The sequence below is a fragment of the Caproiciproducens galactitolivorans genome, from assembly GCF_026672255.1.
Classification (GTDB): domain Bacteria; phylum Bacillota; class Clostridia; order Oscillospirales; family Acutalibacteraceae; genus Caproiciproducens; species Caproiciproducens galactitolivorans_A.
In genome coordinates this window covers 115,343-173,013 of the sequence record NZ_JAPOHA010000007.1, presented here as the reverse complement: position 1 = coordinate 173,013, position 57,671 = coordinate 115,343, and the positions used below count along the sequence as shown (strand labels likewise).

The window sequence follows — 57,671 nt, the reverse complement described above, 5'->3', positions numbered from 1 at the left end:
AGCAGATCCGCCAGCTTCTTGTCAAATTTCTCGACCGGATGAGAAATTTTATTCAGAAAAGGATCTCCTTCTTTTATAATGTTTCGAATCGCCATAATTATACCTCCAATTTATAGAATACTGTCCGGGTTAATGTCTGCAAAAACCGTAACAGATTTATAATCACGATTTCCGGAAAACTGGATCAGCAATCGGGAAATCATTTCTCTGAATTTTGCAGTATTGCGGCATTTTATAATTAATTTATATCTATATTTATTATTTACCTTTCCGATTAATGCCGGGGTAGGATTTAAAACCCTCATCGGCTGTTCGGGATATTCGCTTTTCGCCAGCACTGTAAGATTATTTAAAAAGGTTTTGCTGGCTTTATGTACCTTATCCTGCACGCTTCCTACAAAACCGATTACGCAGATATCCGAATAAGGCGGGTAAAGCATCGCCTTGCGGATTGCGATTTCCCCTTTGTAAAACGCCTGATAATCCTGCCTTGCGGCCAGTCCGATCACCGAATTCTCCGGGGTAAACGTCTGAATCATTGCTCTTCCGGCAAATTTACCCCGGCCGGAACGGCCTACCACCTGCGTAAGCAGGTCAAACGCACGCTCATAGCTGCGGAAATCGTCGCTGTATAATATCTGGTCGGCGGAAAGCACTCCGACAAGCGTAACATTTTCAAAATCAAGGCCCTTCGCCACCATCTGCGTACCGACGATCATGTCGTACTCTCCTTCGGCGAAAAGCCGCAGTTTCTTTTCGTAAGCGAAGCGCGTCATGGTGGAATCGGTATCCAGCCTTAAAATGCGTGCATCCGGCAAAAGCTCCTGCAACTGCTGCTCGGCACGCTGCGTCCCCCAGCCTGTATAGCAGACCTGATTTTCGTGGCACTGCGGGCATTCCTTTGTAAACGGAACGGAGTAGCCGCAGTAATGGCACATCAGACGTTTGTTGGCGGAATGGTAAGTAAGGGAAATACTGCAATGCGGGCACATGACAACCTGTCCGCAGTTCTTGCAGGAAACAAAGGTATGGAATCCTCTTCGGTTCAGCAAAAGGATCGACTGTTTTCCGTTTTTCAGATTCTCCGTTAAAGCGGCAAACAGTTCCGTGCTTAAAATCGTATCGTTTCCCTTTTCCAATTCCGTATTCATATCGATTACCGTCACTTCCGGCAGCTCCGCGCTGCCGAACCGGGTGGATAATGTATTCAGGCTGTAGCGCCCGTTCTGCGCAAGGTAATAGCTTTCTATGGAAGGGGTTGCGGACGACAGGACAAGAAGCGCCTTGTGATATGCACAGCGGAACTTTGCAACGTCGCGCGCATGGTAACGCGGGGATGATTCCGATTTATAGGTATATTCCTGTTCCTCATCCATGATGATAATGCCGAGATTTTGAAAAGGAGCAAACACAGCGGAACGCGTGCCAACCGCGATCTGCGCTTCCCCGTTTTTTACCCTTTTCCACTCGTCCAGACGTTCTCCCAGCGAAAGCCCACTGTGAAAAACGGCCACGCTGCGGCCGTACCTTTGGTGGAACAGAGCAATGGTCTGGGGCGTAAGCGAAATTTCCGGCACCATCACGATAATCCCGCGGCCGTCCGTCTTTACCTCGTCAATCAGCCGCATAAACACGGACGTCTTTCCGCTTCCGGTTACACCGTACAGGAGGGATACGCCGCCTTTTCCGGACCGGTACTGCTGATATAAATGGTCGAAGGCCTCTTGCTGTTCCGAAGAAAGCACAATATCCCGGGAATCTCCGGCACCGGAAATATGGTCATACGGATTCCGGTAGATTTCAACATCAAAGTATTGCACAATGCCCTTTGATTCCAGCGTGTTTACAACCGCAGGGGTTACTCCGGCAAAATAGCATAGCTCCTTCAGGGAAGCGCTGCCTGCTTCACAAAGGAGATCGTACACGTTTTTCTGCTTCTTCGTAAGCTTGGGTACGTCCGAAATATCCGTCAGACGAACCATCTTCTGCGCCGCGTCTCCAACCCTGCGTACAGCCTCACTGCTTTTAAGAAGGACATTCTCGCCGCAGAGCTTTTGGGGGATTTCCGAATCGGCGGCAAGGCCCAGGGCAAGAAGCAGCTTATCCCGGTCAACAGGGGCTTTGGCATGCGCCAGATAGTGAATGATCTGCCGCTCCGGTTCGCTGAAATCTTCCATGGGAAGGGAATCCGGCTTTACCGCCAGAGAATATTCCGTTCGGATTTTCAAATTCATTCCGGTAGGCAAAAGAAGCTTTACCGCGTCAAAAAGGGTACAGAAATAATGTTCTTTCAGCCATGGCACCAACCGAAGGCCTTCATTTGAAAGAAGCGGCGCCTTGTCAAGCACAGCCAGGATTGGTTTTAAGCAATCTGTTTCTTTTTGTACCGCAAGCGCGAGGATGATTCCCTGCCGTTTGCTGTTGGCTCCGCCGAACGGAACCATTACGCGGCATCCCGGTTTCGCATTCGCTGAAAGTTCTTTCGGAATACAATAGTCGAAAGCCTTGTCAAAATGATAGACGGTTTTTTCAACCGCAACTTTTGCAATGGTAAATTCGGACATATTTTACCTCAGAAATTTTATTCCGATTTTCCTTTTTTTGGTTCGATAACTACATATTTATGCTCCATAAGCTCATGGACGGCCATGTCGACCGGTTTTTCCGTTAATATTTCACCCTTATCCTCCGCGTTGGCTGCGATTTCTCTTGCTCTTTTGGAAACGGCAACCACAAGGGAATACCGGCTTTGATCGGGTCCTATAATAAGATCTGCAGATGGTTTAAGCATTGTTTAAGATCCTTTCAATTAAATTATTGTCACGCTGTACTTTATGCTTTTCGGCACAAAGGATATGAATGATTTCATCCGCCGCCTGATCCACCGTATTATTGATAACAGCATAATCATAATGAACAGCTTGTAAGATTTCGCTCTGCGCGACAGCAAGTCTTTTTTCAATGACCTCGTCACTTTCCGTGTGGCGGTTTCTTAACCGGTTTTCAAGCACCTTCAGCGATGGAGGCAATACAAAAACGCCGACGCTGTCCGGGCATTTCTCTTTAACCTGCGCTCCGCCCTGGACTTCAATTTCCAATATAACATCGAAGCCCTCCGAAAGCCATTGTTCGATTGGTCTTTTGGGAGTTCCGTAAAAATTGCCGCAGTACCCGGCGCTTTCAAGCATTTCCCCGTTTTCCGCCATTTGATGGAACTTTTCTTTCGTTATAAAATAATAATCCTTCCCGTCGGTTTCCCCCGCTCTCGGGGAACGCGTTGTTGCGGATACGGAAAGACGGATATTCGGATTTTTTTCAAGCAGCCGTTTCAGAATCGTATCCTTCCCGGCACCGGACGGGCCGGAAAAAACAATCAGGAGACCTTTATTCTTCATCTTCTTCGAGTTCCTCCTCGGTCAGATCCTCTTCGCGGTCGTTCAGGCGGTTTGCAACGGTTTCCGGCTGTACGGCCGAAAGGATAACGTGGTCGCTGTCTGTAATGATCACCGCCCTGGTACGGCGTCCGTAAGTCGCGTCGATCAGGGTGCCTCTTTCCTTGGCATCCTGAATCACACGTTTAATCGGGGCGGATTCCGGGCTTACGATGGCAACGAGACGATTGGCGGAAACCATATTGCCAAAACCGATATTAATAAGCTTCATAATTACTCCTTACGATTGCCGCGGCAATCATTCGATATTTTGTATCTGCTCGCGAATTTTTTCAATTTCCGCCTTGATATCCACAACCATATAGGCGATCTGCGAATCCACACATTTGGAGCCGATTGTATTCGCTTCACGATTCATTTCCTGAACAATAAAATCCAGTTTGCGTCCAATCGCTTCATTGGAATTCAGCATATTGGCAAACTGGTCAAAATGACTGCGCAGGCGTACGGTTTCTTCTGAAACCGCCACTTTATCTGCAAAGATTGCCGCTTCGGTCAAAATCCTCTGCTCGTCTATATTGGAGTCGCCGAGCATTTCCTGCATCTTTTGGGAAAGCTTTTGCTGGTATTCGCTTACCGTTTGGGGCGAGCGCTCCTCGATTTTGCCGACAATTTCCAAAATCGTTTGCGCACGCTGCAGCACGTCGTCCTTCAGGCGGGCGCCTTCGGCTTCCCTCATGGCAAGAAAGGCCTGCAAAGCCTCATCCGTCACCGCTTGAACAGAATTCCAAATAACCGCCTCGTCTTCCGGCGCTTTATGAACCGTAAAAATATCGGTATATCTTGAAACGGTTCCTACGGAAATGTCTTCCCTTAAATTATAGCGCTGCGAAAGCTCCCGCAGGGCGTTAACATATCCGGCGGCCAAAGAATGGTTCACCAGTACCTGTGCATCCACGTCCTCCATGGTTTCAACAGACACGAAAACATCGATTTTCCCTCTGGAAATTTTACTTTGCAGATAGGATTTCAATTTATCGTCTAAAAAACCGTATCCGCGGGTGATGCGGGAAGAAAATTCAAAATATCGGTGATTCACGGATTTTATCTCAACAATGATATTCCGCCCGTTCATCATTTTCTCGCATCTTCCAAAACCGGTCATGCTTCGAATCATGCATTATCATCTCAATTCACTTTAAAATCATACGGAATTGTTTGGCATTTGAAGTAGGACATTATTATTATTTTATCAGTTTTTTGCTGTCATTGTCAACCAGAGAGCAAAACAATTCAGCCCCATTGTTGAGGCTGAATTGACAATCATCATATTTAGACCGGATGGATCATTTCTTTTGCATCGGCATGTTTCCCGTCGATCCCGTATTTCTTTTCCGCGCGTTTTTTAAAGAAGTCCGTCGCAACCTTCGGGAACTGCGCGTAGGACAGGACGTCTTCCTCCTGCTCTATCCACTGTGCACACTCTTTCCGCAGAGATTCCAGTTCCGGCTGCAGCAAATCCGCCGGACGGCAGGTTATTCTTTCCGTATCGCCGATGATCTTCTTTGCAAATTCATCGTCAATCGGAAGGGGCGTTGTTCCGTATTTTCCGGCGACTAAGTCCTTAAACTCGTTAGTGCACATTTTATAGCGCTCGCCGGTTATCACATTGTAAACGGCCTGCGTACCGACAATCTGCGAAGTCGGAGTTACCAGCGGGGGATATCCGGCGTCTTTGCGGACGCGGGGTACTTCCTGCAGAACCTCTTCCAGTTTGTCCGCTTTGCCCGCCTGTTTCAGCTGAGAAAGCAGGTTGGAAAGCATTCCGCCCGGAACCTGATAAATCAAAGCCTTCGTATTCGTCGCGAGCATCTTGGGGTCGAGCAGTCCGCTCTTAATGTATTTCTCTCTTATCGTCATAAAATATTCCCGAATCTCATTTAAAAGGACGAGATCCAGGCCGGTGTCGTACTCCGTGCCCTTCAGCGCCGCCACCATGGACTCCGTCGGGGTATGGGACGTGCCGAGCGCTAAGGGGGACATGGCCGTATCCAGCATATCGATTCCCGCCTCGACTGCTTTCAGCTCGCACATGGAAGCCAGTCCGGAGGTGTAATGCGTATGCAGCTGTACAGGAATTTTAACGGCTGCTTTAATAGCCTTTGTAAGGTCGTAAGTCTCATAAGGCGTTAACAGCGCAGCCATATCTTTAATACAGATGGAATCTGCCCCTGTTTCCTCAATTTGCTTTGCGTAATTCACATAATAGTCGTGGGTAAAAACAGGGCCGGTCGTATAGGAGATTGCTACCTGTGCGTGCGCGCCCTCTTTTTTTGCCGCCTTAATGGCTACTTTCAGGTTTTTAATATCATTCAGCGCGTCAAAAATTCGGATAATATCAATTCCGTTTGCAACGGAGCGCTGAACAAAGTATTCCAGAACATCATCCGCATAATGGCGGTAACCCAGCATATTCTGTCCTCTGAAAAGCATTTGCAGCTTCGTGTTCGGGCAGTTTTTGCGGATCGTCCGGAGTCTTTCCCAGGGATCCTCGTCTAAGAAGCGAAGGCAGGCGTCGAAAGTTGCTCCGCCCCAGCATTCAAGCGAATGATACCCGACCTGATCAAGCTTGCCAAGGATCGGCAGCATATCCTCAATCGGCATTCTGGTGGCAATCAGGGACTGGTGCGCGTCACGCAGAACGGTTTCGGTAATTCCAATTTTTTTCATTTTTCATTACCTCCTTAATGGAGGGAAACAAGAGGAGTGCCGGAATCGACGGCGTCCCCTTTGTTTACATGTACGGCTGCCACGGTTGCGTCGTGCGGAGCCATAATTTCGTTCTCCATCTTCATTGCTTCCAGAATAAGCAGAACATCGTTTTTCTTTACGCTTTGCCCCGGAGCAACATTGACGGATACGATGGTTCCCGGCATCGGGCAGGATATCAGCTCCGCGTCGGCCGGAACCTCGGCTTTTGCGGCCGGAGCAGGTGCCGGGGCGGGCGCAGCAGCAGGTTTCGGGGCTGCCGCCGGTGCTGCGGATACCGCAGGGGCAGAAGGTACGGAAACAGGAGCCGCACTCCCGGCTTCCTCTACCTGAACATCATAAACGGTGCCGTTAACGGTTATTTTTAGGTTCTTCATTTCGTTGACCTCCTAAATATTCAGAATTCGTATGAACGGTAAGAATTATATTTGAATATTACTATGTTTTTTGGAAAGTCCGGAAACTCTCTTTTCCGAAAGCATCTGAAGGTTTGTGATAACGCGGATCCGTGTATCTTCCGGCTTAATAATATCCTCAATGTATCCGTCTGCGGCAACGGCAAACGGAGAAGCTTCGGTTTGTTTATATTCCTCAATTAACTTTTTACGGTCCTCAACCGGGTTCTCGGAACCAGCCAGACGGTCATTCCAAAGGAAGACGGCCGCCGTCTCCGGCGCAAGCGGCGAAACCACCGCATTCGGCCAGGCCATCGTGTAGTCCGAATTCGCCCCGCGGCCGGCTACTGCGATATAAACCGGGCCGTAAGCGGAACCGGTTATCACCGTAATCTTTCCCGTGGTCGCTTCCGAATAGGAACTGGAAAGCTTGGACGCTTCCCGAAGGGATGCGAATTTCTCCGCATTGACGAAAGTAACAATCGGAAGAGAAAACGCGTCGCAGAACCGGATAAAACGGGCTGCCTTTGTGCACGAATCCGCGTCGAGCACGCCGCTCAACGCAACAATTCCGGTTGTTGAACCGTCAATTTCAGCAAGACCGGTTATGGAAGAACTGCCGAACCGATCCCCCAGCTCTATAAAACCGTCGTCGTCACATACGGCGGTAAGGATTGTCTTTATCTCGGAATTCTCGTTCAATTCCGTCTCATCGCTGATAACCTGCATCTCCAAAACCGGAATACCGGACAGGTTATTGGAAGGAAGGAGCGTAATCAGCTTGCGCACGGAAACAATAGCTTCCTGTTCATCTTTCGCAAGAATATGGCAGATACCCATTTTTGCCGCCTCATCCGCCGAGCCTTTTTCTCCGTTTGTATCGATGGTCAGTTCCCCTTTGTCAGACATTACAATAAAGTCGGCGCTTGCGGCAATCATTGCAGAGGTACCGATGCAAGGCCCGAGAACCAGGGAAATCTGCGGCACAACGCCGGAAAGTTCATTCGCATTTGCGAGGACGTCACCGTACGCGGCAAAAATGTCGCTTCCCTCTTTCAAGCGCCCGCCGATTGAATCATAAATGCCAATAACCGGAGTTCCCGTTTTTAAGGCAAGATTATATAATTTTCTTATCTTTGAAGCTTGTGCTTTCGACATCGCTCCGCCTTCAATATCCCTGTTTTGGGAAAATACAAAAGCAGGACACCCCTCAATCGTGCCATACCCCGTAATTACTTCCGCCAAGTTTTCACCGGATCTGGCATAGCAGTCTAATTCATTAAAACTGCCGGCGTCAAATAAAGCGTTGATGCGTTGATAACCTGTTGTACTCTCTATCGAGTCACGCAGACGATGCAACAGTCCAGCATTGTCAACCTTATTCATTTTTATTCCTCCAATATTGGTAAAATACTTGTGAAAAAATTTACATATTTCATATAAATTATAATATATTCCAAACTGAAAGGCAAGGGGATAATATCATTTATTCGTTATGATGGCAAATCTTTACAAAGTTGGACAGAGGACATACCATTTTTCCGTTTTTGGGCGTGAACCCGGCCGACTGAAAAAACGGTTCCCAGTCGGCAATTTTTGATTCCATCTGATAAGCGCCGACTGCCGCGCCGAAGGAAGCTGCCGCTCGCATCAGGCTGTCCGCGCACATGCGGCTGTTCCCGTCCGATTCCGAAAAATCCTTGCAGCCGAATACTTCCATTTTCAGCATGCGGATGGTAGAAGATTTTAAATCGACCGCGATATAGCCAAGCTCATCCGCGCCTTCACGCATGAGAAGAATCCGGGCATTATCTTCCGCGCCGGGGGTGGACTTTAAAATTTGCCCGGCCCGGGTCGGGTCCTTGAGCGGCAGTATGGAAATCATCCGGTTCACCCCCTAAATTTTGTAACTGCTTGTCTTCTTTTGCTCCGGCCATCAGCTTTTTAACTTCTTCCTTCGTAAGCGGACGCCATTTTCCGGGCTGAAGCATGCCAAGTTTCACCGGGCCGACCGCGATGCGTTTCAGCCTTGCGACTTCCAAACCAAGCTGTTCGCACATTTTTCGAATCTGCCGGTTTCTTCCTTCATACAAAACAATTTCAAGAACGACGCGCCCGGATTCCTGCGAAAGGACATTGACCCTTGCGGGCGCTGTTTTTCTGCCGTCGATTACAATGCCGACGGCAATCTGCGTCAACTGGTCTTCCGTTATGGTGGGCCGGATCGTTACGCGGTAGGTCTTCGGAATATGAAGGGAAGGATGCGTCATTGCGTTTGCGAACTCCCCGTCATTGGTCATGAGGAGCAGCCCTTCGGATTCCCTGTCCAGACGTCCGACCGGATAAATGCGCTCCGGGATATCCTTCACCAGTTCGGCTACGCATTTCCGGTCCATTTCATCGCTCATCGTCGTAATAAAGCCGCGCGGCTTATGCAGCATGATATAAATTTCTTTCACATGGGTATCCAGAAGTTTGCCCCGGATGCTGACTTTGTCTTTTTTCGGATCAACCTTATCTCCGATTTTGGCGGTAACACCATTTACTTTTACATCCCCGGCGGAAATCATTTCTTCCGCTTTTCTGCGGGAAGCGATTCCACAGTCCGCAAGCATTTTTTGCAGTCGAACGTCTTTTGCCATTTTGTTCATCCTTTATGTTTATTTAAAATAAATTATTGACCCATTCCATGAATTTCTGAAATAGGTTCTTATTTGTTTTTCCCTGTGTTACCGGCCCGGCCGCAACAAGCTCCGTAGTCGCCAGCGTCTGGGAATCCAGCGTATAGCGTACGCAGCCCACCGTTTGCCCTTCTTCTACCGGAGCATACAGAAACGACGGCAGTTCCACCGTTCTTTTTATATTGGACAGCTCACTGCTTTCCACTGCAATCGCACTGCCGCTGCACCCGTGCACAACCACACTGTCAGCCGTTCCCCCTACGACCGGTATTTTCACGGCATAAGCGGAATCGTCGATCGGATACCCGGTCAGCCTTGAAAAACCGTAGTCGAGAAGATTCTGATGATCTCTCCAGTCGTCCGGGTCGTTCAGGGTAACCGCAATCAGGCGTATGCCGTTTCTTTGCGCGCACGACACCAGGCATCTGCCGGACTTTTTTGTAAAACCGGTCTTCACGCCCACACAACCGTCATACATGCTGAGCAGTTTATTGTGATTCTTAAATTCGCGTGTTTGGTCGGGATGCTCATATTGAACGGTCATTACCTTCTGGCTGGCGATTTGGGCAAATTCAGAATTGCGCATTGCCGCCGCGGCAAGGATCGCCAAATCCCTGGCGGTCGTATAATGATTGTCATCATCAAGCCCGGAAGGCGTAACGAAATGCGTATTGGTCATGTTTAATTCTTTGGCCCTCTTATTCATTAAAACAGAGAAGGCTTGATCTGAACCGCCGATTGCAATGGCGGCGGAATTTGCAGCATCATTTCCCGAAACAAGAAGCATTCCCTCCGCCAAAGCTCTTAAACTGAGCTTATCACCGGGCCGCAGCCCCATGGAGGAACCCTCCACCCGAACCATTTTATCGGTGATCGTCACAATCTTGTCGTTTACGGCGGCAGTTTCCAGCGTGATTAATGCCGTCATAATTTTTGTTGTGCTGGCCATGGGGAGCCGTTCATCTTCCTCTTTTGCAAAAAGAATCCGCCCGTCGTCCGCATTCATTAAAACGGCCGACTTTGCCGAAACCTGAAGGGGAACAACATCCGCTGAGGCCACAACCGGAAAGAAGAGCGGAAGGGATAAGACGAATAAAAAAATGAATGCTTTTTTTAGCAAAACAACCACCTGCCTATAAATCTATATGCAGGCGGTTGCTTTAATTTGAATAATTATATTTGAGGATCGTCTAATTTAACATCCTTTTCCGAATCGGAGTGGGAACAGCACTCGCCTTCGGAATCCCGGTATCTTTTTCCGTCGCCCTTTTTCGAGCCGAACATCCCGCCGATTTTATCCATAACCTCGGGGAACATTCCGATAATCCGGTCCGCCGTGTTGTTGTACGGGTCAATTTGCAGCATTTTTACTTCGCCGTTGCAAATGGTAATAAAAGCAACCGGGCTGATGGAAACGCCGGCTCCGGTGCCGCCTCCGAAAAAGTTCTTCTCACTCTGTGTTTTTGTGGGAAAATCAGAACCGCCGGAAGCAAATCCGTAGCTGATTTTTGAAATGGGAATAATAATGGAACCGTCCGGGGAAGTAATCGGGTCGCCGACAATGGAATTGATATCGACCATTTGCTTAATTTTTTCCAGAGTCGTATTCATCATGCCTTCAATGGGATGATCACTCATGTTCATGCACCGCCTTATTTGTAGAATTATTTGGAGTTGTCGGGTTTGTTTTCATCGCTTTATAGATCTTCAAAGATTGAATAAGCGCCGGCAGTAAAGATGTCAGAATCGAAAACAGTTTTATTCGGATTTTGCACTGAAATAAAACTTTGCTCTCTTTTTTGTTAAAGTCAGGAACAACATTTATGTGATATCGCCTGCAATTCTTATTTGCAACCAGAATCCCCATTGCCGTATAGACGACCGAACAGGTATAGCCGTAATAAATGGCGGCCTGAGCGGCGTCCTCGTCCGCAACCGCAATGTCCACGGAAATATTTTGAATGGTCAAACGGGAAAAAAGCTTTTTAGCGGCTCCGGTTGCAACGGAAGCGAATTCCTTGATAATATTGAGAAAGCCGGATAAACCCTTTTGCCTTATTATTTCCTTTATCTTTGACTTTGTATCCTCTTTTTTTTCTGTTTTCTCTTTACCAACTTTTTCCTCTTTCTGCTTCGGGGCTTCCGGCTCCGGGCGAATTTTATAACGGAAAAACAGGTAGCGAATCGTTGCCGTAAATTCATTTTCAAAGCGCATCCTTACGGTTACCGGGCACACAAGAAGAATACCGAAGAAAAGGAGGATGAAAAGAATAATTTGCAGCGTGTTCATAAAGCCTCCAGCAGCGGTTTTGCCTATCCGGCCGAAACATTCTTCAGGTCGCTCTCCTCATCCTCCGGCTGCTGCGTTTTCTCAAGAGGAGGAAGCTCGCTGAGCGACGAAATGTTCAGGCAGCGTAAGAAATTGGGAGTCGTGCCGTAAAGCAGAGGCCTTCCCGGCAGCTCCAACCGGCCCCGTTCTTCCACGAGCCCTTTTGTCGTAAGACTTCCCAATACCCCGGAACAATCCACCCCGCGAATCTGTTCGATAAACGCCTTGGTAACCGGCTGGTTATACGCTACAATCGCAAGTACTTCCATGCCGGCCTGAGAAAGCGGCGTGTTCCTGCGCATATCGAGTACACGGCGGACAAACTGCGTATATTGCGGGTTGGAACACATCTGGAACTGATCGTCAAGCTGTATGATCCGGACTCCGGCGTCTTCCCCGTTAAATTTGTCCATTAAATTCTTGATCATTTTCAGAGCGGTAGGCTTGTCCAATTCCAAAGCATCTGCAATCCTGTCAATGGAAACAGGGTCACCGCTTGAAAAAAGAATGGCTTCTATTGCACCCTGTATTTTTTTGATTTCCACTTTCTAACACCGCCATAAATCAATTTCACCGTTGCGCTGCATTTTCCGCCGTCGATACGCACGCGCTTGCCCTTCACCAACTCTAAAACCGCTAAAAAGGTTGCGATCAAGTCCGATTTATTCTTTTTATCTTCAAACAATTCCTCGTACTTTACCTCATTGGTGCGGTAAAGACGGCGCAGGACATGAATGATACGGGAAGATACGGAAACGACTTTGTGCGTAACAATGCTTGAGAACACCTCCGGCGAAGGCGGAATAAACCGTTTTCCGTTGCCGACTGCCAGATAGTAGGCATTATAAATTTCAGCCGGCGCATGGCGGCGGCGGTATGTTTGGTCGAATTCAATTTCGGCCGGTTCACGGATAAAGGTATCATAGTCCAATCTTTCAGCCATTAACCGTGCGATACGTTTGCATTCCTGATATTCCAAAAGCTGCCCGCTCAGCTCTTTCTGGAGCTTTTCCGCCTCTTCATGCTTAGGGAGCAAAGAAACCGTTTTCATATAAACAAGACGGGCGGCCATTTCCAGAAATTCGCTTGCCACGTCCATGTCTTCTTCTTTCATGGCGTTTATCTGCTCCATATACTGGTCCAAAAGCTCCGAAATCTGAATATCACAGATATTGAGCTTATTTTTTCCGATCAGATAGAGCAATAAGTCAAGCGGCCCCTCAAATACCGGCAATTTATAGGATAGTTTTTCCATATTACCCCACTTTTATAACAAACCGAAAAGTTTAAATGGCAGCTGGGCCAGCCAGAAAACACCATTCAGGCATGCCTTCTGAAAAAACGCCAAGGGAGCTTGGAGTATTCCGCTGAACAGGATGACAAACGCAACCATGATAATAATGTTCTGGTAACGATAGTAATTATACAATGCTTTGTTTGATAAGAACGCACCTAAAATTTTGGAACCGTCAAGCGGCGGCAGCGGAATTAAATTGAATACCGCCAGCGAAACATTAATCACGATATAGGCCATAAAGAAATCATGAATAAATCCGGGCATCGAAAGGCCCTTCCACACAAGGAGCTCCAAATAAATTACCGCACCGACAAAAGACGCCAGCAGATTCGCAATCGGCCCGGCAAGAGCGGTAATCGCCATATCACGGCGGGGATTTTTAAAATACCTTGTATCCACCGGTACCGGCTTCGCCCAACCGAAGCCAAACATCAAAAGAAAAAACGCGCCGACCGGGTCAAGGCTGACAATCGGATTCAGCGTAATTCTGCCGTTGTATTTTGCGGTATTATCCCCCAGCTTGTAGGCAACCCAGCCATGGGCGCATTCATGCAGCGGCAGAATACAGAAAATAACAAATAACGTTGCTAATATTTCCGATATTGCGGAAGCCATATCCAGCGGCCGTCCGCTCAGTATGTCACTCATCATATTAAACAGCATATCCAAATTCTCCTTTATAAGGTAATATTATAATACGAGTCCCCCAAAAAAGCAAAGCAATAATCAAAAGAAAAAACAAATAATTTGAAGGATATGGAATATTATAACGAAAAGGGGCTTGCAATTATTTTGATTTTCTGATAGAATACCAATGTTGCGATTAAACAACAGTCCTTTTAAAGGAGGTGCAGACACATGGCAAAATGTGATGTTTGTGGCAAGGATATGGCTTTCGGTATAAGGGTTTCCCATTCGCACAGACGTGCTAACAGAACTTGGAAGCCCAATATTCGGCGTGTTAAAGCAGTTGTGAACGGTACTCCTAAGCGTATTTACGCCTGCACCCGCTGCTTGCGTTCCGGCAAGGTTACCCGTGCCGTCTGATGAAAACAAAACATTAAGTTTAGAGGAGCCGTAAGCGGCTCCTTTTTTCTTGCCCTAAAGAGATCAACGGGAGCATTCCTTACTATAGATACCACCGGTAAGCCTGTTCCCTGTGATCTTTCAAAAGGCAATTTGCTCCTTGCATCCGCAGAAACAAGGGAAAGCGTTTCCGGCCCCCCGGCTTTCGCCGGTGATTTCGCCGTATAATAACACCCCATTTGTTGCAGTATAGTACGCTGCGAACAAATGGGGTGCTGTTTGTTTTTATGATTTATGGTTGATCGTCAGCTTTTTCTCCGTGCCATTCTTAATTCTCTCAATATTCGCACGGTGTTCGTAAATGATGGTGAACGCCATAATCAGCGCTATGGCTGATGTAACCCAAACATACGTAAGGGTAACCGGCCCCGCGCTTGCATCGGCGTTCCGATAGTCTATAAAATAAGTAATGAGAAAAGTAGCAACCGGGAAGGATGCCGCGGCACTCATAGAAGACAGCGAAACAATTCTTGTAGTTAAAAACAGAATAATAAATACGGAAATAACGATAAGGAAAACACGCCAGTCAATCAGCGCAATCATTGCCGCGCTGGTTAAAACCCCTTTACCACCTTTAAAGTCAAAATAAACAGGATAAATATGACCGATTACACAGGCTACACCGGCAATATAAGCGCCGTATTGGGCAATGATCGGCGAAGCGCCGGTCATTGTGCAGATGAACCCAAAAATCTCCTTGCCGATGATTACGGAAACCGCACCTTTTGCAAAATCAAAGATAAAAGTAAAAATAGCTGCTTTTGTTCCTACTGAACGAAGTACATTTGTCGCTCCTGCGTTACCGCTCCCCATTGAGCGAATATCAACCTTATTAAACTTTTTAGTGAAAATTATAGAAAAACTAATGCTCCCCAGAAGATAGGAAATAATCGCCACGATGACGGTTGGGAGTGCAAAGTCTTTGGCATAACCTAACACTATTAATCCCCCTTACTTATCTCCGCGTTCACGAATGATAAATCGTATCGGAGTACCCTCTAATCCAAAAGTTTCACGAATTCGGTTTTCAAGATATCTTTGGTAGGAAAAATGAAATAGTTGTGCGGAATTTACAAAACATACAAAAGTAGGCGGTTTCACGGTTGCCTGGGTCATGTAGTAAATTTTCAGCCTCCTTCCCTTATCAGTCGGTGGTTGTACCCTTGCCACTGCCTGAGCTAATACATCATTGAGCATTCCTGTGGCAATACGCATGGAATTTGCGTTTGCCACATGCTTAATCAGATCGAAAAGGCGGTCGAGCCTTTGACCTGTTTTCGCCGAAATAAAGATCATAGGCGCATAGGACATGAAGGAAAAATCCTCTTCCAGTCTTTTTCGGTATTCGATCATGGTGCGGTCGTCTTTTTCAATGATATCCCATTTGTTAACGACAATTACGCAGCCCTTCCCCGCTTCGTGCGCCAGTCCCGCTACCTTCGAGTCCTGGTCTGTAAAACCGACGGAAGCGTCGATCATGATCACACAGACGTCTGCGCGCTCAATTGCCATCTGCGCGCGGATAACGCTGTATTTTTCGATCGAATCCTCTACTTTGCTCTTTCTCCGCAGACCCGCGGTATCAATAAAAGTAAAGCGGCCGTATTGGTTTTCAATCGTGGTATCAATGGCGTCCCGCGTGGTTCCGGCAATATCCGAAACAATACATCTTTCTTCACCGGAAATTTTATTCACCAGAGAGGATTTTCCGACGTTTGGCTTTCCGATAATGGCTACTTTTATCAGTTCGCCTTCCTTTTTATCCTCTTCTTCCGGCGGAAGATCTTTCACAATCAAATCCAGCAAATCGCCCGTGCCGTGGCCGTGAACAGACGAAACCGGAATCGGGTCGCCCAGCCCCAGGTTATAAAACTCATAAAATTCCGGAGGCGGGCTGCCGACCGTATCGCATTTATTCACGCAAAGGATGACCTGCCGTCCGCTTTTCAAAAGCATGGCCGCAATATCCGAATCCGTCGCAACCACGCCGGTGCGGATATCGGTAACAAGCACGATTACATCCGCCGCGTCGATCGCAAGCTGCGCCTGGCTGCGCATCTGCGATAAAATCACATCGCTGGACGCGGGTTCAATTCCGCCCGTATCAACAATTGAAAATTTTCTGCCGTCCCATTCACATTCCCCGTATATTCTGTCCCTCGTAACACCGGGCGTATCGTCAACGATGGAAAGGCGTTCGCCGATTAATTTATTAAAAAGTGTTGATTTTCCTACATTTGGTCTGCCAACAATGGCAACAACCGGTTTAGACAATAACATCACACCCTACAATTGTATTTAAAAGTTCATAGCCGTCATTCGGCGATACCGCAATTTTTACATGGAGCGCCCGGCTCAAATCTTCCAGAGAAATATTGTCCAGAAAGAGATCTCCCTCCCTGCGAAGCATAACAGCAGGTACAATCAGCAAATCTCCTAAATCTTTTCCTTGCAATTGCTTTATAATATCCCCGCCGGTCACCAAGCCCGTTACGTTTATGGTATCCCCAAAAAAATCATTAATTATTGGAATTACATTGCAAATTAAATTATGGCATTTTATTCTTAATTCGTCAAGTAAAGAGTTTAAAAATTTGTACACACTTGTGCCTGTTATTAAAGTAACATGCCGCCTTTCGACAGGGATCGGGAAATCCTTCAGCGCTTCCTCAAATTCCTGCTTTAAATTCGCCATCAGTCCCACACCGTTTTCAAGCTGGTCAAAATCTCCGTAAAATTCGGCGGGAGGAATCGGGCGCCCCGCTTTCAGGTAAAATTCATCCGCCGCGTAACAGATTCGCTCCCCGTATTCCCGGATAAACCGGTCTCCGAAATCATCAATGATTTGGATTGTCTGCTCTGCGGATTCCCTGTCATAGGATTCCAGCGAAAAAAGCCCTTCCCGGAATTTCGTAAGGCCGACCGGAACCGCCGCTATGCTCTGCACAGCGGGATACAGGCTCTCCAGATCGGTTAAGCTGCGTTCCAGCTCCTTCCCGTCGTTAATGCCCTTACAAAGGACGAGCTGGGTATTTATTTTTATCCCCGCCGCGGCCAACTTGTCCATAAGCCGCAAAGATTCCCCGGCAAACCGGTTGTTCATCATTTTCACGCGAAGTTCCGGGTTGGTGGTGTGTACGGAAATATTAATCGGGCTGATATGCATTTTGATAATCCGGTCAACATCATGCTCGTTCATATTCGTAAGGGTAATATAATTCCCGAACAGGAAAGAAAGCCGGGAATCGTCGTCCTTAAAATAAAGGGTACTGCGCATTCCTTTTGGAAGCTGGTCTATAAAGCAGAAGATGCATTGATTTCTGCAGGAATGCTGCTCGTCCATTAAATAGGTTTCAAATTCCAGCCCAATGGATTCATATTCGCCTTTGCGAATATGGACGGTATGAGAATTTTGGAGATGATCGGTCAATACAACGGATAAATCCCTGCTGGTTTCATAAAAGCGGTAATCCAGAACGTCATCAATTTTATTTCCGTTAATGGATAAGATCGTTTCCCCGGGAAGGATTCCCACTCTTTGTGCAGGGCTGTCCTTATCAACCGATAAAATCTTAACTGGCATGTTAACTCCTCGATATAAATTTTATAAAAAAATAAGAGAAGGATTTCTCCTTCTCTACATTTCCGGAAAATCAAATTAAAGCTTATGCTTCCTTTTTGATAACTTCCCTGCCGTTGTAGTAACCACAACTGCCGCATACTCTGTGTGGGGTTTTGTACTCACCACATTTCGGGCATTTTACCAGAGCAGGAGCACTAATCTTCCAAACATTGGAACGTCTTTTATTTTGTCTGGCACTCGACACTTTTCTCTTTGGTACCGCCATCGTCAGCACCTCCTTATAAAACTCAGACTAGTCTATCAGTTTTTTAAGAGCCTCCAAGCGAGGATCAATCTGATGTAAATTACAGTTACAGGTTCCCTCATTTAAATCCTGTCCGCAAATGGGGCATAAGCCCTTGCAGTCTTCGCGGCACAAAAATTTAGTAGGAAGTTCAAGCAAGATATCCGCGCGCATAAGTTCGTCCAAATCCAGAGTATAATCCGAAACCTGAATATAGTTGATATCGTCTTCGTTTTCCAGAGACAACACCAAAATATGCGAAAAAGTGTATTGAAAGCGTTTGTTCACCTGCTTTGTACACCGGTCGCAAGGGATGGAAAAATCAAACGAAACTTTGGCGTCAAGCTGAGCGAAACCGTCCCGACCCTTAACAGTGCCTTGAACAGATACGGGTGAAACAAACGGATGGTAGCCGTTTAAATCAACGGACGACAAATCCAGCCCGTAATCAAATGAACAGCTTTCGCTGTTTTCGGAAAACACTTTTTTTAGATTGAGAAGCATAATACACCTCAGCGCTACAATAGCTAATTATATAGATTTATACATGATTTGTCAATAGAAAATTGCGAGAAATCCGAATCATAAAGATGCTGCCGAAGACAAAATGCCTGCGGCAGCATCTTTTCAGAAACCGAAGTTTCAGATTTGTTCTGTAAAGGAATCCATTTCTTTCGGCAGCTCACTTGGCTCTGCTGAAATCAATAATGTTATTTTTGTATCTGCCAGAGAAGAAAGCGTATTCAATTTTTCGGTAAGCTGAACAAGAGCCTTCATATCCTGACCAATAATCTTTAATGTGGAGTCTACAAAAATATCCGTTACATCATAATTGCCGGCACAAATGCCGCTGATAAAGCCACAAAGCGCGTCCGAACCCAAAATACCGTAGGAATCGCTGTCGACCAGCCTTGCCTGATGCGAAATGTCATACGTCAATTTTAAACCTTTCTCAATCACCACGACATTTCCGTTTGATTTTTCAATCGCTTCATTTGCACGCTCAATCAGTTTTTTTGTTTTGCCAGAACCTTTTTTGCCAACAATAAGAGTAATCATATAAAGCTCCCCCTATATTAATATTTCCGCAGCAGCGGAGAAAACTCCTGTGTTTTTTAATTCTTTAATCTTGCTTCCAGTGCATTTTTCTCGGATTCATATCCGGGCTTGCCTAAAAGTGCGAACATGTTCTTTTTATAGCTTTCAACTCCGGGCTGGTTAAAGGGATTTACTCCCAGCATGCTTCCCGAAATTGCACAGGCCTTTTCAAAGAAGTAAATCAGAGAGCCAAGCGATTCCTCCGAAAAATCCGGAACGCGAAGGACCATATTCGGCACGCCGCCGTCCGTATGGGCCAGTACCGTACCTTCAAACGCTTTTTCATTGATGTATGCCATGCTCTTGCCCTGCAGGAAGTTCAGACCGTCCGCATTTTCCGCGTCACTCTCGAGAAACAGATCCTTTTTCGCCTTGTCAAACAGCACGACCGTTTCAAACAGGGAACGTCTGCCGTCCTGAATATACTGTCCCATCGAATGCAGATCGGTGGAGAATACAGCAGATGCCGGGAAAAGTCCCTTATTATCCTTGCCTTCGCTTTCGCCGTAAAGCTGTTTCCACCATTCGCACATCATGGTAAAGCAGGGTTCGTAACTGACGAGGATTTCAATTTCCTTTCCCTTGCGGTACAGAATATTGCGGATTGCGGCGTATTGGTAGCAGGCGTTTGACGCCAAATCCGGATTGTTATATTCTTTCTGTGCTTTCGCCGCACCGGCCATCAGCGCGTCAATGTCCGCACCGCTGACAGCGATGGGAAGCAGGCCGACCGCCGTTAAGACCGAATACCTTCCGCCGACGTCATCCGGAACGACAAAGGTTTCGTATCCCTCTTTGTCGGCAAGCTGCTTTAAGGTGCCGCGCGCCTTGTCGGTTGTACAATAAATCCTCTTGCATGCTTCCTCTTTGCCATACTTATCCTCAAGATATTTACGGAATACACGGAAAGCAATCGCGGGCTCCATTGTGGTGCCGGATTTTGAAATCATGTTAACGGAAACGTTTCTTCCCTCGCAGATTTCCAAAAGCTCACTTAACGCGGTGGAACTGATGCTGTTGCCGGTAAAATAGATATCCGGCGTGTTCTTTTTCATGGAATTATAGTTTTGCGACTTTAAAAATTCAATCGCCGCGCGGGCGCCGAGATAAGAACCGCCGATTCCGATTACGATGAAAACATCGGTGTCCGACTGAATTTTCTTCGCAGCCGCCTTAATGCGGGAAAATTCCTCTTTATCGTAATTGGTGGGCAGGTCGACCCACCCGATAAAATCGCTGCCGTCGCAGTTTCCGGAATGAAGCGCTTCGTGTGCAAGCCGTATTTGCGGCGCAATAGCAGTGAATTCATTTTGTCCTATAAAACTGGAAAGATGCCTTGTATCAAGCTGAATAGACATTTTAAATCCTCCTAAGTTATAACTGCCACTAAAATAATATTACAATATATTGACAGCATTTGCAAGGAGGGACACTATATTTTAAAAATATTTCATATTTTTAACTACCGCATTTTCAGGAGATATTTTGCAAGGACGCGGAACACGGAACCGAAGGTAATTTGTTCTACGGAATTTTTCGTACAGATCGGACATTCTTTAAGCACTTCATTTCCCATTTTATAGACAATTTTTCCCACGATTTGTCCTTTTTTCACAGGAGCGGTTACATTTTCGTTCAGCGTTACGCTATATTGAATTTCATTTGTTTTCCCTTTCGGAACCAGGATATTTCCGCCCGTTTCGGCCGTTGTTTCCACCTTGGAATTCATCCCGTTTACTACATTTACAGGCTTTAAAGCCTCTTTGGGCAAAGCCGGAGTGGTAACCGCCCAGTTTGCAAACCCATAGTCAAGCAGGGTACCGGCGCTTGAAAACCGCTCTTTCGTATTGGAAGCGCCCAGAATGACGGAAATCAGTTGGACATTGTCGCGCTCTGCGGTTGCGGAAATACAGCTTCCGGCCTTCCCGGTTGTACCCGTTTTCAAACCGGTGATTCCCCGGTAGCTTTTGAGGAGCTTATTCGTATTTACCAGCTGTGTTTTCCCGCCGCGGATGTTTTCAATCCAGATTTTCGAATAATCGTATATTTTTTTATGCTTGATGAGTTCACGGGACATAACCGCAACATCATAGGCGGAAGTCACATGCCCGTCTTCGTCAAGGCCGTTGCAGTTTTTGAAACAGGTATCGTTCATTCCAAGCTGTTTTGCCTTTTTGTTCATCTGCTGTAAAAATTCATCTTCGCTGCCGGACACATACTCGGCCAAAGCCACTGCGGCGTCATTCGCGCTGGCTACCACCGTGGCTTTCAGCATATCGTCCACCGTCATGGTTTCCCCCGGCTTCAGCCATATATCAGAACCGCCCATAGAAGCAGCATGCTCGCTGGCGGATACCGTATCAGTCAGTTTTATTTTCCCGGAATCAAGCGCTTCCATAACGAGCAGCAGCGTCATTACTTTCGTAATGGAAGCGCACGGGCGCTTTTCATGCGCATTCTTTTCATATAAAACTTTTCCGGTCTGTGACTCCATTAATAAGGCAGACGGGGCTTTTACCTCCGTGTCGGCCAGCGCGGCCGCCCGAACCGGCAGAACTGAAACCAGCATCGTCACAACGAGGAAGCATGCCGACAATTTTTTGAACTTCATATTCAGCACCTCCAATTTCTTAGTAATTCTTATGCCACATTGGAGGGTTCTATCCATAAAAAAATGAGACTGAAGTAAATTCAGTCTCATTTTTTACTGTCTTACGGGAATTCCTTTTTGAGCAAGATAAGCCTTTAAATCCGGAATCTTGATTTCGCCGAAATGAAAAAGGGATGCCGCCAGCACCGCATCCGCCTTTCCCTTTGTAAAAGCGTCGTAAAAATGCTCCATTTTTCCGGCGCCGCCGGAAGCGATTACCGGAATGTTCACACTTTGCGACACGGCGGCAGTCAGTTCAAGATCATAGCCGTTTTTTACGCCATCACAGTCCATACTGGTCAGCAGAATCTCCCCCGCGCCCAACCGGGCCGCCTCTTTCGCCCAGGAAACCGCGTCTTTTCCCGTATCGATCCGCCCGCCGTTGCTGTAAACCGTCCAGCCGCCCGACGGCCTGCGCTTCGCATCAATGGCGCAGACCACACACTGGCTGCCGAATTTTTCCGCCGCCTCACGGAGAATTTCCGGGCGATTTACAGCGGCGGAATTTACGGAAACCTTGTCCGCTCCGGCTCTTAAAAGAGCGGTGAAGTCTTCGACCGTACGGATACCGCCGCCAACGGTAAAGGGAATAAAAATCTTGTCGGCCACCTCGCTTATGATATCCAGTATAATACCGCGGGCCTGGGAGGAAGCCGTAATATCCAGCAGCACCAGCTCGTCCGCGCCCTGCCTGTCATACGCAATTGCGGCTTCAACCGGGTCGCCGGCGTCACGCAGGTGGATAAAGGAAGTTCCCTTTACAACCCGGCCTTCCTTCACATCAAGACAGGGAATGATTCGTTTCGCATACATTGCCGCGCCCTCCCTCTTCTCCACAGGTAATAAAATTTTGAAGCATTTTCAATCCGGTTTTACCGCTCTTTTCCGGGTGGAACTGCGTGGCAAATAAATTTCCTCGCTGCACCGAAGCGTCAATCCGCACGCCGTAGGTTGTTGTGGAAGAAACAATCTCCGCGTTCTCCGCTTGTAAATAATAAGAATGAACAAAATACACATACGGATTCGGTTCCAGGCCGCGAAACAAACCGTCCGATTGTTTAATATCCAGTGAATTCCAGCCGATGTGCGGAATTTTCAGCCCGGATTCAGCCGGTATTCTGCGGATGGTACCTTTTAAAACACCCAGCCCGCTTACGCCCGGATTTTCCTCGCTTCCCTCAAAAAGGAGCTGCAGCCCAAGGCAGATTCCTAAAAACGGCTTCCCGCTTTCGATGAAATCCAGTACCGGTTTCACAAAATCCGAACGTTTCAGACAGCCCATGGCATCCCCAAAAGCCCCTACGCCGGGCAATACCGCAGCAGAAGCATTCTTCAGCACTTCTTTATCCGCGGTAACCTGTATATCGCTGCCTATAAAGTTAAATGCCTTTACAACGCTTTGCAGGTTTCCGGCGCCATAATCAATTACAGCAATCATCATAAAAAATCCTTTATTAATCTATTTTATTTATTTTATCATTTTTAATATAGCAGGACAATACTTTACCACACTATTTCATTAAATTAGTTGAAATCAAAATCAATTCTATAAAAAAGCATTGCAAAATGCAGGGAATTTAAAAAATTGACATTTCCTGTATACGCATGTATTATTGTAAAACAATGCTTTGATTTTGGAGGATGCAATGGATTATATTTCGCTGTTCGGCATCGCCCTGGGGCTTTCCATGGACGCTTTTGCCGTAAGCATTACAAACGGAGCGACAAACCGCCGGGTAAACCCCCGGTTTGCTATAAAACTCGCCCTCAGCTTTGGCTTTTTTCAGGCTTTTATGCCCATGCTTGGCTGGATGGTCGGCAAAGCGGGAGCAAGCATCATCGAAGCGGTGGACCACTGGATTGCCCTGCTCCTTCTCTCCTACCTTGGAATTAAAATGATTATTGAGTCCAATAAAGAACCGGCCGACAAGGAAGTCCCGCCCGAACAAACGGACATTCGTTTTCGAACACTGCTGATTTTATCGATCGCAACCAGCATCGACGCACTGGTTACCGGGATTCTTTTACCTTCGGCCGTAGGCGCATCAACGGTAGTGCTCATGCTGGTTTCGGTTGGAATTATTGGAATGGTTACTTTCCTTCTCAGCTTTATCGGCGTGTATATCGGAAAGAATTTCGGCAGGCTGCTGTCTACAAAAGCGGAGCTTTTCGGCGGTGTTGTTTTAACGGGAATCGGCGTTAAAATTTTTATTGAACACATGTTTAAGTAATCTGATATGCCGACCGCATTGCATTTACCTGCGTTATCATTTTATCCTTTAAGCTTTTCGGAGACAACACAACAATCCGGTCGCCGTATTGCATCAGCCATTCTACAAGGCCGTCGCTCACAAATACGGAAGCGCGTACGGTAAATGCATTCTTGTCATGGCAGGAAAGCTCGATATTGCTGCCGAACTTGTCTACGATTGCCTCCAGCAGGTCATTGGAACAGCGAAGCACAATCCGCTCCTGCCTGCCATGGAACATATGAAACGATTTCCTGCTATAGTCCAACGTGTCGAAACATTCCCGATAACTGCTTACCTCGCTGAACGGACGGGCGTTGAGATCGGTTAGTTCGACATGTTTCATACGGTCAATACGGTAGTTGCTTACGCTGTCATATTTTTCATTATTTCCGGCAAGATAATATTGATCATCATGCCATAAAAGCGCATAAGGACTGATTAGAATTTTTCTGCCTTCATCAAACTGCGCTTTCTGATCGACGATCACGCTGTGATGGTAACAGAATGCTATTTTTTTTAAGTTCGGAAATGGCATGATGGATGGTATTGATCGTATAATAGATTTCTTCATTGCCCAATTTCTCACATTGGTCAACGCAGATTTGTCCCGATACTTCCGCAGCCTGATAAGAGTTTAAAAGCCCGCAAAGCTTCTTTGTCAGTTCGGCTGTTTTTTTATTTGTAATAAAAGGGGCGGCAAGTACTGCATCCAACAAAATACGGACCTCCGGCAATTCAAAACGACGCTTTGCAATGAAAAAGCCCTGTTTGGGAAGTCTTGTATACAAAATATCAACGCCGTACTCCGTCAGCACCTGAATATCGCGGTAAACCGTTCTTCGGCTTGCCGTAATCCCTTTTTCTTCCAGCATCCTGCACAGATCAATCGCTGCCAGGGGATGTTCGTCGTCCGAATAGGTTTTCAGCAGTCGATATAATTCCAACAATTTTATTTTTGTTCCGTAATTCCGCATAAAATCGCCTTCTTTTCTATATTTGTTTCATTCTATCATATTCTATAAATTTTGACATTATTTTCATTACCTAGCCTATTTTTCGCTCCCAGTAACTTGAAATTTTATACGAATATGATATAATATTAACAAAGTAATGATTCGGAGGATTGAAGGATGGCTGTAAAAATCTTAACCGCTCGTGAAGCTGCGGATTTAGTACCAAATAATATTAACTTTGCTATTAACGGGTTTATGGGAGCATCGGTTCCTGAAGAAATTGCTGTGGAAATCGAAAATCGTTTTTTGGAAACGGGAGAGCCGAATAACCTTACCCTGTTATTCTGTGCAGCGCAGGGAGACGGTAAAACGAAGGGTTTAAACCATCTTGCACACGAAGGGTTAATCCGCAGAGCGATCGGCGGTCACTGGGGAATGGCTCCCAAGCTCGGAAAACTGGTAGTCGAAAACAAAATTCTGGCTTATGATTTTCCGCAGGGTGTTACGAATCATATGTTCCGGGACACTGCCGCCCATAAACCGGGAACCATCTCGCATGTTGGCCTCGGCACCTTTGTCGACCCGCGCAATCTGGGCGGAAAGTTAAATCCCTTAACACAAAAAGAAGAAGATCTTGTAAAATTAATGGAAATCGACGGGAAAGAATACCTTTTCTACAAAACGCATCCGGTTAATTTTGCAATTTTAGGCGGAACATACGCGGATGAAAACGGCAATATTTCTATTGAGCGCGAAGGCGTGCGCGCCGAAACGCTTGCCGTTGCGCAGGCATGCAAAAATTCCGGAGGAACGGTCATCGTTCAGGTGGAGCGTGTTGTAAAAGCCGGTACTCTGGATCCGCAAAAAGTGGAAATTCCCGGCGTACTGGTGGATGCTGTCGTAGTGATAAGCGATCCAAGATACCATATGCAGAATTTCGGAACACAGTACAACCCCGGTTTCTCGGGCGAACACCGGATGGGACTTGCTGAATTTAAACCCGCACCGCTGAACAATAAAAAGGTGATTGCGCGCCGTGCCGCCATGGAATTAATCGAAGGCAGCGTTGTAAACCTCGGCATTGGTATTCCGGAATTTATTTCTTCTGTTGCCATGGAAGAAGGCATCAGCAAGTTCTCTTTAACCGTTGAATCCGGTTTATTTGGAGGGAATCCTCAAAGCGGTCTTGACTTTGGCGTCAGCCTGAACCCCGATGCAATCATTTCCATGCCCTCTATGTTCGATTTTTATCAGGGCGGCGGGCTGGATCAGGCATTTTTGGGTTTTGCGGAATCCGATAAAGAGGGAAATGTAAATGTATCGAAATTCGGTGCGAAACTCCCCGGCTGCGGCGGATTTATCGATATCTCTCAAAACTCCAAACAGGTGTTTTTCTGCGGTACCTTTACCGCCAACGGCCTGAAAACGGAAATTAAAGATGGGAAACTGCATATTCTTCGGGAGGGCAGCATAAATAAATTCCGTGAAAGCGTCGAACATATTACCTTCAGTGTAAAAACCGCCATTAAGAACAACCTCCCGGTTATGTATATTACCGAACGCGCCGTCTTTAAGTTAACAAAAGACGGCATTATGCTGACAGAGGTTGCTCCCGGTATTGATCTGGAAAAAGATATCCTCGCGCATATGCCTATGAAGCCGTTGATCTCACCGGATTTAAAACCAATGGATGTCCGTATCTTCAGAAACGAAAAGATGGGCTTAAAAAAATAAAATCATTCGGAAAGACAAATCCAGCAATTCAATCGAATTGCTGGGTTTGTCATAGTTTGCTTGTTCTTTCATACGGTTGACCCGTTTAACCCTTACAGGAAGAACCACAGCTTTGCGGGTTCATGAAAGCAAGGCTCCTCTTCCCCGCTTAGTCATTTAGGCTCTATAATAAATGTTAGGGAACAGCGAACAGAGCCATCGTATTCTGCGTATATTTAATCTTTCTCAAAAAGGTGCAGCTTAAAGCTACTTCTTCCATTTTTGGTTTACCCTAACTATTGTCGAAGAGCCGTCATTTATTTGAAAGCTAAAATCAGCATAGAATATTTGCTTATAGAAAAGCTCCGCATACCCTAAAGCATGCGGAGCCATTTTTAATTTACGATTAAGCGTTGCGGGCAGCCATTGCCTTTTTCACTTCTTCTGTGAACAGAGGAAGAATCTTTGTAACGTCACCGACAATACCGTAGTCTGCGACTTCAAAGATCGGAGCTGTCTCATCCTTGTTGATCGCAATGATAACATCGGACTCTTCCATACCTGCAAGGTGCTGAATGGCACCGGATATGCCGCAGGCTATGTAGAGGTTCGGACGTACCGTCTTTCCTGTCTGACCAACCTGAATGTCTTTTTCAACCCAGCCGGCATCAACACAAGCTCTGGAAGAACTTACCGTACCGCCGAGAGCGTCGGCCAGATCCTTAAGAAGAGCAAAGTTCTCGGGGCAGCCCATGCCGCGTCCGCCGGAAACCAGAATTTTTGCATCCTGAATATCCATCTTATTGGATACTTTCTTAATAACATCAAGAATCTGTACATTCTGGTGGTCTGCACCGATTTCAAGATCAAATTTTTCAACAGGAGCAGTTGCGCCTTCAATCGGCTTAATCTTCTGCATAACACCCGGACGAACGGTTGCCATCTGCGGACGATGCTCCGGGCAGAGAATGGTAGCCATGATGTTGCCGCCGAAAGCAGGACGGGTCATCCGGAGGTTCTTTGTGCCGTCATCCGCAATTTCCAGCTTCGTGCAGTCTGCGGTTAAGCCGGTCTTCACTCTGGCGGATACACGCGGAGCAAGGTCACGGCCGATTGCAGTTGCGCCGTAAAGAACGACTGCCGGTTTATATTTTTCAATCACATTGTACATGCTGTGTGCATAAGGTTCCGTTGCATAAACTTCAAGAGCCTTATTATCGACCATAATGATCTTGTCGGCGCCATGGCGCGCTAAATCATTGCAAAGGCCGGAAACATTATAGCCAAGCAAAACAGCGGTAACTTCCGTTTCCATATCTTTCGCAAGCTCTTTGGCTTTACCAAGAAGTTCAAAGGAAACACCGGCTATTTTGTTGTCTACCTGCTGTACGAAAATAAATATGCCCTTATATTCTTGAATATCCATTTTGCTCACCACTTTCAACTATATAATGAATTTTTCTCTGAGCTTTTCAAGCATGAAATCAGCGGATTCCTGCGGGTCAAGGTTGACAAGCTGACCGGCTGCCTTCAAACTCTTTGTAAATGTCTGTGCAACTCTGGTAGGTGAGCCTTTTAAGCCAAGCACAGAATCATCAACATCAATATCCTGGCGGGTAATGATCTTCACTTCCGTGTTTCTGTATGCGTCAAAAATTCCGCCCGGAGTCATATAGCGCGGCTGATTCAATTCGCTTAACGCAGTAATCAGGCAGGGCATCTTAACCTTCAGTATATGATATCTGTCTTCATACTGACGTTTTACGGTAACATAATCGCCGTCAACCTTGATTTCTTCCGCATAGCTGACATTCGGAATGCCGAGATGCTCCGCAATCTGGGGACCAACCTGCGCCGTATCGCCGTCGATAGCCTGGCGGCCTGTAATAATCAGGTCATAAGGAAGCGTCTTAATGGCAGCAGCGATCGTTGTGGACGTCGCCAAAGTATCGGCGCCGCCGAATGCCCGGTCGGTTACCAGAATGGCTTCATCCGCGCCCATGGCAAGTGCTTCGCGCAGTGCGGCGTCTGCCTGCAGCGGGCCCATGGAAAGGACCGTAACATGAGCGCCGATTTGATCTTTCAGACGAAGTGCGGCTTCAAGGCCTGCTTTATCATCCGGATTGATAATGCTTGGAACGCCTTCTCTGATCAGGGTTCCGGTTACCGGATCAAGTTTAACTTCATTTGTATTAGGAACTTGTTTAATGCAAACTACAATATTCAAAAATTGTCACTCCTTTTGGGCTTTATTGGATTATCTGAGTTCATGTGAGGAAATAACCATGCGCTGAACCTCACTGGTGCCTTCGTAGATCTCCGTAATCTTTGCGTCACGCATCATGCGCTCAACCGGATATTCTCTGGTGTAGCCATAACCGCCGTGAAGCTGAACTGCCTTTGTTGTAACTTCCATTGCCACTTCGGCCGCGAACAATTTTGCCATTGCAGCTTCCTCTGAGTAAACCTTCTGCGTGTCTTTCGCCATTGCAGCACGGTAAACCAGAAGCTGGGCAGCTTTGATTTTCGTCGCCATGTCGGCAAGCTGGAACTGTGTATTCTGGAATTTCGCAATCGGTTTGCCGAATTGCTTTCTTTCCTTTACATACTTGACGGTTTCTTCAAAAGCACCCTCAGCCAAGCCCAAGGCCTGTGCAGCAATACCGATACGGCCGCCGTCCAAAGTATTCATGGCAAGGTTGAAGCCTTTGCCTTCTTTACCCAAAAGGTTTTCTTTCGGAACAATGCAGTTTTCAAAGATCAGTTCGCAGGTGGAAGAACCGCGGATACCCATCTTCTTCTCTTTTTTACCAACGCTGAAGCCGGGGAAATCCTTCTCAACAATAAAAGCGGAAATGCCCTTTGTTCCCTTGCTCTTGTCGGTCATTGCAATGATAACATATGTATCAGCATAGCCGGCGTTGGTAATAAAGATTTTGCTGCCGTTCAGGACATAATGATCCCCTTCCAGTACGGCTTTTGTCTGCTGCATGGAAGCATCCGTACCGGCATTCGGCTCCGTTAATGCAAAGGCGCCCAATTTTTCACCTTTTGCAAGCGGAACAAAATATTTCTGAATTTGTTCAGGAGTACCATATTTTAAAATCGGAGCAGCGCCCAAAGAAGTATGCCCGGAAATAACAACACTGGTTGTTCCGCACACCTTCGCCACTTCTTCAATGCACATTGCATAAGAAAGCGTGTCGCAGCCTTGTCCGCCGTATTCCTTCGGGAAAGGAATTCCCAGGAAACCGTATTTACGAAGTTTTTCAACGGTTTCAGTTGGGAAACGCTCTTGTTCGTCCAGTTCCTGGGCTAACGGCTTTATCTCGTTTTCCGCAAACTCCCTGTAGAGAGTGCGGGCCATTTCGTGTTCTTTGCTAAGTACGAAGTCCATACTCGTTCCTCCAAAATCTATTTTTGCAACAACTGCTTATTTTGAATAATCGTAGAAACCCTTACCGGTTTTTCTTCCCAGCAATCCGCCGCGAACCATTTTCTTAAGTAAGGGATGAGGACGATATTTGCTGTCGCCTGTTTCAGACTGGAGTACTTCCATTACCGCAAGGACAACATCCAAACCGATCAAATCGCCCAAAGCAAGGGGGCCCATCGGATGGTTTGCGCCGAGCTTCATCGCCGTGTCGATATCTTCAGCGGAAGCAGTTCCGTCAGCGTAGATTCCTACGGCTTCGTTAATCATCGGAACAAGGATTCTGTTTACAACAAAGCCCGCAGCTTCCTTAACCTGAACCGGTGTTTTGCCGATTTCAACGGAAATCTTCTTGATTTTCTCTACCGTCTCGTCCGGAGTGGTAATACCGGCAATTACTTCAACCAGCTTCATTACCGGGGCAGGATTGAAGAAATGCATCCCGACAACCGCTCTGTCAAGGCCGCTTGAAATTTCCGTGATGGAAAGAGAAGAAGTATTCGTGGCAAAAATTGCATCCGGCTTGCAGATACCCTGCAATGCCTTAAACAGTTCCTTCTTCAGATCCATTCTTTCAAGAGCGGCTTCCACGATCAGGTCACAATCGGAAACGATTTCCCGTGTGCCGGTTGTAATTTTCGCAAGAATTTCGTCCGCTTTTGCCTGCTCCATTTTGCCCTTTGAAACAAGTCTTTCAAAGTTCTTGGCAATTTTCTTTTTTCCGCCGGCGGCAAATTCTTCGTTAATATCGCAAAGCTTAACCGTAAATCCGTCGGTCTGTGCAAATGCCTGAGCAATACCGGAACCCATGGTACCCGCGCCAATAACACCAACTATCATTTTTATTCCTCCCGATTAAATATTTGTTATAGTATTTGTTTTTTATCTGTTAATAAACGGTTCTGGTTTCCGTTTTTCCAAAAAAGCCGTCATAGCATTTTTCTGATCTTCTGTTCCAAAACAGGAGGCATGCATCTCGGCTTCAATCTGAACACCGGTCTCGATATCCGTCTGCAGGCCAAGGTTGATCGCTTTCTTTGTTGCGCGAACAGCGATCGGCGCATTCGCGGCGATTTTGCCTGCCAGCTTCTCGCATTCCGCCATAAGCTGGTCGGAAGGATAAACCGCATTGACAAGGCCGATTCTTAAAGCCTCGTCCGCTTTTACTTTGCTGCAAGTGTAGAGCATTTCCTTTGCCTTGCCGACGCCGATTGTACGTGCAAGTCTCTGGGTGCCGCCGAAACCGGCGACAATCGCCAGACCGGCTTCCGGCTGGCCGAACAAAGCGTTTTCCGACGCGATACGAATATCGCAGCTAAGAGAAAGCTCGCATCCGCCGCCGAGAGCAAAACCGTTTACAGCCGCAATGACCGGTACGGGCAGTTTTTCAATTTTTCTGAAAACCGCGTTCCCTCTTGCGCTGAAAGCCTGTGCTTCCGCTCTTGTTTTATTGCACATTTCGCCAATATCCGCACCGGCGACGAAGGACTTTTGCCCCGCGCCGGTGATGATAACGCATCTTGTGGTTTCGATGGAAATGCTGTCGATGACAGCTTCCAAATCGTTCAGCACTTCACTGTTTAACGCGTTAAGTGCTTTTTCCCGGTCAATGGTAATGGTCCCGATAAATCCATTTTGCTCGTATTTAACGTAACTCATAATCCAATTACCCTTCTTTCTTCCGCGTCAATTATGCATCTTCGCCCATTTTAACAATAGCGGAAACACCCATGCCGCCGCCTACGCAAAGTGTGGCGAGACCGTACTTGGAATTTCTGCGCTGCATTTCATAAAGCAGAGTAACAAGGATTCTGCATCCGGAGCATCCAACCGGATGGCCCAATGCAATTGCGCCGCCGTTGACATTTACTTTGTTCATATCCAATTTAAGATCACGAACAACGGCCAAAGACTGCGCTGCGAAAGCTTCGTTTGCTTCGACAAGATCCATGTCTTCAACGGTCAGGCCGGTTTTTTCCATAACCTTGCGGGTGCTGTAAATCGGGCCAAGACCCATAACGGAAGGATCGACACCTGCGGAAGCGCCGGCAATCCAGGTAGCCATCGGCTTTACACCGAGCTCTTTTGCTTTTTCTTCGCTCATAACAATAATCGCAGCGGCAGCATCGTTAATGCCGGAGGCATTCGCTGCGGTTACGGTACCGTCCGCTTTGAAAGCGGGTTTCAGTTTGGAAATACCCTCAGCGGTAACACCGTCACGGGGAGCTTCGTCTTTTGCAAACATAACCGTTTCTTTCTTCACTTTGATCGGAACAGGAACGATTTCTTCGTCAAATTTTCCTTCTGCACGCGCCTTTTCACATTTCTGCTGGCTGAGTGCTGCAAATTCGTCCTGCATCTGGCGGGTAATGCCATACTGCTCGGCAACATTTTCTGCCGTGATACCCATGTGATAATGATTGAACGTATCTTCCAGACCATCATGGATCATGGAATCAAGCAGCTCACCGTTATTCATGCGATAGCCGAAACGGGCATTCTTAAGAAGATAAGGAGCACCGGACATATTTTCCATACCACCGGCAACAACGATATCCGCTTCCCCGGATTCAATCAGAGCCGCCGCGACGTTCACGCTCTTTAATGCAGAACCGCAAAGATTATTCAAGGTGAAAGCAGGAACGCTTACCGGAATCCCGGCAAAAACCGCTGACTGGCGGGCAACGTTTTGACCAAGTCCAGCCTGATAAACACAGCCCATGATTACTTCATCGACTTGTTCCGGCTTAATATTTGCGCGCTTGAGTGCTTCTTTAATAACAATTGTACCGAGAGTAGGTGTAGGAACATTGGATAACGCTCCACCCATTTTACCAATTGCTGTTCGGCAGGCACCTGCCAATACGACTTTTCTTGACATAAAAATTTTCCTCCATTCATCTTTTACACTACATAACATACCAAATAAAAATACCATTACATGCTAACCGTAAGCGATATGTTAAATATATCACAATATGCTCAATATTGCAATAACAAGAAAGCGAAAACCACGATAAATTTGCTAGTCACTTTTCACATAATGTCTAATAAAATCGATAAAATTATAGACCAATTGTTTTAAGCAACAAAATTTATTATTATTTCAGGCTTAAATTTGTTGAAATTTTTATCGGATTGAAAACCGAATCATTCAAAAAAGTCATAAAAACAATGAATAAAGCGGTCAACTTCGTCCTGCGGTGTAGCCCAGGATGTAACAAGACGGATTGCAGTATGGGAAGCGTCTGTCTTTTCCCAAACTTCAAAATCAAAATCCTGACTAAGCTTTTTTATGAAATCATTCGGTAAGATCGGGAAAATCTGGTTGGTAGGAGAATTCGAAAGAAACGCAAAACCGGAATTTCGAACGGCAATTTTTATTCGTTCCGCCATATGATTGGCATGTTCCGCCAATTCAAAATACAGGTTCTTCTCAAACAGCGTCTCAAATTGCACACCCAAAACCATGCCCTTCGCGAGCATTGCACCCCTTTGCTTGAGCATATAACGAAAGTTTTCTTTCAGTTCCGGGTTGCAAGTGACCAGAGCTTCGCCAAAAAGCGCCCCGTTTTTTGTTCCTCCGATGTAAAAAGCATCGCAGAACTGAGCTAAATCGCGCAGTGTAAGATCATTCCCCTGCGCCGTAAGTGCCGAGCCAAGGCGCGCGCCGTCCAAATAAAGGAACAGACCGTTTTTCCTGCAAAAATCGCACAAATCAGAAAGGATGGCTTTCGTATAGATTGTACCGATTTCCGTGGAATCGGAAATGTACACCAGTTTCGGTTTTACGGTATGTTCATTTTGAAATTGATCCAGAACCTTTTGTATAAGCTGAGGGGTAAGAATGCCGTCATCGGCTTTTACTGTAACAATTTTGTGACCGGTGGCTTCGACCGCGCCGGTTTCATGACCGTTAATATGCCCCGTTTCCGCAGATACGGCTGCCTCATATGGACGTAAAAAAGCAGAAATTGCCGTCAGATTTGTTTGCGTACCGCCCTCCAGAAAATGAACATCGGCGTCACTGCGTCCGATTTTTTCCCGGATAAGATTTGCAGCGCGCAGGCTGTGGCTGTCCATGCCGTATGCTGTGTTCTGTTCCTTGCTGGCTTTGGAAAGAGCCTCCAGAATTTTCGGGTGCGCTCCTTCGCTGTAATCGTTTTTGAAGCTGTACATACTAGTCCCCTCCGGCTTTACATATTTTCAAAGAATTGACAAATTTGCTTTTGACTGCCCTTTACCGTACCCTGAACAAGTTCTTTGGAACCGCCTCCGCGCCCGTTAAAAGCTTTATTGAATTCTTTGCCGCAGGCTCGGACGTCCTCGTTAGCGCTGCCCACAGCATATTTGTAGCCCTGTGTATCGTCCCCGGAGAATACGGCGGCTATGCCGGTGCAGCGCGCACAAAGCAGCAGGCAGAAGGCGCGGAGATCGTTCGGAGCTAAATCCTTTTCAAATAAACAGACATTTTTGGTGCCTTCCTGCACACTTTCCGCACGTTTTTCAAACATCTGATTTCGGATTTCCGTGAGCTGCTGCTTCAGCGCGGCGTTCTCTTCCAGAACCCGTTCCACCGCCTGCCCTATTTCTTCCGGCTTGGCAGACAGCAGCACGGAAACCGCCCCCACGCTCTTTTCCTTTTCCGCGTAGTCGGCGACCGCTCTGCCGCCGCATAACATGCTGACACGCGTGCCGCCTTTATACCGCTGCGCGGACAGAATCTTAATCACGCCGATTTCCCCGGTTCTTGCCACGTGCGTGCCGCAGCATGCGCAGACGTCATAGCCGGGAATGGTTACAATGCGCACCTTTCCGGAAAGTTCTTTTTTACTGCGGTAATTCAGAATTTCCAGTTCTTCCGCCGACGGGTACTCTGTTTTTATCTCAATATTGCGGTAAACCGCTCCGTTTGCAAGCCGTTCAACCAGAGAAAGATCGCTCTCGCCGAGTTCCCCGTTAAAGTCAATGGTGATCGCTTTTGCGCCCATATGAAAACCGACATTGTCAAGCTTATAAAAGCGGTGGACAATCCCGGATACGATGTGCTCGCCGGAGTGCTGCTGCATCAGGGAAAAACGGCGCGGCCAGTTGATTCCGCACGTTACCGCCGCACCGACTGCAAGAGGCTTGTCCGTCTTGTGGACAATGACGCCACCTTTTTCATGGACATCGAGTACGTTAACGGTATTGATTACACCCGTGTCCGCCGGCTGTCCCCCGCCTTCCGGATAAAAGGCCGTTCGGTCCAAGACGATATGATAATTCTTATCCTGTTTTTCACAGCCGACGACCTTTGCCGTAAATGTCCTTAAATACGTATTCTGATAAAAGAGCTTCTCGGTTTCCCGTTCCATTTTATTCCCCGCTTTCTTTTTAAACGAATCCTATTCTGAATTTGCATTTACCGATCATGCGCTTGCCTGCCTATGCCGCCCGGTTCACGGACACGTAGCGGTCACGCCAGACACACCACCCCGTAACGGCGGCGATTACAATCATGCCCCCAAAAACAGCAAATGGTCCGGGTTTTTCTCCGTTAAACAGGAATACCCAAACCGGATTCAGCAGCGGCTCGATTGCGCCGATAAGCGAACAGGCAAGCGGCGGACAGTTCCGGACGGCTAAACCATAAAGAATATAAGGAATGCCCAACTGTACCACCCCAAGGGCTAAAATACTCAAAACGGAAGCCGATGTAACCGGTGTGGGTACAAAAAAAGCGATGGGTATTCCGATTACAGCGGTGAACAAATGTCCAAAAAGAATTCCGCTCATACGCGCATCGTCATCCATTCGTCCGGTAAGGACATACATTCCCGCCATAAACAAACCGGCTAAAATCGCAATGCAGTTTCCAAGCAATTTCCCCGCGCCAAGCTTATCGAAGAAAAACAGGGAAATACCGGCTAATGTGAAAGCCACCGCAAGCAAATCCGCCTTACAAAAATGCTGATGAAAGAAAAACGCGGACAAAATCAGAATGAATACGGGAGACGTAAACTGCAGAACAATCGCGTTCGCCGCCGTTGTCATCTTGTTCGCCGTTACAAACGCGAAAAACGTCCCCATAATGCAAAGTCCGCTTAGAATGGAGGGTTTGGTAACCTTAATCCGCCTTCCGGTCGCCCGTAAAAACAAAACGACGACGACAGCCGCAATCCCACTGCGGAATCCGGCAATTACAAACGGATTCCACGGTATCAGTTTTATAAAGATCCCGGCGATACTCCATAAGCCCGCACAGGTAGCCATCAGCAGAATTGCATGTTTTTGAGGGTTGGAAGCTGCCATATTCTTAATTCCTCTTATCTGTTTCATTTTTCGGCTATCTTTTATATAATAAACGTTTCTTTTAAAAATTGCAATTCTTATGCTGTTTGGATTATAATCTGTTTTTTCTTAAATATTTCAGCAATATGTATAAATATATCATTTTAAAATCGTATGATTTAATCTATTTTTACAACAATCATCCTGCTATAATAAATATTAAGAAATTATTAACAGGGAGTGATAGGAATGAAGTTCACGATTACATTCTTTTTAGCTGCTTCCATTGCTGTTTCCGTGCTTTCCTTCTTGTTTGCGGCATGGCTTTACCGATGGGTTAAAAAGCAGCCGTCATCGAATCGGCGAATTGCTGAGGTCGGCCAATTGATTCGAAACGGCGCGAATACCTTTTTAACAAAGGAATATACGGTTTTGGCGAAATTCGCCGGTGTAGCAGCACTTCTCATTTTCACTTTTCTTCCTTCCCCCGTATGGCAGGGAAATCTCGTTGACAACCTTGTTATGGCTCTGTCCTATATTTGCGGAACGATCTTCTCGGCGGTCGCCGGAGTCGTTGGCATTCAAATTGCAACCATTGCCAATGTAAAAACAGCGGAAGCCGCGCAAAGCGGGATTAAGCCGTCCTTTATGTCCGGATTCCGCGGCGGAGCGGTAATGGGCATGGCGGTTGTGGGAGGCACTCTCCTTGGCGTTTCCCTTGTTATGCTGATCACAAATAATACCACGGCACTGCTGGGATTCAGCTTCGGTGCCAGCTCGCTCGCTTTGTTTGCGAAAGCGGGCGGCGGGATTTTCACAAAAACCGCGGATATCAGTGCGGATTTGGTCGGAAAGGTCGAACTCGGCATTCCCGAGGACGACCCGAGAAACCCGGCGGTTATTGCGGATAATGTCGGCGATAACGTCGGCGACGTAGCCGGAATGGGCGCCGATCTGTTTGACTCGAACGTCGCTTCCATGGCCGCGGCGCTTGTCATAGCGGCGTCACTGGATAAGGTGGACGGAGGTTCTGCGAATATCAGTTTGGTTTTCTGTTACGCGGCCGCCGGTTTGTTCGCCTCCATCATCGGCGTGGCAACCGCCCGAATGGGGAAACATGGAAACCCGACAAAAGCGTTAAACAGCAGTACCTATGTAACGACCGCTATTTTTGGTTTATTAACGGCCGCCGCCACCTGGGCTTTTCAATTTGAGTGGCGCATCTGGGGCGCAAGCATCGTGGGTCTTCTGGTAGGCGTTGTGATCGGTATTGCCAGCGATTATTTTACGGACGATACCAAAAAGCCGGTGCATCAGGTGGCCAAGGCCTCCGAATCCGGCCCGGCGTTTACGATTTTGTCCGGTATTTCCTATGGGTTTATCAGCACCCTGCCCGCCATGATCGGAATCGCCATTTCCGCGTTAGCCGCTTATAAGCTTTGCGATCCGATAGGACCCGGATATGCCATGTTCGGAATCTCCATGGCCGCGGTCGGAATGCTTTCCATTGTTGGCATGATTATTTCCAACGACGCTTACGGGCCAATCGTTGACAACGCACGCGGACTTGCCGAAATGGGAAATTTAGGCGATGAAGTACTTGACATTACGGACGCGCTCGACAGCGCCGGAAATACGGTAAAAGCCGTAACAAAGGGTTTTGCAATCGGGGCTGCGGGGCTGACGGTAATTGCCCTTCTTGGCGCCTTCATCAGTCAGGTAAACGACGCTGCCGCGGAACTCGGGCTAAAAGGACTGACCGGGTTTGATGTTATGAATCCGATTGTGTTCTTTGGGCTTCTGATCGGAGCCGCTGTTCCGGCTGTCTTTTCCGCCATGCTCATGCTTGGCGTAGACCGGAACGCGCAGAGGATGGTTTCCGAAATTCACCGCCAGTTCCGGGAAATTGCCGGTTTAAAAGAAGGCAAAGAAGGCGTTGTTCCCGAATATGACAAATGCATTGAAATCGCCACTTACGGCGCATTAAAGGAACTGATTCCGGCAGGATTGGTTACGATTATCCTGACGATCATCGTCGGATTTATCGGAGGCGTACAAGCCATCGGCGGCTTCCTGTGCGGCAATATTGTCAGCGGCTTGCTCCTTGCCCTGTTTATGAGCAATGCGGGCGGTCTTTGGGATAATTCCAAAAAATACATAGAGTCCGGAAACAACGGCGGCAAAGGTTCCGACGCGCATAAGGCAGCGGTCGTGGGCGATACCGTGGGAGACCCATTTAAAGATACCGCCGGGCCGTCGATCAACACACAGATCACGGTGGTTTCCCTGATAGCTTCCCTGATGTCCACCCTGTTCCTTACCCTATCCCTTATTCGATAACATGATTTACATCTATCATAAAGCAAAGGGGCTTCCGAAACAACGGGAGCCTCTTTGCTTTCTATATTTATCCCCAAAATCCATGATGCTGTGGCTTATCCCACTCAATTCTTAAGTATGTATCACTTTTTACTCTTAGCATAATTCCTTATACTTCCGAAACGATTGCGTTCAGGAGTTGAATTTATAAGCCCGGTTGGGAAAGCAGAAGGATTCAGCCTTTTCCGGAAGGTGATTTTCAATGATTCGGTAGAGTTCCTGAATCTCTGCGTCTGTGCATTCGCCGTAATCACTGAGCGGAAACGGAAGGCCCATCGCCTGATATTTGCTTACGCACAGCTTCCGGAACGGCAGCAATTCCAGCCGCTGCAAATTCGAAAACCGGGCGGCCAATTCCGCAATTTTCAGGATAGGTTCCGTGCCGTCTGTCAGCCCCGGCACAACGACATGCCGAATCCACAACGGCACTTTCAGATTTTCTGTTTGCTTTAAAAACCGCAGCACCGTATCCATATTTCCCCGGCAGTAACGCAGGTAGTCCTCTTCATTGGAAAACTTCAGGTCGCAGAGAACCAGATCGGTATGGAGCAGCACCGAACGGGCGCCCTCCGGGTCGCCGATACCGGCGGTGTCCAGCGCCGTATGGATTCCCTCACAGTGAAGCCGGCGGAACAGCTCGGAAACGAACGCCCACTGCATCAGCGGCTCTCCGCCCGAAACGGTAACGCCGCCGTTTTCCGCAAAATAGGGTTTACAGCGCAGAATCTTTTCCACCACTTCGTCCACCGTGTATTCTGCTCCGGCGGGACTCCATGTGTCCGGGTTGTGGCAGTAGGCGCAGCGCAGCGTGCATCCCTGCAAAAACACGATAAAGCGCAGCCCGGGGCCGTCCACGGCTCCCAGACTTTGAAAAGAATGAACCCTGCCTTTCATCACATCGCCTCGTGGAAAGTGCGGGAAATCACTTCCCTCTGCTGTTCCTTGGAAAGCTTATGAAAATTCACGGCATAGCCCGACACGCGGATCGTCAGGTTCGGATAACGGTCCGGGTGCTCGTAAGCCTCGATCAACGTTTCGCGGTTCAGCACGTTCACGTTGATGTGATGCGCGTTTTGCAGGAAATAGCCGTTCAGAATGGAAACCAGGTTTTTATGGCGCTCTTCGTCCGTATGACCCAGTGCCTGCGGCACAATGGAGAACGTGTTGGAAATACCGTCTTTGCAGATATCATAGGAGAGCTTGGCAACCGAATTCAGCGAGGCGAGCGCGCCGTTCTTCTCGCGGTTGTGCATAGGGTTCGCGCCGGGAGCAAAGGGCTCTCCGGCTTTTCTGCCGTCCGGAGTTGCTCCGGTCTTTTTGCCGTAGACGACATTGGATGTAATCGTCAGAATGGAAAGTGTATGCTCCGCATTGCGGTAAGTCGGGTGCTTTTTCAGCGCTTCAAAGAACAGCTTCACCTGTTCCTGCGCAATGGAATCCACGCGGTCGTCGTCGTTGCCGTAAGCGGGATATTCGCCGATGGTTTCAAAGTCCTTGATCAGCCCGGACTCGTCGCGGATGCATTTCACTTTCGCATGTTTAATCGCGGAAAGAGAATCGGCCAAAACCGACAATCCTGCGACACCAAACGCCATGAAGCGGTGTACATCGGTGTCGTGCAGTGCCATCTGTGTCTTTTCGTAGGCGTATTTATCGTGCATATAATGGATGATATTCATTGCGCTTACATAGGTTTTCGCCAGCCAGTCGCGGTAAAAGGCCATGCCCTCCACGACCTTGTCATACTCAAGGATGTCGCCCTGATAAGGGGTGCGCGCCGGGGCAACCTGCCGCGCGCTTTTTTCGTCTCGGCCGCCGTTCAGGCTCATGAGCAGAAGCTTCGCAAGGTTTGCCCTCGCCCCGAAGAACTGCATATCCTTCCCCAGCCGCATTGCCGAAACACAGCAAGCGATTCCGTAGTCGTCGCCGAATTTCGGACGCATCACGTCGTCGTTTTCAAACTGAATGGCGTCCGTGTCGCAGGATACTTTCGCGGCAAAGCGCTTAAAGCTTTCCGGCAGTTTGTTGGACCACAGAACGGTGAGGTTCGGTTCGGCCGCAGAACCCAAATTGTACAGCGTGTGGAGCATGCGGAAGGAGCTCTTTGTTACCAACGTTCTGCCGTCCCCTCCCATGCCTCCGACCGACTCGGTAATCCACATCGGGTCGCCCGCAAACAGCTCGTTGTATTCCGGCGTGCGAAGGTGCCGCGCCATGCGCAGCTTCATAACGAAGTCGTCGAAAATTTCCTGCACCTGCTGTTCCGTAAGAATGCCGTTTTTCAGATCGCGTTCAAAATAAATATCGAGGAAGGTGCTGACGCGCCCAAGGCTCATGGCGGCGCCGTTCTGCTCCTTGATTGCACCCAGGTAGCCGAAGTACAGCCACTGCACCGCCTCTCTGCCGTTTGTTGCAGGCTTCGAGATATCGAAACCGTATAGGGCGGCCATTTCTTTGAGATACCCTAAAAAGGTGATCTGCTGGTACAATTCCTCCAACTGCCGGATATGGTCGGCATCCATGATCTGTGTGCCGATTTGTGCTTTGTCTTTCTTCTTCTCCTCAATCAGCCGGTCAATTCCGTAGAGTGCGACCCGGCGGTAATCGCCGATAATCCGCCCTCTTCCGTAGGCGTCCGGCAGGCCGGTAATAATTCCGCAGTGGCGTGCCGCGCGGATTTCATCGGTATAAGCGCGGAAAACACCGTCGTTATGGGTGGTGCGGTACTTAAATTCCTTCTCGACTTCCTCAGAAAGCTTGTATCCGTATGCTTCGCACGCTTCGCGCGTCATTCTCAGCCCGCCGAAAGGATTCACCCCCCGCCTTAACGGCCGGTCGGTCTGGAGTCCTACGATAATCTCCCGTTCCTTATCGAGATAGCCGGGGCGATAGCTCTTTACCGAACTGACAGTGCGGGTGTCAACGTCAAGAACACCGCCAAATTCCCGTTCCAGTTCCAGCAAATGATTCAGTTTTTTCATCAGCGAGTTTGTCCGCTCCGTCGCTGAAGCAAGAAATTCGCCGCCGCCCTCGTACGGCGTGTAATTTGTCTGGATAAAATCCCGGACATTCATTTCAGTTTCCCAGCATCCGCCGTTAAAATCTTTCCATGCCTGTTCGCTCATAAACTCTCCTTCTGTTTTCAAGGCATCCGGTTTCCCCTGCCACTCTCTTAAAATGAAATAAAAAAAGAGCGGCATTTGGCTAAAACCAAGATGCTGCCCAGACGGTCGGCTCAAGTACAAGGCTTTTTTCCCCTGTGGTTTTGCATCCACATAATCCGTCAGTAATAAAAGCCCGTTTTATTGTGTTTTTATTATAAGGTATCCGGTCGGTATTTGTCAACCGTCGGAAGTACTTTTTACACGAAGTTTCCTTGTACGAAACCGAAAGTATGAATTGAACACAACAAGAAATAATAACGTTATCATTGAATCATGGAGGATAATGAATTTCATATGAAAGTGAAAACAGCATGTGCAAAAATGTTATCCATATTTCTTGTATTTTCCCTGCTCACGGCATGCGGCTCAAAGCAGTCTTCCCAATCAGGGTCTTCGCAGACGGAGTCATCAAAATCAGATTCGGAGCCGGAAAAAGTTCCTTCCGATTTAACAGACCTTGAAAACAACATTGAAATGATCATAAAAACACTGAACGGGCCGGCGGTTCAGGTAAAGCAGGAAGCGCAGCAGGGCGGCAAAGGGATGGAGTCCGGGCAGAGTAATACAAGCTCACAGGAAAGTAAGGATACGCAAGGAAATCAAAATTCGAATGGTATCCAAAGTTCTCAGGGAAACCAAAATTCGCAGGGAAGCCAAAGTTCGCAGCAGGGACAGCAGCAGAGCCAGCCGTCTAGTTCCAGCCAGCAGAATCCGATGGAAATGATTCCCAAACTTGTAGATAAGATGCACTATCAATGGAATAATTTAATGCCTGAGGCTATTAAAAAAGGCGCTAAAAAAGATCTGGTTAATAATTTCGGCACAGCACTAAATAACCTGTCCGGCACAATTACCAGCAAAAACAAAATGGATATCATGGTGGCTACAAACAACCTTTATGCCTATATTCCGGATTTATATTCTCTTTTCAAGACAAAACCTTCCCCGGAGATAAAGAGAGTCCGGTACTATTCGAGAAGTGCCATTCTGAACGGATTAACAGCCAACTGGACGCAGGCGGATTCGGATATCACCAACCTGAAATCCGTCTGGAGTCTGTATAAAAACAGCCTGAACAAAGAACAGCAGGAAATTGCAAACAAGCTGGATCTATCGATCATGGAACTTGAAAAAGTGGTTAAAGGGAAAGATGCACAATTAGTCAATATAAAAGGAAAAGTCGAGTTATCAAACACCGAAGATTTGGAAAAAGCGGTTGAAGGCCAATCGGGCGGACAGTCCAGCAGTCAGCAATCCGGCGAACAGTCCGGCAGCCAGGAATCCGGTGGAGGGCAATCCAGCAGCCAGGAATCCAGCGGAGAACAGACCAGCAGCGAATAAGCAGGCAAAGTGAATGAGTTGATCCATCCGTGTGCCTGCATCAGCAAAAACTGAGCACCCAGCAATGATATGCCGGGTGCTCAGTTGCTTTTGTGCTAAAGCTCCAAGTGAAAGCTAGCGTCTTTAGGCGCTGGCCGGTAACTTGGGCTTATAGCCCATGTGCAAACTACCCGTCAAACGGGTAGTTATGATTGTTAATGCACTCAAAGTGTACTCGAAGAGCAAAGAAAACATCGAAAACCCAGCAATTATGCGGGTTTCCGATGTTATTTTATTTATTCCCACTCGATCGTGGCCGGCGGCTTACTTGTAATATCATACACGATACGGTTTACCTGCTTTACTTCATTAATGATGCGGCTGGAGACTTTTTCCAGAAGATCGTACGGAATCCGCGCCCAGTCTGCCGTCATAAAGTCGGAGGTTGTTACGCCGCGCAGGGCGATGGTGTTGCTGTAGGTTCTGCCGTCCCCCATTACACCCACGCTCTTTATGCCGGTCAGAACAGCAAAATACTGGTTGATCTTTTTATCCAGCCCGGCAAGTGCGATTTCTTCGCGGAAAATCGCGTCGGCATCCTGCAGGATAGCAAGCTTTTCAGCGGTAATTTCGCCCATGATACGAATGCCGAGCCCCGGACCCGGGAAAGGCTGGCGCCAGACAAGCGGCGCCGGGATACCCAGTTCCAAACCGACCCTGCGGACTTCATCCTTAAATAAATTGCGCAGCGGCTCTACAAGGCCGGTAAAGCCGACGTCGTCCGGCAGTCCGCCGACATTGTGATGGCTTTTAATCACCGCGGCGTCACCGGTTCCGCTCTCAACCACATCCGGATAAATGGTGCCCTGACAAAGATAATCGACATGGCCGATCTTCTTTGCCTCCTCTTCGAACACCCGGATGAATTCCTCACCGATAATCTTGCGCTTTCTCTCCGGTTCGGTAACGCCCTTCAGCTTGGATAAAAAACGTTCCTGCGCGTTTACCCGAATCAGATTCATGTCAAACTGTTTGCGAAATACGGTTTCGACATCGTCGCCTTCGTTTTTGCGGAGCATACCGTGGTCCACAAAAATACAGGTCAAGTTTTTCCCTATGGCCTTATGAACCAGAAGGGCCGCTACCGAAGAATCCACTCCGCCGGAAAGCGCGCAAATAACTTTTTTGTCGCCTACGGTGTCTTTGATGTGCTGTATGGTCTCCACGGCAAAGGATGCCATTTGCCAGTCGCCCCTGCAGCCGCAGATATTGTATAAAAAGTTCTTTAATATGTCGTTTCCGTGGACAGTATGCTCCACTTCCGGATGGAACTGTAAAGCATATAATTTCCTTGCGCCGTTCTCCATTGCGGCGACCGGACATGCATCGCTTACTGCAGAAATCCGGAATCCTTCCGGCACTGCCGAAATATAATCCGTGTGGCTCATCCAGCAGACTGAATTCTTCTCTATATTCTGAAACAGCGCGCCCGACTCCTGAAATTCAACCGGAGTCTTTCCGTATTCGCGAACCTCGCTGCTGCTTACCTTACCGCCGAGTAAATAGGACATCAACTGCGCGCCGTAACAGATACCTAAAACAGGGATACCCAGTTCAAAGACCTTTTTGTCACAGACAGGAGCATTTTCCGCATAAACGCTGTTCGGGCCGCCGGAAAAAATAATCCCCTTATAACCGGCCGAACGAATTTGCTCCGCATTCGTTTTATAGGATTTTATTTCACAATATACATTTAAATCACGAACCCGGCGCGCAATCAGCTGACTGTATTGCCCTCCAAAATCGAGAATCAATATTGCTTCGTTTTTCATCATATTCGTCGCACTTCCATTCTTTGAACTGTTTTCAGGTTCCTTATTCCACTGTTACCGATTTTGCGAGGTTACGCGGCTTGTCGATATCGCAGCCCTTCATGGACGCGACATAATAGGCGAAAAGTTGTAACGGAATGACCGCCAGCGAAGGCTGCATCATTTCACAAAATTCGGGAACATAAAGCGCATAATCGGCTACCTGCTCAATTTTTTTATTGTGTTCGGTCGTTAGGCCAAGCACCACAGCGCCGCGGGCCTTTACTTCCTTCACATTGCTGATCATCTTATCGAAAAGCGCATCCTGCGTTGCCAAGGCGATCACAAGCGTTCCGTCTTCAACAAGCGATATTGTACCGTGTTTTAATTCTCCCGCCGCATAGGCGTCGGAATGAATATAAGAGATTTCCTTCAGTTTTAAGGAGCCTTCAAGAGACATCGCATAATCCAGATTTCTTCCGATAAAAAATACATCTTTCACGTTGAAAAACTGGGATGCAAGATATTGAATCTGTTCTTTATTCTCTAATGCCTCAGAGATTTTATCCGGCAGGGCCTGCAGTTTGGCAACATAATCGGCATATTCCTCCGCCGATAAGACTCCGAGCTTATCCGCAAAATAAATAGCAAGCAGATAGACGACCGCCAGCTGTGTACTGTAGGCTTTCGTCGTCGCAACCGCAATTTCGGGGCCGGCCCAGGTGTAGATAACATCGTCGGAATCGTTCGCAATCGAGCTTCCTACAACATTTACGATGGAAAGCGTCCTTGCGCCGAGATGCTTTGCTTCCCGAAGCGCCGCCAGCGTATCGGCCGTCTCGCCGGACTGGCTGATGACAAGCACCAGAACCTTATCATCCAAAATCGGCTGACGGTACCGGAACTCGGAGGCAACGTCCACCTCTACCGGAATTCTTGTGAACTTCTCCAAAACATATTTGGCAACTACACCTACATGGTAAGCGGAACCGCACGCAACAATATAAATTTTTGAAAAGCTCTTAATCTGCTCTGCCGTTAAAGTAATATTGTCCAATACGATTTTCCCGTTTTGAATTCTGGGAGAAATCGTGTCCCGAACGGCCTTCGGCTGTTCCATAATTTCCTTGGCCATAAAATGCTGATAGCCGCCTTTTTCGGCAGCGGAAACATCCCAGTCGATATGGCTCGGCTCTTTTGCAACAATTTCTCTGTCCGTGTTGTAAACCGTAACGGAATCCCGTTTCAGAACCACAATTTCATTGTCGTTCAAACGATAAATATCCCTGGTTTTGTTCAGGATGGCGGTAATATCCGAAGCGATAAAGTTTTCGCCCTTGCCTAGCCCAACAATCAGCGGGCTGTCTTTGCGCACGGCAATAATCTGGCTTGGATCGTCCGCGCAGATGATACCGAGGGCATAGGAACCCTCCACCTTGTTAATCACTTTGATGACCGCTTCGAGAATATCGCCTTTATAATAATACTCCAAAAGCTGCGCGATTACTTCCGTATCGGTTTCCGAAACAAACATCTTGCCTTTTTTCATCAGCAGATCCTTTAAAGCAAGATAATTTTCGATAATTCCGTTATGAACCACGGCAAACTTTCCGGAATCGCTTACCTGAGGATGGGAATTGATGTCCGACGGTTTCCCGTGTGTAGCCCATCTGGTATGGCCGATCCCTACTGTGCCGGGAACGTCCTTCCCCCCGTTGATCATGTCACTTAAAACCTTAAGTCTGCCCTTCGCTTTGACAACCTGCAGGGAGGTCCCGTCGTAAACAGCAACTCCGGCCGAATCATAGCCGCGGTACTCCAGCTTTTCCAAGCCTTTCAGCAAAATAGGCGCCGCCTGATCGTCTCCGATGTATCCAACAATTCCACACATATTATACACCTTCTTCGGTTAATTTAAAATCAAGGAAACGCCAGCAAGGGAATGCTGGCGCTCTATTATATGAAGCTTATCTGTAAATAATATCTTCGCGTGACGGACCGTTGGAAACAATCCTGATCGGAACGCCGATTGCTTTCTCCGCAAATTCAATGTATCTGCGTGTATTTTCCGGCAAATCCGCATAATTCTTGATTCCGCGGATATCGCATTTCCAGCCAGGCAGCTTTTCGATAACCGGCTTGCAATGCTTTAACTGAACGGTCGACGGGAAAGAATCAATCCTCTTTCCGTTCAGTTCATAAGCGACGCAGACCGGAATTTCATCCAGATATCCAAGCACATCCAGCACCGTTAAGGCAACGCTGGTTGCACCCTGCGCCTGGCAGCCATAACGGGAAGCGACTAAATCCAGCCATCCCATTCTGCGCGGACGGCCGGTCGTGGCTCCGAATTCGCCGCCGTCTCCGCCTCTGCGGCGCAGTTCGTCTGCTTCGTCGCCGAAGATTTCGCTGACGAATTCACCCGCGCCCACCGCACTGGAATACGCTTTCACAACCGCTATGATCTCTTTGATTTCATAGGGCGGAAGACCTGCGCCGATCGCGCCGTAACCGGCCAAGGTGGAAGACGAGGTTACCATCGGATAAATCCCGAAATCAGGGTCCTTTAACGCGCCCAACTGGCCTTCCAGAAGGATGTTCTTTCCTTCCTTAACCGCATTATGAAGAAGCGTAAAGGTATTCGCTACATACGGCTCAAGCAGTTTTTTGTATTCCATCAGCTTATTGTAGACTTCGTCCACCGTAAGCTTCGGCTGATGGTATAAATTTTCATACAGAACATTTTTTAACGTAATGACATGATCGATTTTCTCTTTTAGCGCTGCCTCGTCATCGTACAATTCGCTGATCTGAAAACCGATCTTAGCGAACTTATCCGAATAAAAAGGAGCGATACCGGACTTTGTAGAGCCGAAGGAATGCGCGGAAAGACGTGCTTCTTCAAACGTATCGAGCTGAATATGGTAGGGCATAACGAGCTGCGTGCGGTCCGAAATAACGATATTCGGTTTCGGAACCCCACGTTCCTCAAGAGATTTCATCTCTTTGACAAAATTCTCTACACTCAGCGCCACGCCGTTGCCGATAATATTTGTTATATGGCTGTAAAAAACGCCTGACGGCAATTGATGCAGCGCAAATTTTCCATAATTGTTGATAATGGTGTGACCGGCATTGCTGCCTCCCTGAAACCGGATGACGATATCGGATTGGGCGGCTTCCACATCGGTGATTTTACCCTTTCCTTCGTCTCCCCAGTTCGCACCAACAATTGCTTTAATCATAAAACTTTCACTCCGCCGTGCCGCAACGGATTTTGCGAATTAACTGCCCCTGCGGCCATATTTAGGCAGTAATTGTTAACAACAACTTTATAATCATATCACAATTGCAAGAAAAATCAAAGCGGAATCAAAATAAAAATTCCTTCCGAATTTCTTTGCATTTTATAAATTTATTTCCGGCTTATCCTCCGGTATAAAGCTGTATTTTTGAATAAACGGATTGACAACTTCGGCAATAAACTCTTCCGTTTGCTGCGGAGCCCTGCCGACATACTTCTCCGGGCTTACGATTTTTTGCAGTTCCTCGAAAGTCACGCCAAAAGCCGGGTCGGCGGCAATGCGGCTTAGCAGGTCGTTTTCCCCGCCCTCTTCCTTTATCACACGGGAAGCCGCCATGGAGTGAACACGAATCCGTTCGTGAAGCTGCTGGCGGTCGGCACCGCGCTTTACGGCATCCATCATAATGTTTTCCGTTGCCATAAACGGCAGTTCACGGAGAAGATGCTGGTTGATTACCTTCGGATAGACCACCAGACCGTCCGCCACATTGGCATACAGGTTTAAGATTCCGTCGACGGCCAGGAAGGCCTCCGGCACACTGATGCGCTTATTGGCGGAATCATCCAGGGTGCGTTCAAACCACTGGGTCGCTTCGGTAATGCAGGGATTCAGGCTGTCGATAATAACATAGCGGGAAAGCGACGCGATCCGTTCGCTGCGCATCGGGTTGCGTTTATAGGCCATGGCCGAGGAACCGATCTGATTCTTTTCGAACGGTTCTTCCACTTCCTTCAAATGCTGAAGCAGGCGGATATCATTTGAGAATTTGGCGGCGCTCTGCGCAATACCGCTTAAAACGGCAAGCATCTGGCTGTCGAGTTTCCGGGAATAGGTCTGGCCGGAAACCGCAAAACAGGAAGAGTACCCCATCTTCTCCGCAATCATCTTGTCAAGCTTTTTTACTTTACTATGGTCACCGTCGAATAATTCCAAAAAGCTTGCCTGCGTACCGGTTGTCCCTTTCGAACCCAAAAGCTTTGCCTTGGAAAGCTGGTATCCGACATCCTCCAAATCCATCATTAAATCCTGAATCCAAAGGGTTGCGCGTTTCCCCACCGTGGTCGGCTGGGCCGGCTGGAAATGCGTAAACGCCAGCGTCGGCAAATCTTTATATTGTAAAGCAAATTTGGATAATACGCGAATCACACCGACCAGTTTATTCCGGACAAGCTTCAGCGCGTCCGTCATAACAATAATGTCCGTGTTGTCGCCCACATAGCAGGAGGTCGCACCCAGGTGGATAATCGGCTCCGCTTTCGGGCATTGCTGGCCAAACGCGTAGACATGAGACATTACGTCGTGGCGTACAACCTTTTCGCGGGCTTCGGCAACGTCGTAATTGATATCGTCGGCATATTGGAGCATTTCGTCAATCTGTTCCTGGGTAATGTTCAGCCCAAGCTCTTTTTCAGCCTGTGCCAAAGCAATCCACAGCCTGCGCCACGTTCTGAATTTCTTATCGGGTGAAAACAGATATTTCATTTCCGCGTCCGCGTAGCGGGACGATAACGGCGATTCGTAGCTATTTTTCAATTCTTATTCCTCCAAATGGAAAATTACAAACGTTTTATCGGTATGTTATAATCATAATTTTTGTTCGCTATTAAATAGTCCGGAACCGGTGCGGGATATTTCCCGGAAAAACAGGCGTCGCAGTATCCCATTCTGCCGCCCATAAGCTTCGCCAGATTTTCAACGCTTAAAAAAGCAATGGAATCCGCATAACTCATTTCCCCGATCTCCTTAATGCTGTGCTGGCATGCAATAAGATCGTCCTTTGAGGGGATGTCCGTGCCGTAATAGCAGGGCCACAGGAACGGCGGCGAACTGATACGAAGATGGACTTCTTTCGCCCCCGCGTCTTTCAGCATGGAAACAATGCGGCCGCTGGTCGTTCCCCGGACAATGGAATCGTCCAGCATGACGATGCGTTTCCCTTTTACGCAGTTGGAAAGCGCGTTCAGTTTAATTCGTACGCTGCGTTCCCTTTCCGACTGGTTCGGCTTAATGAAGGTCCTGCCGATATACGTATTTTTTACGATTCCTTTTTCGTACGGAATACCGGATTCCTCACTGTACCCGAGCGCGGCGTCGATACCGGATTCGGGTACGCCGATGACGATATCCGCTTCAACCGGAAGCTGTTTCGCAAGAAGACGTCCGGCCTGTTTGCGCGCTTCATAAACGCTGATTCCGTCGATAATACTGTCGGTTCTGGCAAAGTAAATATACTCAAAAATACAAAGGGATTTTTCCACATCAACGGGGTCCCTGAAGGAGCGCATTCCGTCCTGGTCAACGACAACGACTTCGCCGGGCTCCACGTCGCGTACAAATTCGGCTCCGCAGGCGTCCAGCGCACAGGTTTCGGAAGCAAAAACCGTGGAATTTCCGATTTTACCGATGCAAAGCGGGCGGAAACCGTGCGGATCGCGCGCGGCAATCAGTTTTTGCGGGCTCATGACGACCAGAGAGAAAGAACCCTGAATTTTCGGAATGGTACGGCGCACCGCTTCTTCAATGGAAGGGGCGTCCACGCGTTCCCGCGCGATCATATAGGCGATGACTTCCGTATCGATCGTCGTCTGAAAAATACAGCCCCTGCGTTCCAGAACCTGATGAAGCTCGTAAGCGTTGGTTAAATTCCCGTTATGGGCGATCGCCAGTGTGCCTTTAATATAACGCATGACGAGCGGCTGTGCGTTTTCACGCACACTGCCGCCCGATGTGGAATAGCGGACATGACCGACCGCCATCTGCCCCTCAAGACTGTCCAATATCTTATCATTAAATGCTTCCGTAACAAGGCCCATATCCTTAGAGTAAGAAATGACGCCGCGGTCACAGACCGCAATGCCGCAGCTTTCCTGCCCTCTGTGCTGCAATGCCAGAAGCCCGTTGTACGTTGCATAGGCAGGAACAACCTCGCCTTCGGAATAAATGCCGAATACCCCGCACTCCTCGTGCGGTTTAAAAACATCATAATCCATTACAGAGCTGTTCAAAAACTCACCATCCTATAAATTATAAGCCGATGCGCTTCATTACCTCGGCATAAGCCTCTTCAACTCCGCCTAAATTTCGGCGGAAACGGTCCTTGTCCAGTTTTTGATGCGTATGGACATCCCAGAAACGGCAGGTATCCGGGGAAATTTCATCCGCAAGGATGATTCCTTCCGCACAGCGGCCGAATTCCAGTTTGAAATCAATCAGTTCAATGTTTACGGACAGGAAGAATTCCTTCAGGATTTCATTGATCTTCAGGGACATTTCACTGATCTGATCAATTTCCTCTTTCGTTGCAAAATCAGCCGCAAGAATATGGTACTCGTTTACCATCGGGTCGCCCAGATCATCGTTCTTATAGCAGAATTCCAGAACGGTGGACTTCATGGGCGTGCCTTCTTCCATGCCCAGTCTTGTTGCAAGGCTGCCGGCCGCTTTATTGCGGACGATCACCTCAAGAGGAACAATCTCTACTTTCTTAACCAGGGTTTCCCGGTCGCTCAGTTCTTCCACATAATGGGTTTTAATGCCTTTTTCCTCCAGCATTTTAAACAGGAAGTTCGACATCTTATTATTCACAACGCCTTTGCCGTGAATCGTACCCTTTTTCTGGCCGTTGAAGGCGGTGGCATCATCCTTGTAATCGACAATGCAGTAATTTTTGTCGTCCGTGGCATAAACCTTTTTTGCCTTGCCCTCGTAAAGAAGCTCACATTTTTTCATTGTAAATTCCTCCTGTATTTTTTCTATATTTAGATAAAGTTTAAAAACGTAGAAACCTTTGTTATGTCGATGACGGAAAGCTGGGTTGTATCCACATGCCGGGCGCAGGTTAAAAATGCATTGGCGGTATCCAGGGAAGTCAGGCACGGAATGCCGCATTCCACCGCGTTTCTGCGGATTTTATAACCGTCGCGGTTGTGTGCCACACCCTTGGAAGGGGTATTGATTACCAGATCGATTTTTCCGGATGTGATGTGATCAAGGATATCCGGGGTTCCTGTTCCGATTTTATTGGTCCGTATGGTGGGAATGTCATTATCGTTAAAGAAATCAGAGGTTCCCGGCGTAGCGTAGATCGTCCAGCCAAGGTCATACAACCCTTTCGCAATTGGCAGGGCTTCGTCCTTGTCAACATCCTTGACCGTGAAAATGACCCTGCCTTTTCTAATCATGTGAACACCCGCGCCGTAAAACGACTTAATGAGCGCCTCGTCAAAGGTTCTGGCAACGCCAAGCACTTCGCCGGTCGATTTCATTTCCGGCCCAAGGTTTACATCCGCGCCGTACAGCTTTTCAAAAGAGAAAACCGGCATTTTAATGGCGATTAAATCCCGTTCTTTCTGCAAACCGTAATTGTATCCCATCTCCGGAAGCGTCTTCCCGAAAAAGGTTCCGACAGCCAGCGGGACAATCGGGATGCTGGTTACCTTGCTGATATACGGTACCGTTCTGGAAGAACGCGGGTTCGCTTCAATTACGTAGACTTCATTATCTTTTACAATAAACTGGATATTTAAAAGTCCCTTTACTTTTAATGCCTTTGCAAGACGGCGGGTATACTCCACAATCAGTTCCTGCATTTCCTTTGCCACACCGATGGCCGGGTAGACGGAAATACTGTCTCCGGAGTGGATACCGGCGCGTTCAATATGCTGCATGATACCCGGAATAACGGAATCAATGCCGTCGCAGACGGCGTCAACCTCCACTTCCGTACCCATGATATATTTATCCACCAGAATCGGATGCTCCTGTGCGATCCGGTTGATAATGCCGATCTGCTCAACGATGTCCTCGTCCGAATAGGCAATATGCATTCCCTGACCGCCCAGGACGTAGGACGGCCGAACGAGCACCGGGTAACCCAGCTCATTCGCCGCTTTGATGGCTTCCTCGCAGGTAAAGACCATCCGTCCTTCCGCGCGGGGGATTTTGCATTCATTTAAAATCGCGTCGAAACGCTCGCGGTCTTCCGCTTCGTCGATGCTGTCGAAGGAAGTACCGAGAATCGGGATGCCCATTTTCTCGATTGCCCCGGCAAGCTTAATGGCCGTCTGGCCGCCGAACTGCACTACAGCACCGTCCGGTTTTTCCAGCTGCGCAATATGGAGCACGTCCTCTTCCGTTAAAGGTTCAAAGTACAGTTTGTCTGCAATATCGAAGTCCGTACTAACCGTTTCCGGATTGTTGTTTACAATGATGGTTTCGCAGCCCATGTTTTTCAAAGCCCAGACGCTGTGCACCGAGCAGAAATCGAACTCGATTCCCTGCCCGATGCGGATCGGCCCGGAACCGATAACCAGAATTTTCTTCCGGTCGCTTTTGGCACAGGATTCATTCTGAATTCCGTAAGTCGAATAGTAGTATGGGGTTTCCGCGTCAAATTCCGCCGCGCAGGTATCGACCATTTTGTAGACGGGATGGATATTCCACTCTTCTTCCAGCGCCCGAATCTCTTCCTCGGTTTTTCCGCTCAGCTTCGAAATCGTCTTATCCAGGAACCCGAAATCCTTTGCTTTCAAAAGCAGGTTCCGGTCGATCGGCTGAACCGCAAAAGCTTTCTCCACCTCAATAATGGACAGCAGTTTGTCGAGGAACCACAGATCAATTTTCGTAATCTCATGGATTTTATCCGCGGAAATCCCGCGCCTTAACGCTTCCGAAACGACCCAAAGCCGGCGGTCGTCCACTACGTGAAGACGATCCTCCAGTTCCGCGTTCGGCAAGGACTGTAAATGTTCATCCATCAGGCTGAAGACATTCTGCTCCAGCGAACGGATGGATTTCATTAACGCGGCTTCAAACGACGGCGCGATTCCCATCACTTCGCCGGTCGCTTTCATTTGCGTACCCAAGCTGCGTTTTGCGTATACAAATTTATCGAAAGGCCAGCGCGGAATTTTCACAACGCAGTAATCGAGCGTCGGTTCAAAACAGGCAAACGTCTTTTTCGTAATCGCATTGCGGATTTCATCCAGCGTATAACCGAGCGCAATTTTGGAAGCCACCTTCGCAATCGGGTACCCCGTCGCTTTGGATGCGAGCGCAGAGGAACGGCTGACACGCGGGTTAACCTCAATCACGCAGTATTCAAAGCTCTTCGGATTTAAAGCAAACTGTACGTTGCATCCACCTTCAACTTTTAATTCGGAAATAATGGAAAGAGACGCGGAACGAAGCATCTGCGTTTCCTTGTCCGCGAGTGTCTGGCACGGCGCGACGACGATGGAGTCGCCGGTATGGACGCCGACCGGGTCGAAGTTTTCCATGTTGCAGACGGTAATGCAGTTTCCGTTATGGTCGCGCATGACCTCGTATTCAATTTCTTTCCAGCCGGAAATGCAGCGTTCGATCAGCACCTGATTCACGCGGCTGCGGTGCAGGCCGAGGGAAGCAATCGTAATCAGTTCCTCCTCGTCGGCGGCAATGCCGCCGCCGCTTCCTCCAAGGGTATAGGCCGGGCGCACAACAACCGGATACCCGATTTTTCGGGCTATTTTCACACAGTCTTCAATATTTTCTGCAATTTCGCTTTCCGCACAGGGCTGATTGATTCGCTCCATTGCCTCTTTAAAAAGCTCACGGTCTTCCGCCATGCGGATGGTGTCGGCGTTCGTACCGATCATTTCCACGTTATTTTCCTTTAGGAAACCGGATTCCTCCAGTTCCACCGCAAGGTTCAAAGCGTTCTGGCCGCCGAGGGTCGGCAGGATACTGTCCGGATTTTCTTTCAGAATGACCTTTTTAATTGTCTCCACGGTTAGCGGCTCAATGTAAACCTTATCGGCAATCTGTTTGTCGGTCATAATCGTCGCAGGATTGGAGTTGATCAGGATAACCTCCACGCCCTCCTCGCGGATTGCGCGGCACGCCTGCGTTCCGGCATAGTCGAATTCGGCCGCTTGGCCGATAATAATCGGGCCGGAACCGATGATAATGACTTTTTTAATTTCTTTTCTCTTCATAGACGGCTTCCTCCTATTAACTTAATAAACTCATCGAAAAGAAAGCCTGTGTCAAGCGGGCCGGGGGAAGCCTCCGGGTGGAACTGAACCGAAAAAACTTTCCCGTTTTTATAAGTTAATCCCTCAATGCTGCCGTCGTTCATACTGATACAACGGATGTCGGCTACTGAAGGATTAATTGTTTCGCCATTAACCACAAAGCCGTGGTTCTGAGAAGTAATGTACACTCTGTTCGTTGTTAAATCCTTAACCGGGTGGTTAATACCTCTATGGCCATATTTCAATTTATAGGTGTCAAAGCCCTGCGAAAGAGCCATCAGCTGATGGCCTAAGCAAATTGCAAAGGTTGGAATACCGTATAAGTAGACTTTTTTAAGCTCAGAAATTGCCTTCACGCATTCCTTGGGGTCTCCCGGTCCATTGGAAAGCATGACGCCGTCCGGTGAAAAGGACATCATCTCCTCAAAAGAGGCATCGTATGGAAAACATTTCACCGTGCATCCCCGTTTCACCAGCGAACGGATGATATTGCTTTTCACCCCGTAGTCCGCCAGCGCAATCTTAATTGGGCCGTCGCCGTAAATCTTGGATTCCCTGCTGCTCACAACGGGAACATAGGATTCCATCTCGAACGCGTCAAGCTGCTTTTTCATGGACGCAATATCAAAATGATCCCTAAAAGCGATCATGCCGCGCATGGTGCCGCTTTCACGGAGAATTTTTGTAATCGCCCTTGTGTCCAAACCTTGAATTCCGGGAATGCGGTTCTGTTTCAAAAACGTATTCAAATCCACATCACAGCGGAAATTGCTCGCCGCACCGGAAATAGAATGGACGATAAACGCACGAAGCCACGGCCTCGTGGATTCCGCGTCGTCATAGCAAATACCGTAATTTCCAATAAGAGGATAGGTCATAACAACGCCCTGTCCCGCATAGGAAGGGTCCGTCAGCAGCTCCGTGTATCCGCACATTGCGCTGTTAAATACCACCTCACACAGTACGTCATGTTCGTCGCCAAAGCCTGTCCCCTCAAAGGTCATCCCATTTTCAAGCATCAGCAATGCTCTCATTCAATCACCAACCATTCTTATTAATCAACCGCTTATCTATAATAATCATAAATAAACAACAAAATATTACGCCTGAAAAGACTGCGTTATTCGTTCAATCGCTTTTTCGGTGTTTTCCCTGGTATTAAAGGCGGTCAGGCGGAAAAATCCTTCCCCGCTGATTCCGAAACCGGAGCCGGGTGTACCGACAACGCCGGTCTTTTCCAGCAGCAAGTCAAAAAATTCCCAAGAAGATAACCCGTTCGGCGCTTTCATCCAGACATAGGGGGAATTTACGCCGCCGTACGCTTCAAATCCGGCCTTTTGCAAGCCTTCTTTAATGATCTTTGCATTGTTAAGGTAGTATTCAATATTTTCTCTTACCTCGCGTTTTCCTTCTTCGGAATACACCGCTTCGGCTCCGCGCTGAACCACGTAGGAAACGCCGTTCATTTTTGTGGACTGGCGTCTGCCCCAGAGCTTGTTCAGGGACACCCCGTTAAAAATCAATTCCTTCGGGATAACCGTAAACGCGCAGCGCGTACCGGTAAAGCCCGCCGTTTTGGAAAAACTCCGGAATTCAATCGCGCACTTCTCTGCGCCTTCGATTTCAAAAATACTGTGCGGCATATCCTCATCCGTAATAAACGCTTCGTAGGCCGCGTCATAGAGAAGAATCGATTGATTTCGCAGGGCATAGTCGACCCATTTTTGCAGTTCTTTGCGTCCGATCCCAACCCCGGACGGGTTGTTCGGAAAACAAAGGTAGATGATATCGGCGCGTTCGTTCGGAATCCGCGGCAGAAAACCGTTTTCCCTGGAACAGGGCATATAAACAATTTTGCTCCAGCCGGCGCCTTCACGGTATTCGCCTGCCCGTCCCGCCATAACATTGGTATCGACATAGACAGGATAAACCGGGTCGCAGACCGCGACGACATTGTCAACATCGAAAATATCGCCGATACTGCCGGTGTCGCTCTTCGCGCCGTCGCTGACAAAAATCTCATCCTTGTCGATTGCCACGCCGCGCTTCTGATAATCATTTTCCGCTATTGCAGAACGCAGGAATTCATATCCTGCCTCCGGCCCATAACCGCGGAAGGTTTCCATGTTTCCCATTTCCTCGGCTGCTTTCTGCATAGCGGTAACGACCGCTTTGGGCAGAGGGCGGGTAACATCCCCGATCCCCATGCGGATGATTTCCACTTCCGGATGCTGCTTCGAAAATTGATCGACTTTATTAGCAATATCCACAAACAAATAACTGGGGGGCAGTTTCATAAAATTCTCGTTTACTTTCAGCAAGCTATCCATTCCCTTCGTCCGTTTTATTTCGATAAATTGACTGTTCCTTCAAACACAAATTCGGCGGGGCCCTGCATAAAGACGGTATCTGTCTGATCGTCCCATTCTATGCTTAGGTCGCCGCCTTTAAGGTGCATTTTTACTTTTCTGCCTGTTTTATGATTTACCGCA

The 57,671-nt window shown here is 47.9% G+C and carries 55 protein-coding genes and 1 riboswitch (2 of these 56 running past the window's edge); of the genes, 5 read left to right on the top strand and 50 right to left on the bottom strand.

Annotation, left to right across the window (positions count from 1 at the left end):
• The 17 genes from def to OUY18_RS08505 form a co-directional block, all read right to left on the bottom strand.
• Positions 1–95 carry the beginning of a peptide deformylase gene (gene def, locus OUY18_RS08585; RefSeq protein WP_268058352.1) on the bottom strand. Its footprint begins 379 nt before the window's first position, so the window shows 95 of its 474 coding nt (coding positions 1–95); the start codon lies at positions 93–95; its stop codon lies off the left edge, out of view.
• 15 nt (positions 96–110) lie between these two features.
• A complete protein-coding gene (gene priA / locus OUY18_RS08580) occupies positions 111–2,564 on the bottom strand; it encodes a primosomal protein N' (protein WP_268058351.1) in 2,454 nt (817 codons plus the stop codon).
• Between the two features lie 17 nt (positions 2,565–2,581).
• Positions 2,582–2,791, bottom strand: coding sequence for a DNA-directed RNA polymerase subunit omega (locus OUY18_RS08575; protein ID WP_268058350.1), 210 nt, complete (start codon positions 2,789–2,791; stop codon positions 2,582–2,584).
• Positions 2,784–3,395, bottom strand: coding sequence for a guanylate kinase (gene gmk / locus OUY18_RS08570; RefSeq protein WP_268058349.1), 612 nt, complete (start codon positions 3,393–3,395; stop codon positions 2,784–2,786). The genes OUY18_RS08575 and gmk overlap by 8 nt, the downstream gene beginning before the upstream one ends.
• Positions 3,385–3,663 carry an extracellular matrix/biofilm regulator RemA gene (gene remA / locus OUY18_RS08565; protein WP_135659328.1) on the bottom strand — a complete coding sequence of 93 codons (279 nt, stop codon included), beginning with the start codon at positions 3,661–3,663 and terminating at the stop codon, positions 3,385–3,387. The genes gmk and remA overlap by 11 nt, the downstream gene beginning before the upstream one ends.
• A gap of 27 nt (positions 3,664–3,690) precedes the next feature.
• On the bottom strand, positions 3,691–4,569 hold the full coding sequence (locus tag OUY18_RS08560; protein WP_268058348.1) for a YicC/YloC family endoribonuclease: 879 nt from the start codon (positions 4,567–4,569) through the stop codon (positions 3,691–3,693).
• A gap of 155 nt (positions 4,570–4,724) precedes the next feature.
• The gene (locus OUY18_RS08555) at positions 4,725–6,122 is read right to left on the bottom strand and encodes an oxaloacetate decarboxylase subunit alpha (RefSeq protein ID WP_268058347.1); all 1,398 of its coding nucleotides are present in this window, start codon (positions 6,120–6,122) and stop codon (positions 4,725–4,727) included.
• A 14-nt stretch (positions 6,123–6,136) separates the two neighbouring features.
• Complete coding sequence (locus OUY18_RS08550; RefSeq protein ID WP_268058346.1) at positions 6,137–6,538, bottom strand: biotin/lipoyl-containing protein; 402 nt, start codon at positions 6,536–6,538, stop codon at positions 6,137–6,139.
• Between the two features lie 45 nt (positions 6,539–6,583).
• Positions 6,584–7,942 (bottom strand): acyl-CoA carboxylase subunit beta, encoded by a 1,359-nt coding sequence (locus OUY18_RS08545; RefSeq protein ID WP_268058345.1) that lies wholly within the window; start codon positions 7,940–7,942, stop codon positions 6,584–6,586.
• A gap of 100 nt (positions 7,943–8,042) precedes the next feature.
• Complete coding sequence (locus tag OUY18_RS08540) at positions 8,043–8,441, bottom strand: hypothetical protein (protein WP_268058344.1); 399 nt, start codon at positions 8,439–8,441, stop codon at positions 8,043–8,045.
• Positions 8,365–9,198 carry a pseudouridine synthase gene (locus OUY18_RS08535; protein ID WP_268058343.1) on the bottom strand — a complete coding sequence of 278 codons (834 nt, stop codon included), beginning with the start codon at positions 9,196–9,198 and terminating at the stop codon, positions 8,365–8,367. Before OUY18_RS08535 ends, OUY18_RS08540 begins: the two co-directional genes overlap by 77 nt.
• A 22-nt stretch (positions 9,199–9,220) precedes the next feature.
• Positions 9,221–10,366, bottom strand: coding sequence for a D-alanyl-D-alanine carboxypeptidase family protein (locus tag OUY18_RS08530; RefSeq protein WP_419196131.1), 1,146 nt, complete (start codon positions 10,364–10,366; stop codon positions 9,221–9,223).
• A 44-nt stretch (positions 10,367–10,410) separates the two neighbouring features.
• Positions 10,411–10,875 carry a GerW family sporulation protein gene (gene ytfJ, locus OUY18_RS08525; protein ID WP_268058341.1) on the bottom strand — a complete coding sequence of 155 codons (465 nt, stop codon included), beginning with the start codon at positions 10,873–10,875 and terminating at the stop codon, positions 10,411–10,413.
• Positions 10,868–11,527, bottom strand: coding sequence for a DUF2953 domain-containing protein (locus OUY18_RS08520; RefSeq protein ID WP_268058340.1), 660 nt, complete (start codon positions 11,525–11,527; stop codon positions 10,868–10,870). The genes ytfJ and OUY18_RS08520 overlap by 8 nt, the downstream gene beginning before the upstream one ends.
• A gap of 23 nt (positions 11,528–11,550) precedes the next feature.
• Complete coding sequence (scpB, locus tag OUY18_RS08515) at positions 11,551–12,111, bottom strand: SMC-Scp complex subunit ScpB (protein ID WP_268058339.1); 561 nt, start codon at positions 12,109–12,111, stop codon at positions 11,551–11,553.
• Entirely contained in the window at positions 12,081–12,821 is a 741-nt protein-coding gene (locus OUY18_RS08510) for a segregation and condensation protein A (RefSeq protein WP_268058338.1), read from the bottom strand. The genes scpB and OUY18_RS08510 overlap by 31 nt, the downstream gene beginning before the upstream one ends.
• Before the next feature lie 12 nt (positions 12,822–12,833).
• Complete coding sequence (locus OUY18_RS08505) at positions 12,834–13,526, bottom strand: site-2 protease family protein (RefSeq protein WP_268058337.1); 693 nt, start codon at positions 13,524–13,526, stop codon at positions 12,834–12,836.
• A gap of 195 nt (positions 13,527–13,721) precedes the next feature.
• On the opposite strand from OUY18_RS08505, the gene rpmB reads away from it, so the two are divergent.
• Positions 13,722–13,910, top strand: a complete 189-nt coding sequence (gene rpmB, locus OUY18_RS08500; RefSeq protein ID WP_268058336.1) for a 50S ribosomal protein L28 — start codon at positions 13,722–13,724, stop codon at positions 13,908–13,910.
• A gap of 264 nt (positions 13,911–14,174) precedes the next feature.
• On the opposite strand, the gene plsY is transcribed toward rpmB, so the two are convergent.
• From plsY to hisH, 10 genes are all read right to left on the bottom strand, one after another.
• Positions 14,175–14,846, bottom strand: coding sequence for a glycerol-3-phosphate 1-O-acyltransferase PlsY (plsY, locus tag OUY18_RS08495; RefSeq protein ID WP_268058392.1), 672 nt, complete (start codon positions 14,844–14,846; stop codon positions 14,175–14,177).
• Positions 14,847–14,900: 54 nt separating this feature from the next.
• Positions 14,901–16,223 carry a ribosome biogenesis GTPase Der gene (gene der / locus OUY18_RS08490; RefSeq protein ID WP_268058335.1) on the bottom strand — a complete coding sequence of 441 codons (1,323 nt, stop codon included), beginning with the start codon at positions 16,221–16,223 and terminating at the stop codon, positions 14,901–14,903.
• A complete protein-coding gene (locus tag OUY18_RS08485; RefSeq protein ID WP_268058334.1) occupies positions 16,216–17,532 on the bottom strand; it encodes a DUF512 domain-containing protein in 1,317 nt (438 codons plus the stop codon). The genes der and OUY18_RS08485 overlap by 8 nt, the downstream gene beginning before the upstream one ends.
• A gap of 82 nt (positions 17,533–17,614) precedes the next feature.
• Positions 17,615–17,797 carry a 50S ribosomal protein L32 gene (gene rpmF / locus OUY18_RS08480; protein WP_135659357.1) on the bottom strand — a complete coding sequence of 61 codons (183 nt, stop codon included), beginning with the start codon at positions 17,795–17,797 and terminating at the stop codon, positions 17,615–17,617.
• A gap of 27 nt (positions 17,798–17,824) precedes the next feature.
• Positions 17,825–18,319 carry a YceD family protein gene (locus tag OUY18_RS08475; RefSeq protein WP_268058333.1) on the bottom strand — a complete coding sequence of 165 codons (495 nt, stop codon included), beginning with the start codon at positions 18,317–18,319 and terminating at the stop codon, positions 17,825–17,827.
• A 138-nt stretch (positions 18,320–18,457) separates the two neighbouring features.
• The gene (locus OUY18_RS08470) at positions 18,458–18,874 is read right to left on the bottom strand and encodes a hypothetical protein (protein ID WP_268058332.1); all 417 of its coding nucleotides are present in this window, start codon (positions 18,872–18,874) and stop codon (positions 18,458–18,460) included.
• A gap of 56 nt (positions 18,875–18,930) precedes the next feature.
• Positions 18,931–20,271, bottom strand: a complete 1,341-nt coding sequence (locus OUY18_RS08465; RefSeq protein WP_268058331.1) for a glucose-6-phosphate isomerase — start codon at positions 20,269–20,271, stop codon at positions 18,931–18,933.
• 104 nt (positions 20,272–20,375) lie between these two features.
• Entirely contained in the window at positions 20,376–21,524 is a 1,149-nt protein-coding gene (locus OUY18_RS08460; protein ID WP_268058330.1) for a D-alanyl-D-alanine carboxypeptidase family protein, read from the bottom strand.
• A 93-nt stretch (positions 21,525–21,617) separates the two neighbouring features.
• Positions 21,618–22,376, bottom strand: coding sequence for an imidazole glycerol phosphate synthase subunit HisF (hisF, locus tag OUY18_RS08455; RefSeq protein WP_268058329.1), 759 nt, complete (start codon positions 22,374–22,376; stop codon positions 21,618–21,620).
• Positions 22,345–23,001 carry an imidazole glycerol phosphate synthase subunit HisH gene (gene hisH, locus OUY18_RS08450; protein ID WP_268058328.1) on the bottom strand — a complete coding sequence of 219 codons (657 nt, stop codon included), beginning with the start codon at positions 22,999–23,001 and terminating at the stop codon, positions 22,345–22,347. Before hisH ends, hisF begins: the two co-directional genes overlap by 32 nt.
• 208 nt (positions 23,002–23,209) lie before the next feature.
• Between hisH and OUY18_RS08445 the strand changes: the two genes are divergently transcribed.
• Complete coding sequence (locus OUY18_RS08445) at positions 23,210–23,794, top strand: manganese efflux pump MntP family protein (protein ID WP_268058327.1); 585 nt, start codon at positions 23,210–23,212, stop codon at positions 23,792–23,794.
• Here OUY18_RS08445 and OUY18_RS08440 read toward each other — a convergent pair.
• Together OUY18_RS08440 and OUY18_RS08435 are read right to left on the bottom strand one after the other, a co-directional pair.
• Entirely contained in the window at positions 23,787–24,350 is a 564-nt protein-coding gene (locus OUY18_RS08440; protein WP_268058326.1) for a WYL domain-containing protein, read from the bottom strand. The two genes, OUY18_RS08445 and OUY18_RS08440, sit on opposite strands and share 8 nt — an antisense overlap.
• Positions 24,274–24,789, bottom strand: coding sequence for an HTH domain-containing protein (locus OUY18_RS08435; RefSeq protein ID WP_268058325.1), 516 nt, complete (start codon positions 24,787–24,789; stop codon positions 24,274–24,276). Before OUY18_RS08435 ends, OUY18_RS08440 begins: the two co-directional genes overlap by 77 nt.
• Before the next feature lie 156 nt (positions 24,790–24,945).
• On the opposite strand from OUY18_RS08435, the gene OUY18_RS08430 reads away from it, so the two are divergent.
• Complete coding sequence (locus tag OUY18_RS08430) at positions 24,946–26,502, top strand: acyl CoA:acetate/3-ketoacid CoA transferase (protein ID WP_268058324.1); 1,557 nt, start codon at positions 24,946–24,948, stop codon at positions 26,500–26,502.
• Between the two features lie 385 nt (positions 26,503–26,887).
• On the opposite strand, the gene OUY18_RS08425 is transcribed toward OUY18_RS08430, so the two are convergent.
• The 9 genes from OUY18_RS08425 to OUY18_RS08385 form a co-directional block, all read right to left on the bottom strand.
• The gene (locus tag OUY18_RS08425) at positions 26,888–27,907 is read right to left on the bottom strand and encodes an electron transfer flavoprotein subunit alpha/FixB family protein (protein ID WP_268058323.1); all 1,020 of its coding nucleotides are present in this window, start codon (positions 27,905–27,907) and stop codon (positions 26,888–26,890) included.
• 18 nt (positions 27,908–27,925) lie between these two features.
• On the bottom strand, positions 27,926–28,708 hold the full coding sequence (locus OUY18_RS08420) for an electron transfer flavoprotein subunit beta/FixA family protein (protein WP_268058322.1): 783 nt from the start codon (positions 28,706–28,708) through the stop codon (positions 27,926–27,928).
• Between the two features lie 30 nt (positions 28,709–28,738).
• Positions 28,739–29,878: an acyl-CoA dehydrogenase gene (locus tag OUY18_RS08415; RefSeq protein ID WP_268058321.1), complete on the bottom strand. Its 1,140-nt coding sequence runs from the start codon at positions 29,876–29,878 to the stop codon at positions 28,739–28,741.
• Positions 29,879–29,914: 36 nt separating this feature from the next.
• A complete protein-coding gene (locus OUY18_RS08410) occupies positions 29,915–30,754 on the bottom strand; it encodes a 3-hydroxybutyryl-CoA dehydrogenase (protein WP_268058320.1) in 840 nt (279 codons plus the stop codon).
• Between the two features lie 42 nt (positions 30,755–30,796).
• Positions 30,797–31,573 (bottom strand): enoyl-CoA hydratase-related protein, encoded by a 777-nt coding sequence (locus OUY18_RS08405; protein WP_268058319.1) that lies wholly within the window; start codon positions 31,571–31,573, stop codon positions 30,797–30,799.
• 31 nt (positions 31,574–31,604) lie between these two features.
• Positions 31,605–32,795 (bottom strand): acetyl-CoA C-acetyltransferase, encoded by a 1,191-nt coding sequence (locus OUY18_RS08400; protein ID WP_268058318.1) that lies wholly within the window; start codon positions 32,793–32,795, stop codon positions 31,605–31,607.
• Between the two features lie 269 nt (positions 32,796–33,064).
• A complete protein-coding gene (locus tag OUY18_RS08395; protein ID WP_268058317.1) occupies positions 33,065–34,093 on the bottom strand; it encodes a threonine aldolase family protein in 1,029 nt (342 codons plus the stop codon).
• A gap of 17 nt (positions 34,094–34,110) precedes the next feature.
• Positions 34,111–35,271 carry an alanyl-tRNA editing protein gene (locus tag OUY18_RS08390; RefSeq protein WP_268058316.1) on the bottom strand — a complete coding sequence of 387 codons (1,161 nt, stop codon included), beginning with the start codon at positions 35,269–35,271 and terminating at the stop codon, positions 34,111–34,113.
• 70 nt (positions 35,272–35,341) lie between these two features.
• Positions 35,342–36,235: a DMT family transporter gene (locus OUY18_RS08385; protein WP_268058315.1), complete on the bottom strand. Its 894-nt coding sequence runs from the start codon at positions 36,233–36,235 to the stop codon at positions 35,342–35,344.
• 201 nt (positions 36,236–36,436) lie between these two features.
• Between OUY18_RS08385 and OUY18_RS08380 the strand changes: the two genes are divergently transcribed.
• A complete protein-coding gene (locus OUY18_RS08380; RefSeq protein WP_268058314.1) occupies positions 36,437–38,527 on the top strand; it encodes a sodium-translocating pyrophosphatase in 2,091 nt (696 codons plus the stop codon).
• Positions 38,528–38,698: 171 nt separating this feature from the next.
• Here the strand turns inward: OUY18_RS08380 and pflA are convergent, their stop codons facing one another.
• Positions 38,699–39,460: a pyruvate formate-lyase-activating protein gene (gene pflA, locus OUY18_RS08375; RefSeq protein ID WP_268058313.1), complete on the bottom strand. Its 762-nt coding sequence runs from the start codon at positions 39,458–39,460 to the stop codon at positions 38,699–38,701.
• Complete coding sequence (gene pflB, locus OUY18_RS08370) at positions 39,460–41,691, bottom strand: formate C-acetyltransferase (RefSeq protein ID WP_268058312.1); 2,232 nt, start codon at positions 41,689–41,691, stop codon at positions 39,460–39,462. The genes pflA and pflB overlap by 1 nt, the downstream gene beginning before the upstream one ends.
• Positions 41,692–41,779: 88 nt before the next feature.
• Positions 41,780–41,867, bottom strand: a riboswitch (ZMP/ZTP riboswitch).
• Between the two features lie 157 nt (positions 41,868–42,024).
• Here pflB and OUY18_RS08365 point away from each other — a divergent pair.
• Positions 42,025–43,071: a hypothetical protein gene (locus OUY18_RS08365; RefSeq protein ID WP_268058311.1), complete on the top strand. Its 1,047-nt coding sequence runs from the start codon at positions 42,025–42,027 to the stop codon at positions 43,069–43,071.
• 275 nt (positions 43,072–43,346) lie between these two features.
• Here the strand turns inward: OUY18_RS08365 and guaA are convergent, their stop codons facing one another.
• From guaA to dapF, 10 genes are all read right to left on the bottom strand, one after another.
• Positions 43,347–44,882, bottom strand: a complete 1,536-nt coding sequence (gene guaA / locus OUY18_RS08360; protein WP_268058391.1) for a glutamine-hydrolyzing GMP synthase — start codon at positions 44,880–44,882, stop codon at positions 43,347–43,349.
• Between the two features lie 43 nt (positions 44,883–44,925).
• Entirely contained in the window at positions 44,926–46,752 is a 1,827-nt protein-coding gene (gene glmS, locus OUY18_RS08355; RefSeq protein WP_268058310.1) for a glutamine--fructose-6-phosphate transaminase (isomerizing), read from the bottom strand.
• A 76-nt stretch (positions 46,753–46,828) separates the two neighbouring features.
• Positions 46,829–48,106, bottom strand: coding sequence for an adenylosuccinate synthase (locus OUY18_RS08350; protein ID WP_268058309.1), 1,278 nt, complete (start codon positions 48,104–48,106; stop codon positions 46,829–46,831).
• A 162-nt stretch (positions 48,107–48,268) separates the two neighbouring features.
• Entirely contained in the window at positions 48,269–49,699 is a 1,431-nt protein-coding gene (purB, locus tag OUY18_RS08345; protein ID WP_268058308.1) for an adenylosuccinate lyase, read from the bottom strand.
• 23 nt (positions 49,700–49,722) lie between these two features.
• Positions 49,723–51,156, bottom strand: a complete 1,434-nt coding sequence (purF, locus tag OUY18_RS08340) for an amidophosphoribosyltransferase (protein WP_268058390.1) — start codon at positions 51,154–51,156, stop codon at positions 49,723–49,725.
• 34 nt (positions 51,157–51,190) lie between these two features.
• A complete protein-coding gene (purC, locus tag OUY18_RS08335; protein WP_268058307.1) occupies positions 51,191–51,895 on the bottom strand; it encodes a phosphoribosylaminoimidazolesuccinocarboxamide synthase in 705 nt (234 codons plus the stop codon).
• 29 nt (positions 51,896–51,924) lie between these two features.
• Positions 51,925–55,140 (bottom strand): carbamoyl-phosphate synthase large subunit, encoded by a 3,216-nt coding sequence (carB, locus tag OUY18_RS08330; protein WP_268058306.1) that lies wholly within the window; start codon positions 55,138–55,140, stop codon positions 51,925–51,927.
• Complete coding sequence (locus tag OUY18_RS08325; protein WP_268058305.1) at positions 55,137–56,213, bottom strand: carbamoyl phosphate synthase small subunit; 1,077 nt, start codon at positions 56,211–56,213, stop codon at positions 55,137–55,139. The genes carB and OUY18_RS08325 overlap by 4 nt, the downstream gene beginning before the upstream one ends.
• 66 nt (positions 56,214–56,279) lie before the next feature.
• A complete protein-coding gene (locus tag OUY18_RS08320) occupies positions 56,280–57,509 on the bottom strand; it encodes an LL-diaminopimelate aminotransferase (RefSeq protein WP_419196130.1) in 1,230 nt (409 codons plus the stop codon).
• A gap of 14 nt (positions 57,510–57,523) precedes the next feature.
• Positions 57,524–57,671, bottom strand: the final stretch of a protein-coding gene (dapF, locus tag OUY18_RS08315; RefSeq protein WP_268058304.1) for a diaminopimelate epimerase. 692 nt of this gene lie beyond the right edge of the window; only the last 148 of its 840 coding nucleotides appear in the window; its start codon lies off the right edge, out of view; the stop codon is at positions 57,524–57,526.

What these genes read in the sequence shown, in the direction of transcription:
- priA (WP_268058351.1), bottom strand. Translation starts at nt 2,564, where the DNA reads ATGTCCGAATTTACCATTGCAAAAGTTGCGGTTGAAAAAACCGTCTAT.
- OUY18_RS08575 (WP_268058350.1), bottom strand. Translation starts at nt 2,791, where the DNA reads ATGCTTAAACCATCTGCAGATCTTATTATAGGACCCGATCAAAGCCGG.
- gmk (WP_268058349.1), bottom strand. Translation starts at nt 3,395, where the DNA reads ATGAAGAATAAAGGTCTCCTGATTGTTTTTTCCGGCCCGTCCGGTGCC.
- remA (WP_135659328.1), bottom strand. Translation starts at nt 3,663, where the DNA reads ATGAAGCTTATTAATATCGGTTTTGGCAATATGGTTTCCGCCAATCGT.
- OUY18_RS08560 (WP_268058348.1), bottom strand. Translation starts at nt 4,569, where the DNA reads ATGATTCGAAGCATGACCGGTTTTGGAAGATGCGAGAAAATGATGAAC.
- OUY18_RS08555 (WP_268058347.1), bottom strand. Translation starts at nt 6,122, where the DNA reads ATGAAAAAAATTGGAATTACCGAAACCGTTCTGCGTGACGCGCACCAG.
- OUY18_RS08550 (WP_268058346.1), bottom strand. Translation starts at nt 6,538, where the DNA reads ATGAAGAACCTAAAAATAACCGTTAACGGCACCGTTTATGATGTTCAG.
- OUY18_RS08545 (WP_268058345.1), bottom strand. Translation starts at nt 7,942, where the DNA reads ATGAATAAGGTTGACAATGCTGGACTGTTGCATCGTCTGCGTGACTCG.
- OUY18_RS08540 (WP_268058344.1), bottom strand. Translation starts at nt 8,441, where the DNA reads ATGATTTCCATACTGCCGCTCAAGGACCCGACCCGGGCCGGGCAAATT.
- OUY18_RS08535 (WP_268058343.1), bottom strand. Translation starts at nt 9,198, where the DNA reads ATGGCAAAAGACGTTCGACTGCAAAAAATGCTTGCGGACTGTGGAATC.
- ytfJ (WP_268058341.1), bottom strand. Translation starts at nt 10,875, where the DNA reads ATGAGTGATCATCCCATTGAAGGCATGATGAATACGACTCTGGAAAAA.
- OUY18_RS08520 (WP_268058340.1), bottom strand. Translation starts at nt 11,527, where the DNA reads ATGAACACGCTGCAAATTATTCTTTTCATCCTCCTTTTCTTCGGTATT.
- OUY18_RS08510 (WP_268058338.1), bottom strand. Translation starts at nt 12,821, where the DNA reads ATGGAAAAACTATCCTATAAATTGCCGGTATTTGAGGGGCCGCTTGAC.
- OUY18_RS08505 (WP_268058337.1), bottom strand. Translation starts at nt 13,526, where the DNA reads ATGCTGTTTAATATGATGAGTGACATACTGAGCGGACGGCCGCTGGAT.
- rpmB (WP_268058336.1), top strand. Translation starts at nt 13,722, where the DNA reads ATGGCAAAATGTGATGTTTGTGGCAAGGATATGGCTTTCGGTATAAGG.
- OUY18_RS08485 (WP_268058334.1), bottom strand. Translation starts at nt 17,532, where the DNA reads ATGCCAGTTAAGATTTTATCGGTTGATAAGGACAGCCCTGCACAAAGA.
- rpmF (WP_135659357.1), bottom strand. Translation starts at nt 17,797, where the DNA reads ATGGCGGTACCAAAGAGAAAAGTGTCGAGTGCCAGACAAAATAAAAGA.
- OUY18_RS08475 (WP_268058333.1), bottom strand. Translation starts at nt 18,319, where the DNA reads ATGCTTCTCAATCTAAAAAAAGTGTTTTCCGAAAACAGCGAAAGCTGT.
- OUY18_RS08470 (WP_268058332.1), bottom strand. Translation starts at nt 18,874, where the DNA reads ATGATTACTCTTATTGTTGGCAAAAAAGGTTCTGGCAAAACAAAAAAA.
- OUY18_RS08465 (WP_268058331.1), bottom strand. Translation starts at nt 20,271, where the DNA reads ATGTCTATTCAGCTTGATACAAGGCATCTTTCCAGTTTTATAGGACAA.
- OUY18_RS08460 (WP_268058330.1), bottom strand. Translation starts at nt 21,524, where the DNA reads ATGAAGTTCAAAAAATTGTCGGCATGCTTCCTCGTTGTGACGATGCTG.
- hisF (WP_268058329.1), bottom strand. Translation starts at nt 22,376, where the DNA reads ATGTATGCGAAACGAATCATTCCCTGTCTTGATGTGAAGGAAGGCCGG.
- hisH (WP_268058328.1), bottom strand. Translation starts at nt 23,001, where the DNA reads ATGATTGCTGTAATTGATTATGGCGCCGGAAACCTGCAAAGCGTTGTA.
- OUY18_RS08445 (WP_268058327.1), top strand. Translation starts at nt 23,210, where the DNA reads ATGGATTATATTTCGCTGTTCGGCATCGCCCTGGGGCTTTCCATGGAC.
- OUY18_RS08440 (WP_268058326.1), bottom strand. Translation starts at nt 24,350, where the DNA reads ATGCCATTTCCGAACTTAAAAAAAATAGCATTCTGTTACCATCACAGC.
- OUY18_RS08435 (WP_268058325.1), bottom strand. Translation starts at nt 24,789, where the DNA reads ATGCGGAATTACGGAACAAAAATAAAATTGTTGGAATTATATCGACTG.
- OUY18_RS08430 (WP_268058324.1), top strand. Translation starts at nt 24,946, where the DNA reads ATGGCTGTAAAAATCTTAACCGCTCGTGAAGCTGCGGATTTAGTACCA.
- OUY18_RS08425 (WP_268058323.1), bottom strand. Translation starts at nt 27,907, where the DNA reads ATGGATATTCAAGAATATAAGGGCATATTTATTTTCGTACAGCAGGTA.
- OUY18_RS08415 (WP_268058321.1), bottom strand. Translation starts at nt 29,878, where the DNA reads ATGGACTTCGTACTTAGCAAAGAACACGAAATGGCCCGCACTCTCTAC.
- OUY18_RS08410 (WP_268058320.1), bottom strand. Translation starts at nt 30,754, where the DNA reads ATGATAGTTGGTGTTATTGGCGCGGGTACCATGGGTTCCGGTATTGCT.
- OUY18_RS08405 (WP_268058319.1), bottom strand. Translation starts at nt 31,573, where the DNA reads ATGAGTTACGTTAAATACGAGCAAAATGGATTTATCGGGACCATTACC.
- OUY18_RS08400 (WP_268058318.1), bottom strand. Translation starts at nt 32,795, where the DNA reads ATGTCAAGAAAAGTCGTATTGGCAGGTGCCTGCCGAACAGCAATTGGT.
- OUY18_RS08395 (WP_268058317.1), bottom strand. Translation starts at nt 34,093, where the DNA reads ATGTACAGCTTCAAAAACGATTACAGCGAAGGAGCGCACCCGAAAATT.
- OUY18_RS08390 (WP_268058316.1), bottom strand. Translation starts at nt 35,271, where the DNA reads ATGGAACGGGAAACCGAGAAGCTCTTTTATCAGAATACGTATTTAAGG.
- OUY18_RS08385 (WP_268058315.1), bottom strand. Translation starts at nt 36,235, where the DNA reads ATGAAACAGATAAGAGGAATTAAGAATATGGCAGCTTCCAACCCTCAA.
- OUY18_RS08380 (WP_268058314.1), top strand. Translation starts at nt 36,437, where the DNA reads ATGAAGTTCACGATTACATTCTTTTTAGCTGCTTCCATTGCTGTTTCC.
- pflA (WP_268058313.1), bottom strand. Translation starts at nt 39,460, where the DNA reads ATGAAAGGCAGGGTTCATTCTTTTCAAAGTCTGGGAGCCGTGGACGGC.
- pflB (WP_268058312.1), bottom strand. Translation starts at nt 41,691, where the DNA reads ATGAGCGAACAGGCATGGAAAGATTTTAACGGCGGATGCTGGGAAACT.
- OUY18_RS08365 (WP_268058311.1), top strand. Translation starts at nt 42,025, where the DNA reads ATGAAAGTGAAAACAGCATGTGCAAAAATGTTATCCATATTTCTTGTA.
- guaA (WP_268058391.1), bottom strand. Translation starts at nt 44,882, where the DNA reads ATGAAAAACGAAGCAATATTGATTCTCGATTTTGGAGGGCAATACAGT.
- glmS (WP_268058310.1), bottom strand. Translation starts at nt 46,752, where the DNA reads ATGTGTGGAATTGTTGGATACATCGGAGACGATCAGGCGGCGCCTATT.
- OUY18_RS08350 (WP_268058309.1), bottom strand. Translation starts at nt 48,106, where the DNA reads ATGATTAAAGCAATTGTTGGTGCGAACTGGGGAGACGAAGGAAAGGGT.
- purF (WP_268058390.1), bottom strand. Translation starts at nt 51,156, where the DNA reads ATGGATTATGATGTTTTTAAACCGCACGAGGAGTGCGGGGTATTCGGC.
- purC (WP_268058307.1), bottom strand. Translation starts at nt 51,895, where the DNA reads ATGAAAAAATGTGAGCTTCTTTACGAGGGCAAGGCAAAAAAGGTTTAT.
- carB (WP_268058306.1), bottom strand. Translation starts at nt 55,140, where the DNA reads ATGAAGAGAAAAGAAATTAAAAAAGTCATTATCATCGGTTCCGGCCCG.
- OUY18_RS08325 (WP_268058305.1), bottom strand. Translation starts at nt 56,213, where the DNA reads ATGAGAGCATTGCTGATGCTTGAAAATGGGATGACCTTTGAGGGGACA.
- OUY18_RS08320 (WP_419196130.1), bottom strand. Translation starts at nt 57,509, where the DNA reads ATGGATAGCTTGCTGAAAGTAAACGAGAATTTTATGAAACTGCCCCCC.